Raw genomic sequence first — 57671 nt, 5'->3', positions numbered from 1 at the left:
GCAGCCTAATCCCCAAATGGTATCGGTTGGATACAGGATAACCCCGCCTGATTTCAAAACTTCTAAAGCCTTATTAATTTCGTCTCTAAGCATGCCGCAAAGGTATTTATAAATAGGAAGTTAAATTATGTTAATGTTTATTTTTTTTAATTCCGTAATATTTAGTTTTACAAAAAATGCAGAATAAGATGAAAAAGTTATACGCGTTAATTCTTTTTTGTGCATGTGCTAACCTGCTCTTTGCACAACAGAAAGTTATTTTTCACTACAAATTTATCCATAATGTTAAAGGCAGAGCCGGGGGAGGTTTACTGGATCAGTTTTATCAGAACGGCCAATCTTTAGAACTCCCGAAAGCCGACCAGGTTTTTAAAGGTGATACGATTAACGAAGGACCAAATAAGACTATAAAAGTATATTTAAAGGGAGATAACAAACGCCCGCCATTTATTTTAAAAACACCAGCAAGTAAAAGCCTTGTTTACGCCGAGGGAATTTGGATAAACCCTACTGTACTGGTTGTTGACACCTTGAATAATTTCAAATGGAGAATTGCTAAGGAGACTAAAAATATAGGCGATGTAACTTGCACAAAGGCTGAGACTTATTTTAGAGGGCGTAATTATGTGGCCTGGTTTAAAAAAGACGATGATTTTCGTACAGGTCCGTGGAAATTTGGTGGTTTGCCGGGCATTATATATGAGGTAAGCGATGCTGAAGGAATATTTAATTATGTTTTAGAAAGTTTTGAGCTCGTGGATCAATTTCCGGTAGAATTGAAGTTGCCCGAAGCTTATAAAGATGATATCATGATTACGCATAGTGATTTTATTAATAAATGGAAAACCATAAAGCAGGAAGCAGAAAAGGACAACGATAAAGTAGAGCATACCTTTACAGGCTCGACAAGGCAAATTAACTTTGTTGCTCCATTGCAAGAGTTATATTGATTTTGTAGATATTCTCCTACGTATTTTCGCGATATCCTATAGAAATCAAATGGATTTGTAAAATTTATATCAACCGTAACCTTTTCATTTTAAAATTGTTATATTTATTACAGGTTATTTACATAAAAAACGCACGATGAAAACAATTCACAAATTATTAATGCTACTTACAGTTGTATTGGCATTAGCCGGATGTAGCACACTCCGCACCGCATCCGATTACGATAAAAACGTAGATTTAAACAGTTACAAAACTTATAACTTTTACGATAAAGGTATTGCAAGGGTTAAATTGAATAACCTAGACAAACGCCGTTTAATGGCTGCTGTTGAAGCTGAAATGAATACCAAAGGATTTACTAAAGCGGATAAACCCGATTTGTTGGTAAACCTGGTAGTGGTTGCCAGAGAAAAAACTGATGTTTACGGTCCTGCCTACTATGGTGGATGGGGTTGGGGCGGCGGCTGGGGCTGGCGCGGAGGTTGGGGTGGCTGGGGCGGCCCAAGCTACGTAAACCAATACATTGAAGGAACCATTATTATCGATTTCTTGGATCCTTCTAAAAAGATTTTATTCTGGCACGGACAGGGTAGCGGTTTTAACTTAGATAACTTTAGCAAACGCGAACAACGCCTTTATACTGGTGTTAAAGAAATATTGGCACAATATCCACCAAATGTGGTAGCTTCAAGATAAGCTTTAATTATTGGCTAAGCATATTTAGATAGCAATCCATTAATTGCTGAGTAACTACAGGGCTGTTGAATTTTTGAACAAATTCCAGCCCTTTTTCTTTCATTTCTTTTTGCAGCTTCGGCGATTCGATGATGCTGTTGATGGCTTTTGCCAAAGCACCTGCATCGTTAGGCGAAACATACAGGCTGTTAGGACCGCCAGCTTCCTCTAAACATGAACCTGTTGCTGCTACAACGGGTACTGCCGAATACAAAGCTTCAATAATGGGGATACCAAAACCTTCGTAAAACGAGGGGTAAGCAAAAACGTCAGCCATTTGGTATATGCCAGGTAAATCGGCAAAGGGAATGTTTTGTAAAAATACAATCCTGTTTTTTAAACCAAGCTGCTCAATCTCTTGCTCAACCGTTTTGAAATAGGGGGTGCGCTTGCCAATTACGACCAGTTTATAAGCTTCGTCTACCTCTTTTAAAGCCTGTACCATTAGCTTTAGGTTTTTGCGTGCTTCGATGGTGCCTACACTGAGGATAAACTTTTCAGGTAGTTTGTACGTGGCTCTAATGCGGCTTAGGTTTTCTTTTGCAAAAGGGTTTTTGAAACTTTCATCACAGCTTTGATAAATCACTGAAATTTTAGCGGGATCAATACCGTACAAATCAACAATATCTGCTTTTGTTTTTTCGCTGATGGCGATAATCCGGTCGGTACGTTCGCAGGCCGATCTGCTTTTCCATTCGTAAAGCTTCCGGTCTATAAATTTATAATACTGCGGAAAGCGCAAAAATATTAAATCGTGTATGGTAACAACCGATTTAATGTGGGTATGCTGTATGGCTAAAGGAATTTCGTGGCTTAAACCATGAAAAATCTGAATGCCATCCTGGTTAAGGTCTTTAAGAATATTTAAGCTCCGCCATAAAAACGGCCCTGTTTTAGGGAGTTTTAATTCGATGTTAGGTTGCTCAAAAAAAGCATCAACCTGTTTAGCAGCTTTAACTTTAGGTGTATAAACCAAATACTGGTTTGCCGGAAACTGATGTGCCAGCTGCTCGATTAGCGAACGGCTATAATTGCCAAGTCCGGTTAAATTATTGGCCGCGCGTTTACCGTCAAATCCGATTTTCATTATTGTAAAGTTGTAAGTTGGAATGTTGCAACGTTTTGAACATTCCAACTTTTCAACAATTTTTTTATACGGCTACATTATTTTCTCTCAACGCATCGTTAAGCGAAGTTTTCTTATCTGTACTTTCTTTACGTTTACCGATAATTAAAGCACAAGGCACCTGGAATTCGCCAGCAGGGAATTTTTTGGTATAGCTACCTGGAATTACTACCGAACGGGCTGGTACAATACCTTTGTATTCAACAGGAGTTGGGCCAGTAACATCAATAATTTTAGTCGATGCAGTTAAAACCACATTAGCACCTAATACAGCTTCTCTTTCTACTTTAACACCTTCTACAACAATTGCTCTTGAACCTAAGAAAGCATCATCTTCGATAATTACCGGAGCAGCCTGAACTGGCTCTAATACACCACCAATGCCCACACCACCACTTAAGTGAACGCGTTTACCAATTTGTGCACATGAACCTACAGTAGCCCAGGTATCAACCATAGTACCTTCATCTACATAAGCGCCAATGTTAACGTAAGATGGCATCATGATTACACCTTTTGCTAAAAACGAACCGTAACGTGCGCTGGCCATAGGTACAACACGTACACCAGTTGTTTTATAATCGGTTTTTAAATCCATTTTATCGTGGTAAACAAATGGGCCGTTTTTAATTTCTTTCATCTCGCGAATCGGGAAATATAAAATTACCGCTTTCTTTACCCACTCATTAATGCCCCAGGAGTTTAAAACCGGTTCAGCAACGCGGATTTCGCCCTTATCTAAGCCCATAATTACGGCTTCGATGGCTTCGCAATAGTTGCTGTATTTTAAAAGGGTTCTGTCCTCCCAAGCGGCTTCAATTAATTTCTTTAAATCTGAATACATGATGTTTTTAAATTTTACGCAAAATAAATCAATTTTTACTTATTAAAGGGCTAATTGTTTAAATTGTTTTGTTCTTGGGTTAATTGGGTGCAGGTGGTTACTGTTGAGTGACGCTCGATACAATTAACCGATTAACCAGTTTCTACAATTAACCAACATAGCAATTAACCTAATTACGTACTTTTGTACCTTTATGTCAGAAACAGAAAAACTAAGAATCGATAAATATTTGTGGGCCATCAGGTTGTTTAAAACCCGGAGTTTGGCTACTGATGCCTGTAAGGCGGGCAGGGTAAAGCTTAACGGCCAGAATATTAAAGCATCGGCCATTGTAAAAATCGGCGATGTTTATCAGGTATCGAAGGGAATTGAAAAGAAAGTTATCGAAGTAGTAGAATTTTCTTACAACAGAACAGATTCGCCAACGGCATTAACCAAGTATAAAGATTTAACGCCCGTTGAAGAAACCCATGCTTTTAAATCAGCTTTCCATGCGCCAACGCTAAAACGCGACAGGGGAACCGGCCGCCCAACCAAAAAAGACAGACGGGAAACCGACGATTTATTAGGTGGGATATTTGAAGAAGAGTAGTTAGTTTCCGGTTTTAAGTTTCGGGTTTTCTTCTTGCGTACTGGTAACTGCATACTGAAAACTGAAATGCCTCATCCGGTAACTCATCATAGCCGTTTTGCCCAGTTTTTCAATCAGTTTATAATTGGCTACAGCGCCAACTGCAGCACCTACAAAGGGAAGCATTTGGGCCAGTTTAGCCAGATCAATATAATCACGGTATTGTTGTTGAAAGGTTAGCCAGTCAAATTCATCAATATTAGTAGGCAGTTTGTGCGCCTTATTATCCCAATCCTGCATTTTAATAAAAACCTGCTGACTTTCTCCTTTACTCGAAAAAGCAAGTTGAAAAATGTGCAAGATGTACAAGCGCTCGCGATAATCTTTTACGTCGTAGCCATAAATTGCGGCGATATCGAAAAGCATTTTCATTTTGATTCCGAGTAACAAGGGGAAATCGGCTAAACTCATTAAAAAACCACCTGCGCCGGTAATGCCGCCTTCTGCTGCCCCTGTATTTTTGTAATTTTCGATCTTTTGTTTAATCAGGGCCTCGCGGTGCATCAGTGTTAAATCGGTAACAGGCTTCGAAGTTGTAAAAGTAGAACCAAAAAGAACCGTTTTAACCATTTGTTTAATGGCTGCAGTAATGGCCTGATGCACTTTATCCGGAATAACGCTGTTAATTTTCTTTTGAACCTTATCGGTTACCTTACTCAAAAGTGATGGCTTCTGCAAGATTTTAAACTTCCAGAACTCCAGTTCGCTCGTTATTTTTTGCTCGTAGGTCATGTAAAATATACTGCAATAATTATTCCTTAAAATTTAACAAAATTTAATGATAATAAAACAATAGAAAACGATATATTTAGTTATCTGAAACAATATCTAAACCTTTCATTATGAAAACATTGAAAATCTTGTCTTTGCTCGTGCTTGCAGCAGGGGCAGCGCAGGCACAAGGTGTAAAATTTGCGGTTAATCAACCCGCTGCAGGTAGCAAAGTTAAGTTTACCTATACGCCAAAAGGAACCAATCTCGAAAACCTGGCCGATGTAAAATGTACCAGCTATACTTTCTTCTCGGGTACAAACCCAAAGAATGCCAAAGTTGAGCTGGTAAAAGATGGCGAAATTTATAAAGGAGAAATTTCTACACCTGATAGTGCAACCGTTGTAGGACTTGCCTTTTCAGTTGGCGATCAAAAAGATGAAGCGCCTGCTGGTTATGTTTTGGAACTCACAAAAGGAGGAAAAGTAGCGCCTGAGGCCTACCTTAACGAAGCTTTTCTCTATGGTTTAGCCGGTAATTATTACCTGGGGCTTACGCTCGATCCTGAAAAAGCTGAGGGACTTTATAAACAAGCTTTTACATTAAAGCCTGAACTTAAAAAGAAAAATTTATATGCTTATCTGTCTCTCGCATATAAAGCTGATAAAGAAAAAGGCGGCAAAATGATTAACGAAAACATTCAGCAGCTGGCTAAAATAAAAGACCCCCAGGAGGAAGACCTGACAACCACCTTAAACCTGTATAATTTGTTAAAGCAAAAGCCGCAGGTTGATTCGGTTAAAGCCATTTTGCTTAAAAAATATCCGAAAGGTAATTATGCTTACGGGCAAGATATGAATGCAATTTATGGAACCAAAGATTTTGCTGAGCAAGAGAAAAAGGCTTTGGATATGATTGCGAAATATCAATACGATCCAGCTAAAAAAGCTGATGAATCGAAATTAAACTCTGTTTACAATATTTTGGCTGGTTCGAGTATCAGAGCTAAAGCTTTAGATAAGTTTGAGTTGTACAGTAGCAAGGTAACCAATAAGCAGAGCAAAGCTGGTTTGTACAATAATTTTGCCTGGCCGTCGGCCGAGAAAAAAGAGAACTTGGAACTGGCGACAAAACTTTCTAAGCAATCGCTCGATTTGATAGAAGCGGCCAAAAAAGATGAAGTTCCGGCTTATTTCTCTTCAAAAGATGAATATATAAAATCGCTGGATCGGGCTTATGCCATGTATGCCGATACCTATGCGCTATTGCTGCATCATCAGGGTAATAATAAAGAAGCTTTGGCTTATCAGGAAAAAGCCAAAGCCTTTAATGATGCCAGTGGAAACGAACGGTACATCATGTATTTAAATTTAACAGGTAATAAAGATAAAGCCTATACTGAAGCCGAAAAGATCATAAAAGAAGGGAAAGCTACCGACTCTTTGAAAGCAACCTTCAAAACACTTTACACCACTTTAAAAAAGGAAGGTTCTTATGAAACCTATATTGCCAACTTGGAAAAAGCAGCTATTGAGAAAGAAAGGGCAGAATGGACGAAGAAAATGATCAATATCCCTGCCCCGGCTTTTTCATTAACCAATTTAAAAGGCGAAACGGTTAGTTTAGCCAATTTAAAAGGCAAAATTGTAATATTAGATTATTGGGCTACCTGGTGTGGTCCGTGTGTAGCCTCTTTTCCGGGGATGCAAAAAGCAATGGCTAAATATTCGGCCAACCCTAATGTGGTTTTCTTGTTCGTAAATACCTGGCAAACAGAAGATAATCGCGAAAAACTAGTGACAGATTTCATTGCTGAAAAGAAATACAATTTTAATGTGCTTTACGATACCAAGAATGCGAAAGATCCTTCGAAATTTGATGTAGTAAGTGCTTATAAAGTGGATGGAATTCCGACAAAATTTATAATAGATGCAGATGGAAATATCAGGTTTAAAGCGGTAGGCTTTTCTGGTTCGGATGATGGTGTAGTTAAAGAAATAGATGCGATGGTTGGATTATTGGCTTCGAAAGAATCGAGCAAATAATAAGGAATTAAAAATTAAACGGGGCTGGTTATTCTTGCAATACAGCCCCGTTTTTTAATAAGTTATCCGCAAAGGCGAGGTTTCCCAAAGCTTAAAAGCTTCCAGGGCCTCATCGCGCATCAGTTGTACCACGGGTAAAGTTCTTTTATCCATGGGTTTTTCCAGTTCATCGTAAATAAACTTATCACTGAAACCAATGTTTTCTGCATCGGTTTTGGTATTGGCGTAATAAATGGTTTCGATTCGAGCCCAGTAAATGGCGCCTAAACACATGGGGCAGGGCTCGCAGCTGGTATATACCACACAACCACTCAAATCAAAAGTGCCCAGTACTTCGCAAGCTAGTCGAATGGCCGATACTTCAGCGTGGGCAGTAGGATCGTTAGTTGAGGTTACTTTATTGGCCGATCCGGCAATAAATTTGCCATCCTTTACAATCACCGCACCGAAAGGGCCACCTATATGCTGGCTTACATTTTTTACCGATAGCGCTATGGCCATCTGCATAAATTCTTCGTGTTGTTTGTTGTTTTCCATCGTTAAATTATTGCACAAAAAAAATGCCCCGATTTTATCCAGGGCATTCTAATTAAATATTTTTACAACTTATTTTTTGCTGTATTCAGCATTTAAGCCTTTAATTACTTCCGATGTTACATCTAAGCTTTCGTCTGCAAATAAAATAGCGCTGTTACCTTTTGAGTAAGTTAAAACCATTTTAAAGCCTTTTTCTTTGGCATAAACTTTTAGATAAGCTGCAACTTTATCATAAAGCTTCTCGTTTTCAACAGCTTGCTCGTTTTGTAAAGCGCCACCTGCATTTTGCTGGTAGGTTTGAAGCTCCTGTTGTTTACGAGCCAAACGTTCTTCAGTCGATTTACGTTGATCGGCTGATAGAGTTTGTGCTGATTGCTGATACTGGGCCACTTCACGTTGAAAAGCCTGTCCTTTAGCCTGCATATCAGACTGTGCATTTTTGGTTTTACCCTCAAATTTCACCTTAAGATCTTTGAAATATTCGTATTTTGTTAACAAAGAATCAGAGTTAACATATACAATTTTCTCACTTGCAGAAACTGCTGCAGTAGGGCTATCTGTTTTTTTTGTTTCAGTAGTTTTAGCTTCTTTGTTCTGGCAGGCTGTGAAAGTTGTAATCAAAGCAGCTGTCGCAAATAAACCAAAGGTTTTGAAGGTTCTTCTTTCCATTATTGTTTAATAAATTTTAGCAAACTTATATAAATTAGTTTTGATATGCAATTTAAGAATTACACTGTACTGACTTAAAACGCCAGGCTTTACAAATTATTTGAAAAGCAATAACAGTTTTTCATTTTAAAGCTTCTTCCTGCTATCGCTTTACTGTACAAACAGCTGGAAAAAAGCTGTTTGCTTCGTGTTCGCTTATATCGGGTTTAGGTAGCTAAGGCAGCTTTAAAATTAGCGGTAGCGTGTGCATAACTAACAAAAGAACCACAATGTGAATATTAAACCCGATCCGATAGCTATCGGATAAAATGGAAAGCACCCGATTCTTCATCGGGACTTGTAATGTAGCGCGGGACTAACGCTGAAATGGAATGCAGGTTTGGCTTTTCAATAGCATATTTAAACTATGCCTAACAGCTTTTTGCTTTGGTCTTTAAGCGGTCACATCTCTCCTCAAAACTTATCCACATATTAGCTTAATTGCCAAAATTTCCGTATTTTTGATACTTATAGTTTTTAATTAATATATGAGCGAAGAACAGGATTTAAAGTCAAATTATTCGGCAGATAATATACAGGTTTTAGAAGGTTTAGAAGCGGTGCGTAAGCGCCCTTCGATGTATATAGGTGATACGGGTGTTAAAGGATTACACCATTTGGTTTACGAGGTTGTAGATAACTCTATTGATGAGGCTTTGGCTGGTCATGCAGATACAATCGACGTTAGGATTTTACAAGGAAACTCGATCAGGGTTGAAGATAACGGCCGTGGTATCCCGACCGGAATTAATACTAAAGAAAATAAATCGGCGCTTGAGATCGTAATGACGGTTTTACACGCCGGTGGTAAATTTGATAAAGATACTTACAAAGTTTCTGGTGGTTTACACGGTGTGGGGGTAAGTTGCGTTAACGCCTTATCTACCGATTTAAAAGCAGAGGTGCACCGTGAAGGTAAAATCTGGATGCAGGAGTATAAAATTGGGGTTCCGCAATATGATGTGAAAGAAGTTGGAACTACGGATAAGCGTGGTACGATTGTAACTTTTACTCCGGATGCAACTATCTTTACCCAAACTACCGAATACAAATACGATACTTTAGCTGGTCGTTTGCGCGAGCTGGCTTTCTTAAATAAAGGCATTAAGCTTACTTTAACAGATGAGCGTGAAACTTTAGCCGATGGCAGTTTCTTCGCCGAAACTTTCCACTCGGAAGGTGGTTTGAAAGAGTTTGTTGCCTTTTTAGATGGTACACGTACTTCGATCTTGGCTGAACCAATTTATATTGAAGGTATTAAAAATGGTATTCCGGTTGAGCTGGCTTTCCAGTATAACGACAGTTATTCTGAAAATGTACACTCTTACGTAAACAACATTAATACCCACGAAGGTGGTACCCATATTGCGGGTTTCCGCAGGGGTTTAACCCGTACTTTAAAAAACTATGCCGATAAGGAAGGTTTGTTAAAGAACGTAAAAATGGAAATTACCGGCGATGACTTTAGAGAAGGTTTAACTGCGGTAGTTTCTGTAAAAGTACAAGAGCCTCAGTTTGAAGGACAAACTAAAACCAAACTGGGTAACAGTGAGGTAATGGGATCGGTAGATGTGGCTGTAGGTGAGGCACTGGGTAATTACCTGGAAGAAAATCCGAAAGAAGCCAAAATGATTATCAATAAGGTAATCTTAGCTGCTACTGCGCGTGCAGCGGCACGTAAAGCCCGCGAAATGGTTCAACGGAAGAGCGTAATGGGCGGTTCGGGTTTACCTGGTAAACTGGCCGATTGCTCTGACAGTGATCCGGAAAGATGCGAAATCTACTTGGTAGAGGGTGACTCGGCGGGTGGTACCGCTAAGCAAGGTCGCGATAGAAACATTCAGGCTATTTTACCTTTAAAGGGTAAGATTCTGAACGTAGAGAAAGCGATGGAGCACAAAATTTACGAGAACGACGAGATTAAAAATATGTTTACCGCAATTGGGGTGAGCATTGGTACACCTGAAGATGATAAGGCCTTGAACTTAACTAAACTGCGTTACCACAAAATCGTAATCATGACGGATGCTGATATTGACGGTTCGCACATTACGACCCTGATTTTAACATTCTTCTACCGTTACATGCGCGCATTAATTGAAGCTGGTTATGTTTACATTGCATCGCCACCACTTTATCAGGTTAAAAAAGGTAAAGATTTCGAATATTGCTGGAATGACGTACAACGCGATGCGGCTGTACAACGTTTAAAAGGTGCAGGTAAGGAAGAAAGCGTACACATTCAACGTTACAAAGGTTTGGGTGAGATGAACGCCGAGCAGTTGTGGGATACTACTTTAAATCCGGCAACGCGTACTTTATTGCAGGCTACCATTGAAAGTGCTGCAGAATGCGATCACACTTTCTCTATGTTAATGGGCGATGAAGTTGCACCACGTAGAGAGTTTATTGAGCGTAACGCGAAATATGCGAAGATTGATGCTTAATTGAGCTTAAAGCTCAAAGACTAAAGCAGAAAGCTAAATAATTAACCCTTTTCAAGTTAAATCTTGGAAAGGGTTTTTGTTTTTTAATGATATTAATTCTAAAATTTATATACATAGTTTTCTTATGTATTTGTATTTTTATACATTTGACCTATGGCAGTTAATAACGAATTATTTAAAGGCACCTTACAAACCATTATCCTCAATCTTTTATCAGAAAATGAGCGGATGTACGGTTATGAAATTACGCAAAAGGTAAAATCGGTTACAAAAGGAGAATTACTGTTGAAAGAAGGTGCGCTGTATCCAGCATTGCACAAACTCGAAGCCGAAGGTTTGCTCGAAACCACTACAGAAGTGGTTGGAAACAGGCTTAGGAAATATTACTCTTTATCTAAAGATGGTGAGAAAGAAGTGATAAATAAGCTTCAGGAAGCAAAGGATTTTATTGGTCATTTACAAGTGTTGTTAAACTTGAAGCCAGTAATTTAAAGGAAATTAACAACAGAAAAATTTTGATCATTTAAGAATGAACTTAACTAAAGAACAATTAGAGGAGCTTAGACGTTTTATCCGGCAAAAGGGTATTTCTTATATTGATGTGCAGATGGAAATTTTAGACCATGTGGCTTCATCTGTAGAAGAAAAGATGACCAATAAGCCCGATCTGGATTTTGAAAACGCACTTAAACGAACCTACAAAGGTTTCGGGGTTTTAGGTTTTAATGTTATTGTAAATGGAATTGTTAATGCCATTCAGAAAAGATATAACCGCTTTTTCTGGAAAAGTTTTACTTCTTTTTTTGGTTTCAGGTATATTTCAATTGTATGTTTTTCAGTGTTGGCGCTCTATAAAATGCTTGCATTTATAGGGAAGGATGAGTTTTACAAATTCACTATCATCGGATTACTTGTTATTACCGCTGGTGTATTGTTAACCAATTTTCTGATCAAAGACTATAAAAAATACCTTTCCTTTAAATCTGGAACTTCCTTTCCTTTTTAGGTACGGGGTTGTTTTTTGCCAATTTGATAATAAATAAAATGTCTGCAAGTACTACTGTTTTATCAATGATCGCATGGCAGTTAGCAGCTGCATTATCAGTTGTGTTATTTATAGTTTATTTCATAGCAGCTTTAAAAACCGCAAAGGCGGGCATGAATGAAAGTAAATCATTAATAGAGAAATATAACATATTGTATAACTAGTTTTGTTGGGTTATAAGATAGTACACAAAAAAGCCATTCAAAAATTTCGAATGGCTTTTATTATTTGTACACTTAACTACAGCCGCTCCTCATCCAAGGAACAAACCGTAGTACTTAACTAACCGCTATCAAACGATTTTCTTTATCGACTGGCCCTACAAAATGTAGTACGATCCTACAGGAGCCAGTTCTGTTTGAGGTTTATCCTCGTATATTTTATTGTCATCCAGCATCTGGCATAAATCGCGTTCAATGTTTCTGCAAATGGTGGTGGTTGGTGTATCAGTCGGTTTATTTTCGAATGGATCCTGTAGATGTACCGCCATTTTTTCTACTAAAAGAAAAAACGCTGCAATAGCTACAACCAGAGGTACCTCCATATATCCGAAGTATTCTATCAAACCAAATGGAAGCAATACAATAAATAAATGAATAGACATATTGATGTATTTGCTATAGGTAACCGGAAAAACCGTGTTTTTGATCCTTTCCGAACCGCCCATGTGGTTACACAAGGCTGTAATGGTTTTATCGATCTCTATTTGCTGGTATTTATTTATCCAGCCTTCCTGTAAAGCTTTTTTAAGGTCCATAGCATGTAACTCCAGTATAGAAGTGGTTACATTTTTACGTTTCTTAATAAAAGCCATTTCCTCGGCACTCAGGTATTCTTCCAATCCTTTTCGGGCGTTAAATCCTCTTAACGATTGGCTTAAAGCATAACACCAGGCAATCTGTCTTTTGATAAACTTTTCTTTAAAGGCTTCAATCTCATCGGAGCCATAAGGATTCTCTACGAACGACAATATCTGGCGGGAGATTGATCTCGAATCGTTAACTATGGCCCCCCATAGGATTCTGGCCTCCCACCATCTATCGTAAGCCTGATTCGAACGAAATGCCAATAACAGGGAAATGATGGTTCCCAATAATGCCGGTACTGCAACTGGAATGGATATACGCGTAACATGGAAGTTTTCGTATAGCACTACGATACCTATTGAGTAGCCTATAACAAACAGAAGTTCTTTCTTGATCTTCCCGAATATATAAGTGAGCGGAATATTATTTCGTAACAGCATATGATAATTTTTTTAAATGATTTTTGATTAAGCACTTGCTTCCTGCAACTGCGTTTCCTGAATCTTGGTATCGATTAAATTTTCTGTGGCCAAAACACTTGTTGGTGTTAACTGAATTACTGGGCATCCGGCACGTCCGGTTAAAAACTTCGGGTCGATGCTATATTTGTTGATGGGTGTAAAGTTGTAGCCATCTAAATAAGCAATACAGTCTACATCAAAAGCTTCGATAAAGTTTTTAAAGGCAGCAACCGTACTTCCGTAAAAATACTCAAGGCCTACTGCGCCAATCTGACCGGCATATTTTGCTTTAACCTCGTTTAATTGCTGATAAAATTCGTCGCTTATGTTTTCATAGTCGCGGCTGCGGCGGCTTAACATCAGCATATCGGTTATCGAATCTGATAATTTAAAAGCGTGTACAAAAATGATATTCAGGGTTTCGTTACGCTGGTTTTGAACAAGCGCATCGATAATGTTAATGCTTCCTAATTTAAAATCGGTAGGTACTAAAACTGTTTTCATGGCTTTATCTTGTTTAAATGAATTAAATATTTATACAAGTTTAGCCCGAAGTTATTACAGCGAAATAAGAATGGTATTAGAATGAGATTAGAATGTACACCTTTTTGGAATTAACTGTTTATTGGTTCATTTGTGCTGGTAGAAAAACAATAACTGGTTTGCATTATTATTTCCCGCAGATTAAACAATGGATGCTTATCAGCGTATTCTGCGAAATCAGCGGGCGAGGAAATAGATTTACAATTAATTATTTTCCTGCAGATTTAAGGAGATTAACACGGAGCAACTAAACCAAGAAATAATAACCAAAGGAGAGACTATCAATTAATAATGCATGAACAAGAAATAATAACCAAAAAACAATAATCAAGGGAGAGACTATAAATAAATGATATATAAACAACGCATTCCCTATTGAACGATTAGTCTATTAACTAATGACCAATGATTAATGGAACCATTGAATTAAACTTTAATAGGTAACAAAACCTTAATCTCAGTACCTACGCCCTCCTGCGATTTGATGGCAATACTACCACGGTGCAGGCGGATAATGTTTAAAGAAAGGGGAAGCCCCACGCCATAACCTTTAAAATCGTTGGTGTTTGATGCGCGGTAAAAGGGCTCGAATATATGCTGGATATCGGTTTGGGGAATTCCGATACCTCTATCTGTAACGGCAATAGAAAGGGTGTTGGCATTGCTTTCTATACTAACACTTACCAGCTTTTCATTCGAATATTTGCAGGCATTACTCACAATATTGTTTAAGGCAAGTTTCATGAGGTTCTTGTTTGCCCTTAAAGTAAGCAGGTTTTCATCGTCTGGGAGTTTGCTAAAGTCGATTTCGATTTTGCTGTTGGGATGTACCTGGTTAACCGAATCTTTAATTTCCCAGAGCAGTTCGTCCATTCTTACTTCTTCCCAGGGTTGGTTTTTTCCGTTAAAGCCCGATTGGGCTAAACCCAATAAACTTGTTAGGATATGTTCCAACCGCTCGGCTTCGTCTTTAATTTTAGATAAGGCCTTCTCCTGTTTCTGTTGGTCATCGATGGTTTTCATGGCCAGTTCTACTTCGCCACTGATGATGGTTAAAGGTGTTCTTAATTCGTGCGAGGCATTGCTGATGAAATTGTTTTGCGTTTCAAAAGCAGTTTCCAAACGGTTAAGCATGTTGTTAAAAGTTTGGGCCAGTTGCGACATTTCATCATTTCCATCTTTAACATCAAGCCTTAAGTGCAAATTTTCGGCCTTGATTTTTTTTACGCTTTTAATAATGTTGCGCAATGGCATCAGCATGTAGTTGGAGAATTTCCAGCCTACAATGAACGATAAAATAACCGAGAGGAAAAAACCGATGATCAGGATTCTTTGCAGGTCTTTCAACTCCCGAAAGCCAAAGGGATCGTTTGCAGAAACAATAACGATGTAACCGCTATTTTTATTTTCAAAGAATTTGCCGGCATAAAAGTGGTTTTCAACCCGGTATCGGGCCATGGCGCCTGTTTTTATCCGGTTGTAAAAGCTTGCTGGCAACTTGCGATCGAGCGCTTTAACTTCTCCGGCCCGCATAATATATTCTTTTTCGGAAGGTAGGCGCTCCAGGTACTGGTTACGCATTTTGGCATAAGCAGTGTTGTTAACATCTTCATAGAGTTTAATCTGGGCGGCAATTTTAACCCTGGCCTCTAAACGTTTGTAAAAGTCTTCGAAAGCAAATTCGTTAGAGAAATACCAAACAAAACCACTTAACAGGGAAATAATAACGGCCGAGAGAATGGCAAAGAGTAAAGTGATTTTTTTGGCGATCTTCATTTATTTTTCTTTTAACACATAACCGAGGCCTACGGCAGTGTGGATGAGTTTCTGACCGGCGTTTTTATCTATTTTTTTGCGGAGGTAGTTTACGTAAACATCAACTACGTTGGTACCAAGGTTAAAGTCTATATCCCAAACATTCTCTAAGATATCAATCCGCGATAAAATTTTCGATTTATTTTTAGCCAGGTATTCGAGGAGGCGGTATTCTGTTGCTGTGAGTACGATTTCCTGCTGGTTGCGTTTTACCGTTTTGGCACTAAGGTTAATTTGCAGGTCGGCAATGTTAATAATCTGATCCTGGGTAGTAATGCCGTTGTATCTTCTAAGCAACATTCTTATCCTTGCAAAAAGTTCGGCAAACTTAAAGGGTTTAATCAGGTAATCGTCGGCACCGTTATCGAGCCCGTTTACTACATTTTCGGTAGTACCCAATGCGGTAAGCATAATAATGGGGGTTTGGGGTTTCTGTGTTTTGATAATTTTACAGAGCTCCAGACCGTTTATGCCGGGTAGCATAATATCGAGAATGATGAGGTCGAAATCATGTTCTGTGGCCATCTGTTTCCCGATTAACCCATCGGGGGCAATACTAACCGTGAAGCCTTCTTCCGTAAGTCCTCTCGATACCACAGAAACCACACTCGGTTCATCTTCTACAAGTAATAAATTCATTTAAGTAGCAAATAATCTAAAAAATAGCGAAATACAAAATATTTAGCGCCAGAAGTTATTTTTTAATGCTTTTTTAACGCGAAACCGACACAATTGTTTGAATTTTAGACAGCAAAAAGAAAGCTCCTCAATTGCGATTGAGAAGCCTTAATTATTTTTGTTAGCTAAAATTAGCTTCCTTTTTCTGATTTTTCTTTCAGCGATTTTAAGCCATCCTCAAAATCTTTGCCTATCATTTTATCCATGCTTACGAAAACACACATCCATTTAGAAATCATATTGTTTTCGCCGCTCATGGTCCAGGTTACTTTCTGGCCGGTACCATCAGGCTGAATGTCGAATTTAGTATCGGCCAAACTTTCGAAAGGTTTAATGAATTTAAGCTCAATATCTACGTTTGTACTTGGTTTTGCTGTTAATATAGTCATCGATCCCTGTCCGGTTTCTTTACCTTCCCATGTGTAAATGTGGCCAGGTTGAGCAGGCGTGCCAGCGTAAGTTGTTTTGGCACTTGGTTCCATTTTAGCCCATGGATTCCATTTGTAGAACTCTTTAAAATCGGCAATGTTTCTGTAAATAACACTATCGGGTGCATTAATTACAGTGCTGCGACTAACTGAATAGGTTTTTGGTAATACCAGTCCGCCTATAACAAAGATAATTGCCAGTACGACAATAATACCTACTAAGATTTTCAGAAATTTCATATTTGATTGTTTTGGTTAACTTAAATTTATAAAGAAACCAGTATAAATCAAAACAAAATTTGTTTAAACGATTTTGATTTTTGTGGGCAGGGCATTCAATTTAAAATGCATTAAATCGGCAATAGACTGCGCCTTTTGCTTAATAGTTTCGGCATTTGGCCCTGCAAATAAATCATCAACGGTCTCATAAAACAGGTTTTTCCAAATGCCGAACTCTGCTGTTTGCAAGGGTGCTTTATCGTTAATGGCAAAATGGGTAAGCATAGGGTTGCCTTTGTAAATCGCTTTGCCAAAAAGGATACTTTCCCAAAAATCGTACATCTTGGGTAGGTGGTGCTGCCAGTCTACTTTCGCTATCTGGGTAAATATCGGTCCGATTTTATCATTTAGCTGCACCCCCTTGTAAAAGCTATCAACCAAAAGAATAATGTCTTCCCTGTTATTAATATCGTTTTTCATAGCGCAATGAGTTTAGGTTTAAGCACCCAAGTACAATTAGTAGTAAAAGTTTGATGCTTTCGATGATGATATACAAAATATGATGATGGCTTGTGGCTGGTGGCATGCCTGCCAAAACCAGTTTTGCCCTTTCATCTAATAATGGCAACAGCCAAAAAGTATCGGCCAGTAAGATAAGGGTAAGTATAACAAGTAGCTTACTTTTAATGTTTTTGAAAGGTGCCGGAAAGGAACAAATTAAAACAACGGCTAACAGGGTAATTTCGATTTTGTTGAGCGCCTGAAAAACCAACTGCCCAATGCCCAAACCCAATGAAATGGTAATGCCGGGAGCCTGAAACTTAAGCGGTGCTTCTAAAAAACTGATCCCGGCAATTAATCCTGCCCAGAAAATGAGGCAAAAACATGCGATTAACTTCTTCATTTGATACAAATATCACCTTTAATGAATTGTAAAAAATGATTAGGGTCATAAAAAGAAATAATCTTTATTTATACAGCCTTAAAATCATTTTGTTGTAATCGATAACGGCTTTATACTGCATTAAAATATCGCCCCCAATAATGCCCGAAATAGGAGGGTGGCCAAATTGCTGGTAGGTATCGCTCACCGATTGAAGATCGAAAGCAACGGTTTCGTAATTTTTGATTTTTAACAAACCTATTTTCAGCTCTGGGATGGTAGCCTGAATGGTGGTTGTGGTAGTAAAAAGTGTAGCCGCATTAATTTCTTCGGATACCTGAAGGGTTGCGGCAAGGTGTTGCTCAATGAGGGCCTTATCGAACACGCTGCGCGAAGCTCCTGTATCCAGTACAACTAAATGGGTATCTTTAAAAATAACAACTTCTACCAAAAGGTGAAAGCCATCGTCTTGCAGGTTAATAAGTTTAAGCGGTATTGAAATTGATCTCATTGTTTATTATTTGTTATTGCCCTTTAAATACGCTCAGGGCAACAATCTGGTTAAGCATAAAAAAATGCCACGGAGGTACGAAATACACAGATAATAAATCTATTCTGTGCTTCGGTGTTTCCGTGGCAAAAAAGAAGTGAAGGGCGTACTAAACCAATTTCATTTCTGCCAGTACGCTGTTCATATTTCTAACGGCATCGGCACTTTTGTTAAATGCTGCCTGCTCATCATCAGTTAATTTAAAATCGATTATTTTTTCCCAGCCGCTACGGCCAACAATCACCGGTACACCTAAACAGATGTCATCCTGACCGTATTCGCCTTCTAAAGAAACACAGCAGGTAAATAATTTTTTCTCGTCGCGTAAAATGGCTTCAACCAAAGCTGCGCCAGCTGCACCGGGGGCATACCAGGCAGAAGTTCCAATCAAACCTGTTAAGGTTGCACCGCCAACCATAGTGTCGGCAGCAACTTTATCCAAAGTAGCTTTATCAAGTAAATTGCTTACCGGTAAACTTTGGTAAGTAGCCAAACGGGTTAATGGAATCATGGTGGTATCGCCATGACCGCCAATTACAAAACCTTGCAAATCGTTAGGATTGCAGTTTAAAGCCTGTGATAAATAAAACTTAAAGCGCGAGCTATCTAAGGTGCCACCCATACCAATAATCCGGTTTTTAGGTAGGCCTAACGATTTCAGGGCTAAATAAGTCATGGTATCCATCGGGTTACTTATCACGATAATGATCGCCTCCGGAGAGAATTTTAATATATTTTCGGCTACACCTTTTACAATGCCGGCATTAATGCCAATCAGTTCTTCGCGTGTCATACCCGGTTTGCGTGGCAAACCTGATGTGATAACCACCACATCCGAACCTGCAGTTTTACTGTAATCGCCTGTTACGCCGGTAATTTTGGTGTCGTAACCCAAAAGGGTTGCGGTTTGCATCATATCGATGGCTTTACCTTCGGCGAAACCTTCTTTAATATCTAATAATACAAGCTCGTTCGCCAGTTCTTTTCGTGCAATATTATCTGCACAAGTTGCGCCAACTGCGCCTGCTCCTACAACCGTTACTTTCATATATCTAAAATTTTATGGTTTGCTGTATAAATATCAATCGAAGGTATAAATAAATATAAGGTTTAAAAATGCTTTTGAAAACTTTATAGGCTGATAAGTGTGCAATCGATACTAAAAGGCTCGCAATTGATACTTGCAGGAGTCGCACCCATAAAGGATGGGAAACATTGCGTGGTGATCGTTAAAACTTTATTTCTAATCTGATGGTTATTGATTAAAGCCTATTATCATGGAAAATAAACCTATTTCGGATATCGATTATAAAGCCTTTGAAGGCAAATGGTATTCTTTGTATTCGATCCCGACTTTAATGGATAAACATTGGAAACAGACTACTGAAACCTACACTTTGGCTGATAATGATCATTTTGATGTGTATACCGCTTACCATAAAGCTGGCAAGGTCGAAGAGAAATCAATTACTTCTAAACTGTTTTTTGATGCGGCGGTACACAATGGCGGTATGAAAGCCCAGTTTTTATGGCCTTTTAAAATCGGCTACCGGATTATAGAACTGGCCGACGATTACAGTTACGTGGTAGTAGGGCACCCTGAAGAAAAGTACCTTTTTATTATGGCCCGCGAACCCAAAATGGAAGCTGATTTATTGGTGCATATTATTGAAAGGTGCAGGCAGAAAGGTTATGAGGTGAGTAAACTGGTGAGTTAGGAGCATTTTGGCTAAACCTATCAGGTTTTGAAAACCTGATAGGTTTGCTTGAAAGGTTTATTCGTCATTTTTTGTTGATAATTTGCTGACAACTTCCGCTATCAAATTCCTTATTTTTGAAGAACCGTTATTATTCTGAAACGGCTAATTCTTTACCGCACAATATGTACTTAATTTTTGATACCGAAACCACTGGTTTGCCACGTAATTACAATGCACCCATTACCGATACGGATAACTGGCCACGTTGTATTCAGATTGCCTGGCAGCTTCACGATGAGATGGGGAGATTGGTTGAACATCAGGATTATCTGGTTAAACCAGAGGGATTTAATATTCCGTACGATGCAGAAAGAATCCACGGTATTTCTACTGAGTTAGCAGCAGAGCAAGGCATTGGTTTTGATGAAATGCTGGCAAAATTTAACGAGGTATTAAACAAAGCCAAATTTATAGTAGGCCAAAATGTTGGCTTCGATGTGAATATCATGGGTTGCGAGTTTCACCGTTTTGGTGTAGCCAACCGCATGGCCGAAATGCCGGTATTAGATACCTGTACCGAAGTTACCGCACAGCTTTTACAATTGCCAGGCGGTAGAGGGGGCAGGTTTAAGCTACCAACCCTAACCGAGCTGCACTCTTATTTATTTGGTGTTCCGTTTAGCGAAGCGCACAATGCTACTGCCGACGTTGAAGCAACTACCCGTTGTTTCCTGGAGCTGGTAAAAAGAGAGGTTTTTAAAAAAGAAGAATTACAGGTTGATGTAGAATACTTTCCACGTTTCAGGGAAGTAAATCCGGGTTTAATTGAAGGTGTAGGTTTAACGCACATCAATTTAAAAGCAGCATCTGATGAAATCCGTAAACGCATTCAAAAAGCTGAAGGTGGCGGTATTTCTAAACAGGAGCTTGCCGGCAACAGGCAGGAACTCGCCGCAGCAACTTTTGTACATTTACACAACCATACGCAGTTTTCAGTATTACAAAGTACCATTAGTATTTCCGATCTGGTAAAAGCCGCTGCAGCACAAAAAATGCCAGCTGTAGCCATGACCGATCATGCCAATATGATGGGGGCTTTTCACTTTGTAAACCACGTACTGAACCACAATAAAGCCGCCGAAGCCAAAAATGCTGCAGCAATAGAAGCCGGCGAACGCCCAACAGAGGTGGTAATGACACCCATTGTTGGGGTTGAATTTTTTGTTTGTAACAACCATTTAGACCGTACGGCAAAAGATAACGGCTACCAGATGGTATTGCTGGCGAAGAATAAAAAAGGTTATCATAACCTGGCCAAAATGTCGTCGATAGCCTATACCAAGGGTTTTTATTATGTGCCCCGTATCGACAGGCAGGTTATTGAACAATACAAAGAAGATATTATTGTTTTATCGGGTAACCTGGGCGGAGAGATTTCGAACAAAATCCTGAACATGGGCGAAAGCCAGGCAGAAGAAGCACTGATTTGGTGGAAGGGAATGTTTGGCGACGATTTCTACCTGGAGGTTATGCGCCACAACCAGGAAGATGAAGACCGAGTAAACGAAACGCTGATAGCTTTGGCCCGTAAACATGCGGTTAAGCTGGTAGCAACCAACAATACTTATTACGTAAATAAAAAAGATGCCAATGCGCACGATATTTTACTCTGTGTAAAAGATGGCGAAAAGCAGGCAACGCCGATAGGCCGTGGCCGCGGTTACCGTTATGGTTTACCCAACCAGGAATATTACTTCAAGTCGGCCGATGAAATGAAAGCGCTTTTCACCGATTTGCCGGAAGCAATTTTAAACATTAAAGAGATTATCGATAAAATCGAAATCTACAAGCTTGCCCGCGAAGTACTCTTACCTAAATTCGATATCTCTGAAGAGTTTTTAGTCGCAGAAGATGAAGCCGACGGTGGAAAAAGAGGTGAAAACAAATATCTGAGACATTTAACCTACGAAGGTGCCAAACGCCGCTACGGAACCTTAACAGATGATGTTACCGAACGTTTGGATTTCGAGCTGGCCACCATCGAAAAAACAGGTTATCCCGGTTACTTCCTGATTGTGCAGGATTTTATTGCCGAAGCACGTAACCTCGATGTATCGGTTGGTCCGGGCAGGGGATCGGCAGCAGGTTCTGCAGTAGCATACTGTTTGGGTATTACCAATATCGATCCGATTAAATACGATCTCCTTTTTGAGCGTTTCTTGAATCCCGATCGTGTATCCATGCCCGATATTGATATCGATTTTGATGATGAGGGACGTGGTCGTGTAATGGATTATGTAATTAATAAATACGGTGCCAACCAGGTAGCGCAGATTATTACTTACGGTACCATGGCCGCCAAATCATCTATCCGCGATACAGCGCGTGTATTGGATTTACCTTTGTTTGAGGCCGATAAAATTGCAAAGCTGATTCCGAATATGAAGCTGGCCAAAATCTTTACCCTCGACGAAAAGAGTTTAAAAGATGCTTTACGCCCTGATGAATATGAAAAGGTAGTAGAACTTAAAAACCTGGGTAGTTTAAAAGATTTAAGTGCCGAAACCATTCAGCAGGCACAGGTTTTAGAAGGATCATTACGTAACACTGGTATTCATGCCTGCGGGGTAATTATTACGCCGAGTGATATCACCAACTTCGTTCCCGTTTCGGTTGCTAAAGATTCTGATTTATATGTTACCCAGTTTGATAACTCGGTTGTAGAGAGCGCTGGCTTATTAAAAATGGACTTCCTGGGGTTAAAAACTTTAACCCTGATAAAAGATACCGTAAAACTGGTTAAGAAAAGGCATCAAATTGATCTCAATCCCGATAATTTCCCGATTGATGATGTATTGACCTACGAGCTTTTCCAGCGTGGTGAAACCATTGGTATTTTCCAGTATGAGAGTCCGGGGATGCAGAAGTACATGAAGGAGCTTAAGCCAACGGTGTTCGACGATTTAATTGCCATGAATGCCTTATACCGTCCGGGACCGATGGAATACATTCCGAGTTTCGTTCGCCGTAAAAATGGCGAGGAAGAAATTAAGTACGATTTAGATGCCTGCGAGGAATATTTAAAAGAAACTTACGGAATTACCGTTTACCAGGAGCAGGTAATGCTTTTATCGCAAAAGCTGGCTGGCTTTACCAAAGGTGAGGCCGACGTTTTGCGTAAGGCGATGGGTAAGAAACAGAAAGACGTACTCGATAAAATGAAACCTAAGTTTGTGAAACAGGCTTCGGAAAAAGGCCATGATGCCACCGTTTTAGAGAAAATATGGAAAGATTGGGAAGCCTTTGCATCTTACGCCTTCAATAAATCGCATTCTACCTGTTATGCCTGGATTGCTTATCAAACGGCTTATTTAAAGGCACACTATCCGGCTGAGTACATGGCTGCGGTACTATCCAATAACATGAGCGATATTAAGCAGGTGGCTTTCTTTATGGAAGAATGTCGCCAGATGAGTGTTACCGTATTGGGACCTGATGTGAACGAATCTGACCTTAAATTCTCGGTAAATGCCAAAGGCGAAGTTCGTTTCGGTATGTCGGCGGTAAAAGGAGTTGGAGAAAAGGCGGTAGAAAGTATCATTGAAGAGCGGTCGGCAAACGGACCTTATGCCAGTGTGTATGATTTTGCCAAACGCTCCAACACGCGTATTGTAAATAAAAAAGCTTACGAGAGTTTTGTGTATAGCGGTGCTTTCGATGCTTTTGGCGGGCATAGGGCACAGTTTTTTTATATTGGTCCGCACGATAAAATGAACGGGATCGAGAAGATTATCAAATTTGCCAACGATTTTCAGAACAACGAGAGTACTTCACAGGCTTCTTTGTTTGGTGGTTCCAAAGCAGATTTGATTTTAGAACCTTCATTACCGGTTTCGCCTGAATGGGCGTTAATGGACAGACTGAAATATGAGAAAGATGCCATCGGGATTTTCCTTTCGGGGCACCCGCTGGATAATTATAAATTAGAACTCGATAAATTCTGTACCCATAACGTTAAGCAGTTAAGTATTATTAACAAGGTGCGTATGGGCGATAGTAATGAAGAGGTGCTGGCCGAATTTGATAAACTGAAAAATCGGGAGCTTTGTGTGGGTGGTTTGGTGGTAACGGCATCGCAACGCATTACCAAAACCGGGAAACCCTTTGGTACCTTTGTTTTCGAAGATTACGACGATGCTTCAGAAATGGCGCTGTTTGGCGAAGATTTCCTAAAGTTTAAATCGTTTTTAACCGAAGGATACTTCTTGCAAATCAGGGGTAGGGTAGGCGAACGTTTCGGTAAGGCTGGCGATTGGGAATTTAAGATCACAGCAATTAACTTAATGTCGGAACTGAGGGATAAACTGGCCAAAAGTTTAACCATACAAGTACCTATTGAACGGGTAAACGATCAGCTGATGCGTGAAATAGAGGCGATATTAGCAGACAATAAGGCAAACTCTGAGCAGCAAAACTGCCAACTTAACTTTGCCGTTTTTGATAGTGAAAAACAGATTATGTTAGATCTTAGCTCTAAAAGTCTTAAAATAAACCCAAACAACAAGTTCCTGGAACAATTACTGGGCTTAAATGTTGTTAATTACAAGTTAAACTAGCGTTTGGCGTTTGGCGCTCAGCGTTTAGGCTTATCAAACGCTATGCGCTCTGCGAAGCCCGCTTTGCGCTTTTACCAAAATAATGTCAAATTGGCATTACAGAATTGGTGGCATTACAATTGAATACATATATTTGAACATAAAAAAAATTAATTATGGCATTAGAAATCACAGATGCAAACTTCGAGGAGCTTGTATTAAAATCAGATAAACCCGTATTAGTAGATTTTTGGGCAGAATGGTGTGGCCCTTGTCGCATGGTTGGTCCAGTAGTAGAAGAGATCGCTAAAGAATATGATGGTAAAGCGGTAGTTGGAAAAGTAAACGTTGATAACAACCCTCAAATTTCAATGCAGTTTGGTATCCGCAATATTCCTGCTTTATTATACTTTAAAGGTGGTGAAGTAGTAGACAAACAAGTTGGTGCTGTTCCAAAATCAGTATTAGCAGAAAAATTAAACAAGCAACTAGCTTAGTTTAAGCCGAGATAGAAATAACTAAGCCTTCGGGGCTTGTAACATATTTAAAACCCAAATCTATTTAATGGATTTGGGTTTTTTTATGCAGACTTATTTTTGTTTCTTTAATAAAAAACTAACAATCATGTCTATTAATTTAATAAATAACAAAACTTTAGGCGTTTTATTAGCCGGGTTAGCACTAAACTGTGTAAATATGGCCTGTGTTTCGGCACAAAATCCGGTCGAAACCAATGCACCTTCGGCTGATTATAAACCAGCTTTTGCAGGGCAGACCAGAATTGCTGGCGTAAAAACTAAAACAGCCCTGGATGTTTCGGTTATTAACGAAAAGTTAGAAAATCCCTGGGCCATATCGGTACTTCCGGATGGCAGGTTTTTGATTACGCAAAAACAGGGTACCATGATTATTTTAAATGCCGATGGAAAATTAAGTAAGAAGATTACGGGCTTGCCAAAAGTAGATCCATCAGGTCAGGGAGGTTTATTGGATGTAACTTTAGACCCGAACTTCGCCAAAAACAGGATGGTTTACTGGGCTTATTCAGAGCCGCAGGATAAGGGCGTTTTACTGGCTATTGCTAAGGGGAAATTGGCTGCGAGTGAAACTGAGATAGAAAACCAAACCATTATTTACCGGGCTACACCAGCTTATACAGGTAAACTGCAATACGGATCGCGTATTGTTTTTGATAAAAACGGTAATTTATTTGTAAGTACAGGTGAGCGGTCGGGAAACGATATCCGTATGCAGGCACAGTATTTGAATTCTTCGTTGGGTAAAATTTTACACCTTACTACTGATGGTAAAGCAGTAGCCAATGGTCCCTTTGCCGGAAAGGCTGATGCCCGCCCCGAAATTTATGCACTTGGTTTGCGCAATCCTGATGGCTTGGCGATTAATCCGCAAACCGGCGATTTATGGGAAGCAGAATTTGGTCCCAAAGGTGGCGATGAAGTCAATATCATTAAACCAGGTAAAAACTATGGCTGGCCAGTTCTTACCTACGGAACAGAATACAGCGGTAAGCAGGTTGGCGATGGTATTCAGCAGAAAGAAGGCATGGAACAACCGGTGTACTACTGGAATCCGAGTATTTCGCCGGGTTGTATTGCTTTTTACAACAGCAGCAGCATAGCCGAATGGAAAGGCAACTTATTTGTGGGGGGGCTGGGTGGCTCGCATATCATCCGTCTGGTAATTAAAAACGATAAAATTGTTGGCGAAGAGCGATTACTGGAAGGTAAAGGCGAACGTTTTAGGGATATGGTAGAAAAAGATGGTGCACTTTATTCGGTAACCGATAACGGGCATTTATACCGCATCGCTAAGAAATAAACTGAAATTGTTTTTCAATACAACCCCGCAGGTTCAAAACTTGCGGGGTGTTTTTTTCTCAGGTAAACCTCACAGGTTTTAAAAAACTGTGAGGTTTGGTAGGGGTAGTAAATAAGTTTGGAGCCTGACTTCAAAAGGTATAGTCCCATACATCATAAGAAATATCGATGGGTACTTTGGGAGATATCTTGAGGTCTTTCGACAGGCTCAGGATGACAATCCTATATTGATGATGCAGCCATTTTTTATAAATCTTTTATTAGCTTTACGCTATGCAGGCAGTAAACTATGAAAACGAAACAAGCTATGGTAATTTAGAATTACTTGCCCGGCAAGTAGTAGAAGGCTTTATTACTGGTCTGCATAAAAGTCCCTTTCATGGTTTTTCGGTCGAGTTTGCCGAGCACCGCCAGTATAATAACGGCGATAATGTGAAAAATATCGATTGGAAGCTCTATGCTAAAACGGATAAACTTTACAGCAAACGTTTCGAAGAAGAAACCAATCTGCGTTGCCAGTTCGTAATCGATGCTTCTTCGTCGATGTACTTTCCTGAGCCTAAAAACAACAAACTGGTTTTTGCTATACAGGCTACAGCCTCGTTAATGTACCTGCTAAAAAAGCAGCGCGATGCTTTTGGTTTGAGTCTTTTTACCGACGAGATATTGCTAAATTCGCCCGCAAAATCGACTACAGTACATCAGAAATTTTTATTTGCCCAGCTAGAAGAGCTGTTGCAGCAACCTAAAGTAAATGCCAGAACCAATTTGAGCGAGTCCTTACATCAGGTTGCTGATTTGATTCACAAACGTTCGCTGGTAGTTATTTTCAGCGATTTGTTTAATACCGAAACCAGTGCCGAAAAAACCGATGAGTTTTTCGATGCATTGCAACACCTTAAGTTTAACAAGCACGAAGTGGTGGTTTTCAATGTGGTCGATAAAACCAAAGAAGTAAATTTTGAGTTCGAAAACCGTCCTTACCAGTTTATTGATATGGAAACCGGCGAAACCATTAAGGTACATACCAATCAGGTTAAAGAAAATTACACCGCTGCGGTGGCCGGTTATCGTCAGCAAATTGCTTTAAAATGTGCCCAGTATAAAATTGATTTGATTGATGCAGATATGAACGAAGGGTTTTATCCGGTATTACAGGCTTACCTCATTAAACGACAAAAGTTGGGGTAGTATCCAACCAATTTGAGGCAAACAACAGGAAGGTAGCTGTGTTAATATCATACTTGATTTAAATTTAAACTCCATAATATGTTAGAAAAAGGCATCATAGCCCCTGATTTTGAATTGCATGCTACGCCCGATCAAAAAATAAAACTCAAAGATTTTAAAGGCAAAAATGTAATCCTGGCCTTTTATCCGGCCGATTGGAGCCCGGTTTGCAGCGATCAAATGGCGCTTTACAACGAAATGCTCAAATACTTTATTAAACACGATGCGCAGATTTTCGGTATATCGGTTGATAGCACGTGGTGCCACCTGGCCTTTGAAGAAAACCGGAAGTTGCATTTTTCTTTACTGGCCGATTTTGAACCCAAAGGTGCTGTTTCTAAAGCTTATGGGGTTTACGACGAAAAAACCGGAACAAGTGAAAGGGCGCTTTTTGTAATTGATAAGGAAGGTAAAATTGTCTGGAGCTATTTATCGCCCATTGCGGTTAACCCTGGCGCTGATGGGATATTGGAGGCATTGGAAAAACTTGATCAGCAATAATTATGAGCACATTAAAACCCGAAGTTAACAGCAACGATCATATTCAGGGCGATGATACCGCAGCAGTTACCATTGTAGAGTTTGGCGATTATCAATGCCCTTATTGTGGAAATGCATATCCCATTCTTAAAGAAATTGAAGAGGCTTTTGGTCACCAGATCAGATTTATCTTCCGTCATTTTCCGCTGGCTAACGCACATCAGTATGCCCTCCCTGCAGCCTTAGCAGCCGAATCGGCTGGTTTACAGGGCAAGTTCTGGGAAATGCACGATGCCCTTTTCGAAAACCAGTACCGGTTAAATAGCGATTTATTTGATGAACTGGCCGAAACAATCGGTTTAGATCTCGAACAGTTTCAGCAAGACAGTGTTTCTGATGCGTTGAGAGAGAAAGTAGAAAATGATTTCGACAGTGGTGTACGCAGCGGTGTAAACGGAACCCCGTCATTTTATGTAAACGGAGCCAAGTTTGATGGGGGTGCAACCGACCTGTACCAGATGCTTAAGGAAAGTACCGAATAGCTTTAGTCAAGAGTGAAGTCAATAATCATTGTATATTTGATACGTAGATTTTTGACCTCGTGCACTTCACAGTCATCCTTAGCTAAACGTTGGGAAATAGTAATGGATTGATAGGGTTTAAGCTTAATCTTCCGCTTTATTTCGTAAGCTTTATTGCATCCTTTAGCTACATTACCATCCAGCAAAAAGGAAATGTACGTTATGATTTCTTTAGTTCTATTTTTGAACGTGATTTGGGCAAATGTTGCTGAATTGCTATCATTTGTATATTTAAGCGCTTCCAGGTAAACGGGGTTTTGCTTGTTGGTAACATCGTTTGACATTGGTTTTGAGGATTTAGGTTTTTGAGCAGCTATTTTATCTTTCGTTACTGGATCATGTTGACTCTTTATTTCCTGAAATGGTATTTTTAGCGCTCCATAACAGAGGATCATGAATATTCCTAATTCTTTAGCGAGCATAATTTGAGATTATTTGTTTTAAAACAGAATAAGTAACCGTAAGTTATCGCTTTTTTTAAAATAAATCTATTGCAGATTTTGTAGCCATAAAATCAGGGTCTTAAAATAAAAAAAAACCTCATGTATTTTGCAATACATGAGGTATCAGATAAGGGTAACCGGAAAACTAAAAAACTAATTATGAGTTTTTAGAATTTAACAAAATAGAAATCGCTTCGTGTTTTGTTATTTCAAAGGTGCACTTCAATTATGAAGTTTTAGTGAAGAAACCCCGCCTCGTGTTGATTGCATTATTGATGTTACAAGCTATTGATTGGACTTGTATAAGGGGTTAATTAGTAGATCGTCATTCCCACGAAAGTGGGAATCTCAACTCCTTAGTTGGTGCATCAAGAATTTATTTAAAAAATTAAACAGGTACTAAATCAAATGATATATTTACGCCTTAAATATATAAACATGAATTACCGCAAACTCATTGCATTAAGTACGTTATTCTTATTGCTGTTTACAATCTTGCCAACTTTTGCCCAAAATGCGACAGATTCTACAACTAAAGTGCCAGCCCTTCAGTTAAAGGGGTTTTATAAATATATGGCCGCCAATGTAAAGTATCCAGGTAAAGCAATCTTACAGAATGTACAGGGCACCAGTATTTTTCTACTCAAGGTAGAGCATGGCCAGATACAACACGTAGAAACCGCTTTGAATTTAGAAGGGCTGAGTGAAAATGTTAAAACTCTGATTTCAACATATACCGAGCTGCCTAAAACCATGAATGGAAAATATAGCCTTGGTGTTAAATTTATAATAGGAAATGGTTCAAATACAGAAGTTGATGAGAATGCAATTATACCTGCTGATTATGTTAAACTACCTAATGTGACAATAATGACATCAAGTCCTCCCCGGACTTTAACTGCACCCGATATTAATACTTATGGGATTGAAGAAGTAGATACGCCACCTAATTTTCCTGGCGGATATCAGGCGCTTCAGGAGTATTTCTATAAAACCATTAAGTACCCAGCCGAAGCCCTGAAAAATAAAGTAGAAGGAAGAATTTATTTTAGCTTTAAAATAGATTATGATGGCAATGTAAAGAACGTAAAGGTATTAAGAGGGTTAGGAGCTGGATTGGATGAAGTTGCAAAGGATGCGATGAAAGATTGTCCGAAGTGGAATGCCGCCATCAAAAATGGCCAGACGGTAAGTACCAAATTTAGCTACTTTGCAGAATGCAGATTGCCTAATCCTTAATTTTTTGATTTAAAGATGTCGTCATTTCGAGCAGTCATTGAAAGATATATAAAACAATCGTCATTGCGAGGAACGAAGCCTGTCTGCAGCAGGCAGGCAGGCAGGCAGGCAGGCAATCTTAATGCGCTCGCTAAGTAGCGATCGTTGTAAGATTGCTTCGTCGGCTGAAAAAGCCTTCTCGCAATGACGACTCCGAAGGGGCTGTCACTAATATTGATTTTATCCAATAAATTACCCTCAGGATTGAAAATCGATGTTTAAGAAACAGTCTCTTTATGTAAATTACTAACGTGATTACAAATTACCCCTCAATTCTTGTTCGCGCTCTAACGATTCGAAAAGGGCTTTAAAGTTACCCGCACCGAAGCTTTGTGCACCTTTACGTTGTATAATTTCGAAGAAAAGCGTTGGCCTGTCTTCTACTGGTTTGGTAAAAATCTGTAATAAATAACCTTCCTCATCGCAATCAACCAAAATACCCAGGCTTTCCAAAAGGGCTATTTCTTCATCAATTTTCCCTACGCGCTGCGGCATCATGTCGTAATAAGCTTCTGGTGGTGCACTCAAAAACTCCACACCACGTGCTTTAAGTTCTTTAACCGTTTTAACGATATCTTTTGTGGCAACCGCAATATGCTGAACGCCTTCACCTTCGTAATATTCCAGGTATTCTTCAATCTGCGATTTCTTTTTGCCTTCGGCTGGTTCATTGATCGGGAATTTAGAAAAACCATTGCCGTTGCTCATTACCTTGCTCATCAGGGCCGAGTATTCGGTATTGATTTGCTTATCATCAAATGATAAAATATTTACAAAGCCCATTACATCTTCATACCATTGTACGGCTTCGTTCATGCGGTTCCAACCCACGTTGCCCACGCAATGGTCGATGTATAAAAGACCAGCATCGGCAGGTTGGTAGTCGCTTTCCCACACACGGTAGCCAGGCATAAATGTGCCGGTATAATTTTTACGCTCAATAAACATGTGTACCGTTTCGCCGTAAGTATAAATGCCACTCATTTTAACTTCGCCATATTCATCGGTTAAGGTTTTAGGCTCCATATACGATTTAGCTCCGCGCTTGGTAGTTTCTTCGTAAGCACTGTAGGCATCATCAACCCAAAGGGCCAGTACTTTTACGCCATCGCCATGCTTTTTTACATGCTCAGATATCGGGTGATCGGATTTTAAAGCAGTGGTTAAGATCAACCTTATTTTTCCTTGCTGCAGTACATATGATGCCCTGTCGCGCACACCAGTTTCGGGGCCGGCATAAGCCAGGCTCTGAAAACCAAATGCTGTTTTATAATAATGAGCAGCTTGTTTGGCATTGCCCACATAAAATTCGATGTAATCAGTTCCATTTATTGGTAGGAAATCTTGTGCCTTGGCTATCTTTTCTGCAAATGTTTGTGTTTCCATTATATTTTTTGTTGTTGTAATCGTTTTAAAGTTCTAATGTTCTAATATCATTCAACTATTTTATATTCATCTATTTTAGCTTTCTCCCATTTTAGACTCTGGATTTAAGACTTAGGACTCATGACTCCCAACTCAGCTACCCTTCCTGCCAGCTTTTGTGGTAATTTTCGTCTTCAATGGCCAGCGCATCTTCGGTAATCATTAAAGGAAGAAAAGGATCAATCATTACGGCCAGTTCATCAGTTTTTTCCTGCCCAATCGATTTTTCTACTGTGCCGGGGTGCGGCCCGTGTGGGATTCCGCCCGGGTGCAAGGTAATTTGTCCTTTTACCACACTTTTACGGCTCATAAAATCGCCATCTACATAATACAATACCTCATCGCTATCTACATTGCTGTGGTTATAAGGTGCTGGTATAGCATCGGGATGGTAATCATATTTACGTGGTACAAAAGAGCAGACCACAAAATTGTGTCCTTCAAAAGTTTGGTGAACGGGAGGAGGTTGGTGTAAACGACCGGTAATTGGTTCAAAATTGTGTATCGAGAAAGCGTAGGGGTAATGGTAGCCATCCCAGCCTACGTAATCGAAAGGATGAGTGCCATAAGTGTAAGGATAAATTAATCCCTGTTTTTTAATCAGGACCTGAAAGTCGCCATATTCATCGTACGTTTGCAGGTTTTCGGGGAGGCGTAAATCGCGCTCGCAATAGGGGGCATGTTCCATTAACTGGCCATATTGGTTTAAATACCTTTTTGGCGACCTTAACGGGCTAAAACTTTCTACAATGAAGTGGCGATTTTGCTCGGTATCAAATTCGAGCTGATAAATGGTTCCACGGGGAATAATCAGATAATCGCCGTACCCAAATTTGATTTCGCCAAAACCGGTTTTCAGCTTTCCGGTTCCCTCATGGATAAAGATCATTTCGTCGGCCTGGCTATTTTTATAGAAATAGTCAGTCATCGATTTTTTAGGTGCAGCCAGAACGATATGTAGATCGTTATTAACTAGTACCGACTTTCTGCTTTTTAGAAAATCGTCTTCAGGTTTAATGTTAAAACCGATTAGGCTGGTGTGTTTCAGGTGCTTTGCACGGGCTATTTTTGGCTCAACACTGTAAGGTTCGCCCAGGTGTTTTACAATGGTTGGCGGGTAGCAGTGATAAACCAGCGAGTATACGCTCGAAAAACCTTCGGTTGATACCAATTCTTCGGCATAGAGATTCCCGTCGGGTTTACGAAAAACCGTGTGTCGTTTAGCTGGAATCTGCCCCAATTTATGATAAACAGGCATAATATATGATGTTATGGTTAGAAAAAAATCCTAAGAAATAAACAATTCAAACGCCAATGCGTTTCAATTAAAAAAGAGAAAGTGAAAAGAAATTATAGAGAATATTGAGCCATGATCAGCTTGGATAGCATCTTATAGCGACGGGCCGCAATTGCGTCGTTTACTAAGGTAATATGTAATGCTTTTAAGATCATGGTTTTAATGCAGCCAAGGTAAGTATTTTATTTAAAATTTGAAATTTTAATTATCTTTAATTGCTCAACAAATTATCCCGCACATGAAACTTATTTTTACGATCCTATGCTGTTTGGCCTTCGGCTACGGCGGTTTTGCACAACAAGTACAACAACCAACGCCAAAAGCGAAGTATAAAATTAAAATAGTAGATCGTAAAGGGAAGGTAACCCGTGGATTGTTTTATGCTGCCTACGATGATGGACTAACTGTAATTAAAAACCGGAGAGATACTGTAAAGTTAAGTGCCGATAGTATTAGTGCGCTTTACATTCACCGCAGAGGGATTGTTGGTCCGCTTGCACTGGCTGGTGGCTTAACCTTTTTTGTGATCGCAGTTCAGAGCGAAAAACTGCTAGAATCTGTTGTACTAATTGCAGCAGGAGTACCTGCCGGTGTAGCCGGAGGCCTGTTAATTGGTGAACTTTTATCCAATAAAAAATTCTATAAACAACTGCAAGCAAAAGATTTTCCGCTAATCAAACCAAACCTTCAAAAATATACTGTGTTAAAATAATAGCGTTTAAATTTTATTTTGAGTAGCCTAATTGCTTAGCTTTGCCAGGTATTTAACCAAATGATATATGAAATTAGTATCCTATAAAACCGAAGACAGAGAGCATCTTGGCGTGTTTGTAAACGGACATATTTATAATCTGAACAGCTGTGATAAGCTGCTGCCGGATAATATGAACGAATTTTTGCAAGGTGGTGAAGTGTTAATGGAAAGGGCCAAAAGGGTAGATGACCAGATAAAAGAAGGTAGTTTACAGGCCAAGGAAGAAATTTTTTATGAGCTTTTAGCACCAGTTCCGCATCCTGCAAGTTGCCGTGATGGATACGCTTTCAGACAGCACGTTGCTGCCGCACGCCGGAACAGAAAGGTTGATATGATTCCGCAGTTTGATGAATATCCGATCTTCTATTTTACCAACCATAATGCCATCCAAGGTACAGGCGAAATTGAGTGTATGCCCGATCATTTTGAAAAACTCGATTTTGAACTTGAAATTGCCGTTGTAATTGGTAAAAAAGGAAGGAATATAACTGCAGCAGAGGCAGATAGTTACATTGCCGGTTATATGGTAATGAACGATATGAGTGCCCGTACTTTACAGATGGAAGAAATGCTCTTAAACTTAGGCCCGGCCAAAGGGAAAGATTTTTCGACGGTTATTGGCCCCTGGCTGGTAACACCAGATGAGTTATTACAATATAAAGTACCTGCAAAAGAAGGTCATGTAGGTAATACTTACGATTTAAAAATGACTTGTAGGGTAAATGGTATTGAAGTTTCGAGAGGGAATGCTGCAGATATGGACTGGACTTTTGCCGAAATTATAGAACGTTGTGCCTATGGCGTAGACATTCTTCCTGGTGATGTAATTGGCTCGGGTACAGTAGGTACAGGCTGTTTCTTAGAATTAAACGGTACTGGTTTACTTAACGATCCGAACTATAAAGTACAGTGGTTACAGCCCGGCGATGTGGTAGAAATGGAAATTACTGGATTAGGCGCTTTAACGAATAACATTACGAAAGCTGATACGGATTTTTCGATTTTGGCGCTTAAGAAGTAAGACAACTTTTTAGTGTTATATCCCCTTAATAACTGAGGTTGTATCGAGGGGAACCTAGAATTCAGTTCAGAATCTAATTATAAGGAATCGTCATCTCGACTGAAGCGCAGCGTAATGGAGAGATCTATTATAGATTTAGCTTCGCTGAGCACTTTGTGGTTCTCGGTTGCGTTGCAATCCACTCGAAATGACGATTCTTGCGAGTTGTAATCTCCGTTTAAATTTTTTCTTCTCTATATAAATTACCTCCAGTGCTATCACTTAACACACAAGATTTAACCCCCATACAACTGCAAAATTACCTGCAGTATGCCATTGCACCGCGGCCAATTTGTTTTGCCTCTACTATCGATGCCGAAGGGAACATTAATTTAAGTCCTTTCAGTTTCTTCAATATGTTTAGCACCAACCCACCGATTTGTGTTTTCTCACCTTCCAGGCGTGTGCGTGATAATACAACCAAGCATACTTTAGAAAATGTACTGGAAGTGAAGGAGTGCGTAATCAATATCGTTAACTATGATATGGTGCAGCAGATGAGTTTAGCCAGTACCGAATATGCAAAAGGAGTAAACGAATTTGAAAAGGCCGGCTTTACCATGCTAAAATCTGATTTGGTACAACCACCTCGCGTGGCCGAAGCACCAGTTCAGTTCGAATGCGTGGTAAATGAAGTTATTCCACTGGGGGATAGTCATGGTGCAGGGAACCTCATTCTGGCTGAAATAAAACGCATTCACATTAACGAAGCCATTTTAGACGTAGAAGGCAAAATAGATCAGCACAAAATTGATCTGGTAGCCCGCCTGGGTGGCGATTGGTATTGCAGGGTAACTAACGATAACCTGTTTAAAGTAGCTAAGCCCCTGGCTAAATTGGGTATTGGTGTAGATAATTTGCCGCAGGCCGTACGTTACTCGAAAGTACTAACCGGTAACGATTTGGGCATGTTGGGCAATGTAGAGGTTTTACCGGACGATGTAGAGATTGATCTGATTAGCACCAATCCGGAAGTAAAAGAAGTGCTCGATGCCACTATTGGCGATGCTACAAACCGGGAAAGGGAATTACACGAGCTGGCCAAAAAGTTTTTAAATAATGGAGAAGTAGAACTTGCTTTAAAGATTGTTTTGCTTTAAATTTAGTTAAGACTTAAAGTTATGCATACAATTGTTCAGGTAGACCAGTACATTATTAAATCGGCCGAATTTGCGATTCCGATTTTGGATCATTTACGCAATCTGGTGCACAAGGCCGATGCCCGCATTGAAGAAAAAATAAAATGGGGCATGCCCAGTTTCGATTATAAAGGTATTGTATGCCAGATGGCGGCGTTTAAGCATCATTGCGTTTTCGGTTTTTGGAAAGCGTCTATAATGGAAGATGAGTATGGTATTTTTAAAGATAGAGGGGAAGCCATGGGTGGTTTGGGCAGAATAACTTCTTTTGATGATTTGCCGCCAGATGAGATCCTGATTGCCTATATTCAACAAGCCATTCAGTTAAATGAAGATAATGTTAAATTGCCTTCAAAGCCAAAATCGGCTGAAAAAAAGGAATTAATTGTACCTGAATATTTTATCGATGCTTTAAAAGAAGACCCTAAAGCATTGGCAGTTTTTCAGAATTTTAGTCCATCAAACAAAAAAGATTATGTTGTGTGGCTCGAAGAGGCCAAAACAGAAGCGACCCGCCTAAAAAGACTAGAAACAGCAGTTGAATGGATAGGAGAGGGTAAAAGCCGGATGTGGAAATACCAAAAGTAATTCTTTGAAGAGAGATTAAATGTTGGAAGGATTGAAGGTTGGAATGTTTTAATGTTGGAAGGACTGAATAACCGAACGATGTTTTAAAGCCCTGTTTCATTCACTCATTCCAAAATTCACTCATTAAATTATTTAAAGTATACTCACCACTTTCATGAAACGGTTTTTGTAGTGTCCATTAAAATCGGTAATGGTTACGCCGTGGGCCTTGCCAGAGGATGCATGGATAAACTTAATACCGTTTTCATCAATCGAATAAATAATGCCTACATGGCCAATTCTCCTAATCCGCGAGTTACTGCCTGTAAATATCATCACATCGCCAACTTTGGCATTTTCGAGCGTAGTTTCTGTTCCGGTATAGCTAAATTCCCTTGATGAACGGGGTACTTTAAAACCAAAATTACTGAACACATAACTCACAAATCCCGAACAATCGAAACCAACTTTTGGGTTACTTGTGGCATATCGGTAAGGAATACCGAGCATACTCTTGGCAAAATCGATTAAACTTTCGGTTTGTTTCTCTGGGGCTTTATTTGTTGTTTTACCCTCATTAGGAAGGCTGGCAACCAGCTTTTTAACCAACTCCTGATATTGAGCAGGTATAATTGTTTGGGCTTTTCCTGCGGTAGCAGACAAAATGAAAAACAAAATCGGGACTATTATTTTCTTCATATGTTGGAGCCAAAGATATAAAAAATATCTAAAGCCAATTAAGATGTTGAAAATGAGTATAAACAAAAAAAGTCTGGATAATTTACCCAGACTCCAATTCATATATTTGGTTCGATTAAATACTAGGGAACATGGTTTGAGCTCTATCGCCAATTAATGGGATGGCTTTTTTCTCGCCTTGTGCAGCTCCGATTAAACCAATAAGCCACAATACAAAAAGTCCGATTTGTATTATGCGGAGAACATAGTAACCAACTTCGAAACCTGTGGTAAACAGCATGGGGATCAGAAATAAACTTAAACCCCAGCTCAATACGGTAGATACCAAATGAAACAGCAACGTTTGCTTTAAATGATATCTGCTTAATTCGGTCTGGTTATCTTTATACATGGCAAAATAGGCGATGAGCCAGCCAACAAACCAAAAATAACTTACAATTGCCGCACTTTTTCCACTATCGGCTGTTTTAAAAGGAGAATTTGTTTCCATAGTTTTTTAGTTTTTAATGTAAATTACTAAAAAAATAACAACTTATGGAGTGGTTACTGCAACCGGTAAAATTTTTCCGTTAAAGAATTTATGTCCTGTTTTAGCAAAATCGCATACATATTTGCCCATTTCGAAAGCCATAATCGGACTTTGGTAACCCGGAAATGCCGCTTCGAGCATTTCGGTTTGCGCTGAGCCCAAAGCCAGGCAATTAATTTTTATACCTGTTTCAGCCAGTTCGAAGGCTAAGCATTCGGTTAAGGTATGCAATGCTGCTTTACTGGCTGAGTAGGCCGAAAGTCCAGGAAATTTAACGCTGCCCTGGAAACCGCCCATACTGCCAATGTTTACAATATGGCTTCCGCTTTGCATTAATGGGAGCACATTTTGGATCATTCTGAAATGAGAAATTACATTACTTTGCAGCATTTCGCCCAAATCAATCTCAGTAGTTTCTAAAAATGGTTTATTAACCAAAGCGCCCGCGTTGTTAACAAGGATGTCTATATGGCCTAAACGTTCTTTTAAAAAAGGAACCAATGCTGTATAATCATCATTTACAATATCAAACTCAACAGGCAAAAGGGTACAGTCGGGGTTAATACCTCTTGCAATTTCTAAAAGTTTACGCAACTTATCTGCCGAACGGGCAATGGCAACAATTTTATTTTCTTTCTGTAAGCTAAATTCTAAAGCAGCTTCGAAACCGATACCACTACTTGCACCTGTAATTATAATGTTCATGAGGAAATATTAATTGTTGTAATGAAAATCCAAAGGTATTAAAAAACCTGATTTAGCATTCTTGTTGATCTAAGTGATTGGTGTTTTAGGTTTGATGGTGAAACACTTTAGAAAATCGTCATTCCCAACTTGATTGGGAATCTTAACCTATCACATAGTAGGCATTAAGATTCCCGCTTTCGCGGGAATGACGTAGCGGCGAAAATTCAGGATTAAAATTCAAAATCTGTCTAGTCTTCAATAATCAGCTGGCTAACCGGATTTTTAATGACGTGCAAACCATCGTTAATTAATTTAGTATGATCAGGCTCCTTACTGGCTTTAATTTCCAAATAAACCTGTATTTCTTTCTCTAGCTGATGATAGATCTTTTTGTGGTAAACAATTTCGAGCACCTCTAAAGCGCATAGCCAATCTTGCCTGTGGTTTAGCTTTAAATCGTCAAAAACCTGGGCAAGCCGATCTGAATTTTCACCACTCTCCCGTATCCCGCGAACGGTTTTATAAAGTTCGTGCAGTTTCAGTGTTTTAGCATCATAGGTAATTTGATGTGTTTTTTCATCACTGATCAGGGTAATGGCTTCGTAGGCATCTTTATCGGCTGCACCATTAAATACAGAGATGATTTCGGCACCAACTGCCATATCGTAAGTGCCCCATTCAGGCCTGAATAAAACATTACCATTACTTTCGGTAACTGTACAATCGCTAAAGGCAATTAAAATAACTTTATTGTTTTCTTTTAAAATTTCTTTAACGCGGCCAACAACTTTAATTCCACTATCAAAAAGTAGTTCGGTTTGGTTGTCAATGCTTATTCCGGCACTTTCCAGGTCTGCAGCACTAAAATCTTCTAATAGCTGGCTGGTATTTTTAAGCTTGCCCACTGGCGATGAAAAACCATCAACATGGTAATCTTTGCCATGACCTTTAAGCTGTTCACCATTAAAAGCCAGGGCCGATGGGCCGGTTGTTTTAATGAAGGTAACTTCATCATCAGGGTTTATACCCATATCGGTAAAAATGCCGCTCACCTGTAAGCCTGAACTATAAACGGCAGTAGCCACATTTTTGCAGGCAATGGCTTTCATGATACTTTCAGATCCACCACGCCTAAAAGCCATGGTATTGGCAAATTGTTCTAAAACATCGATCAGGTTTTGAAAAGTTTCGGTAACAAAAAGTTGAGGCTGGGGTTTGGTAATATCGTACTGATAATTAACCGTATCGATATTGTACCACAGTTTTTCTACATCGTTATGCATGCAGGTAGCACTTTCGCCAATTGATGAAAGTAAGCCGGCACCATAAATTTTAGGGTTTTCTAAAGTGCCAATCAGGCCGTATTCAACCGTCCACCAGTGCAGGCGGCCCAGAAGTGCCATTTCTGAAGGCTCACCCATATTCTCGCTGATGTAACGCAGGTTTTTTTCGGCCTGGGCAATTTCAGTTGCATCTACATCTACCGCTTCTTTTAAAATAGAAAGCTTCCTAATGGCCTCGTAAAGTTCAAAATCTTTGGCCGAAAACATGGCTTTTGCACCGATTGAACCAAAATAGCTAAGGTAATTGTTATAATCTGTATCGGCTATAATTGGTGCATGTCCGGCACTTTCGTGTATAATATCGGGTGCGGGGGTATATTCAATGTGGTTAATCTGGCGGATATCGGCAGCGATAACCAGCACCCGGTAAGCCTGATATTCCATAAAAGCGGCTGGAGGAATAAAGCCATCTACTGTAACTGCTCCCCAGCCAATTTTGCCCAGGTTATCGTTCATGGTTTGCAAATCGGGGATATGCTCAATGCTTAAACCAGCCCGTTGAAGGCCCTTTATATAGGGGTAGTAAGCCACGTTTTTAAGGTAACTGTAATTCTGGCGCATTACGTAACGCCAAACAGCCTGATCGATAGGGGTGTATTTTTCGTAGTTCTGCGCTACAATAAATTGCTTTAAATGGTTGGGCAATTTTGCAACCTGCGCATTATTAAAATCGTTAAAATGGCTCATTGGGTTAAGAAAAATAAGTTGGTCGATAGCAAAGTTAGGATGTAGTTTCTACCTAAGCAAGAAAGCAGGCGCATAAATTAACAGGTTAGGGTAATAAAGCTTTGGTTGAGTAAGCTTATGTTTTTAACAGTTAGCCCTAAAACAAAAATAGCAGCAGATTGGCAGCCAATTAAACCCGACTTAGTGAAATCCCCGTAAGCCGAAGTATGAGGCGCTGCCTTGTAACGGGGACGGGACTGTGCTATCCGAAAAGCTACGTATTTGCTTTTCGGATAAAATCAGTGTTTCTTTTCTTTTTTGCTCCCTATTTTCTTTACGCTAAAGGTAAAATAATGCTGGTACAGGTAGCTGAAAAGGGCCATTAAAACCGATACCAATATACGTGAAAGCACTGCCAGCGTTGGATAATCTCTTAACAACTCGAGTAAAAACTTTAAAAGCACGTAGTTGGCCAGTATGTTAATAAACTGCAAATTTAAAAACCGGAACAACTGAACCCTGCCTTTTAACTGGCTGTGCGTAAAGATGATATACTTGTTGAGCAAGAAGCTGGTTGGGATAGCGATAGAATAATCGACAAAAAGAGAAGCTGTTTCTCTTTGTACTACCAACAAGCCAAAATTTACTTCCTCAGTTTTGAAAATGAAAAAATAGGCAAAATAATAGCTTAATATGCCCAGTAACAAAGTTCCGCCCCCTGTAGCCAAATACCTGAAATTATGCAGCGAAATATATTTTTTAAAAGGGGGATGGAAAAAATCGATGAGGGCTAATATGGCTACGCGCATTGTTGTTTTTATTGTTACGGCTGCAAAGGTAAATTAATTTTTAAACTGTAGGATTTTGCCTAAAGTAAATTCCCTGGCTTTTTTAAGACCTGGACCTTATAAAAATATTAAATTTTATTGGTTGTTGCTGTAAAAAGTAGGTTGGGCGACAAAATCAATAACCGTACAATAATTAAAGGATGGATGGGGCTGTATGCTAACGCCAACTGTGTTGAGTTTATATTTCTGATCTAATATATTGAAGCGATGGCCTAACGAAGGTACGCCACAATCTAAAAGTAGGTGGCAAACAATATCGAGGCTTTTGCTGTAACCAAAATCGATATTCTCGCTCATAGCCTTGTTGGGGAAATATCTGGACAGGCGTTTAGAAAATTTATCGCCGTTGCTGCTTTCGTGGGTATCGAGGTTGTTGCGGTTTAAATCAGCAGCGTGGCCGCGACTTAGTGCCGTTAGTTTTTCATCGGGGTAAAACATGGGCAGGTTTTTTATGCCCTGCAAATGTTTGTATAAGGAAGTATAGTAAGAGTTTGTACGCGTTATTTTTAGCTGATTGTAATTGCGGTATTGCCGTACATTGGCATTGTATTTATCGATGTAATCTTCTAAAAATGTGTTGTAAAACCGTGGGCCATCCAGGCGGATGAGGTTCATTAACAGAATTACGTTTTTTTCTTCGTTAGTGAGGTAGCTGGCGTTTACAGCAGTATTGGCCTTTCTGATTTCGGCATCTGACCATTCTTGGGCCGAAACTTTGTTGTAGCATAAAATAGATAATAACAGGGCTAAAAAAAGGCGGTGCATCCAGGTATGTTTGTCTTTGTATGTGGATAACGCCAATTGAAACCTTTTATTTTCCGGGAGGAGAAATTTAAAACAAATTTAACCGCAAAGGGAATCACATGGTAAAAGCTGTTTGCTTAGGCTCCATATACTTTGCGGTTAAAAATATCGGGGCTTATAAAAACATACCGCCCGATGCTTCAATGCGTTGGGCATTAATCCACCGCGCATCTTCGGTGCATAAGAAGGCTATAATGCCACCAATATCATCGGGCAAACCTACACGGCCTAATGCTGTATTGGCTGCAATGCCGGCGTTCAACTGCTCGTTATCGCGTACTACGCCACCACCAAAATCGGTTTCGATTGCGCCTGGCGCAACAATGTTCGATCTGATCCCTTTGGCCCCTAATTCTTTAGCCTGGTATTTGGTTAAAGTTTCCATTGCACCTTTCATTGAGGCGTAGGCGGCATAACCGGGAGTTGAGAACCGGGCAAGTCCGCTTGATATGTTAATGATGGCACCGCCATTATTTAAAACCGGAAGTGTTTTTTGGGTTAAAAAGAATGGTCCTTTAAACTGGATATCTACCAGTGTATCGAACTGCTCCTCGGTGGTTTCGGCAAAGGAGGCATGGATGCCAATACCTGCATTATTGATTAAAAAATCAAATTTTTCAGTATTAAAGGTGTTTTTTAACGTTGCTTTAACCTCTGCAACAAAAGCATCAAAGCCTTTGGCATCAGCTACATTTAGCTGTAATGCTGCGGCTTGTACACCAAGCTGCTTAATTTCTGCCACGGTATTTTCGGCTTCTTCTTTTTTAGATTGATAGGTAAGGATCACACCTATCCCTTTTTCTGCAATTTTTAAGGCCGCATTTTTTCCCAGTCCGCGGCTGCCACCGGTTACCAAGGCAATTTTATTTTGTTTTTCCATTTTCTTTTAATTTGTTAAACAAAATTAGATCGAAAAGTGCTGAAAAAATGGTGACTGCTTAAGTTAAAATGGTGAGAGTTTAAGTTTTATATGGTGACAATTTCCTTATTTGCCAGCGAACTGAAGTAAGCTTCGCGGTATTGTTTAGGCGTTTGACCAGAAAAATGCTTGAAAAACTTAGTGAAATTAGAAGGATCGTAGGTTAATATCCGCGCAATTTCGGCAATGGGCATGCTGATGTTTTGTAGCATCGATTTTGAAATATCCATTAAACGCTCTTCGAAAAAGTAACAGGGCGAATGGCCAGTGGCCGATTTAATGGTATTACTCAAATGGGTGGGGTGGACATGAATCAGCTCGGCAAAATCCCTCACCTCGAACATTTCTGTAATGCGGCCTGATACCACATCATCAAGATGCTTATCTAATTCTTTTAAGAAATCGGCAGCAATTTCGTGTTGGCGGGCAAAAAACTTCTGTGGAATTTTCATCTCCTTGCAATTGGTATAAACAAATATAATATTGCGGCCAGCAAATCGGAAATTTGCTTTATTCTTAAAACTTTTATGACCTCCTGATTATTTTATTTTTTTACCGGTACCCAGCCAAATCAGGCTGTTTAAAATCATTTGGTTCTGGTTATCGTTTGCAAAAGTAAGCGAAAGGGCTTTGCTAGTGTTATCGTATTTATGTTCATAATCCATATCGTTGTGCCCCATGTTTACATAAACCATTTTGTAGTTTTTGTTACTCCACACTACCGGATAATAACCGTTGTGCCAAATTTCGTGTGCTTTAGGGCCTGTGCCCAGCGGGAAACTGGTAGAATCGATAGCTAGCAGGATTTGTATGTCGGGATTTTTACGCAGGTCGTTCTGCCACCTGTACCATTCGTTGGGCTGCGATTTAAAAGTTTGTGGCAGATTTTTGGTAACCGGGTGTTTCCTGTTTTCTACATGGAGTACAGCCGAAGTTGGTCGCCAGGTATTGCTGCCATAACCTCCCGAGCCTAAAAAGGTGTTGTGGTACCAACTCCAGTTTTGATCGAAAGCAGATTTGGCCAATGCAAAGGCCGAAAAATGAAAGCCCATCCAGCCGCCACCTTTTTCCATATATTTTTGGAAAGCTTCGCGTTGTTCTGGTTTTTCGGGGCGGGTATCCAGAAACAAAACTACCTGGTATTTAGCCAGAAAAGCTGCATTTAAATTATCCCAGTTGGCTGTAGAATCGTAACTGAAATGGTATTTGTCGGCCATTTTCGGAAACCACTTATTGGCTTCATGTACAAAGCTGATGTGTGCCAGATCGCTTTTTGCAGTATAAAACGCAATTACCCTGAATTTAGGTTTGAGCTGAGCATGTAGCATTACTGTGCCCAGCGCGATTAATAAAAAAGTAAGTATTGGTTTCTTGAAGCGATGCATTCGGCTAGATTATCTGTCTAAATTAAACAATGCATCCTTAAATTGAATGAATTGAAGCTGCTTATAAGACCAAATGTGGCCTCGTTAAGCGTTCAAACGATTGATAATTTTTGATTAGCTCATCTTGCATGTTTTTAAAATACGAAAGCCGCTGATCTTTAATCAACGGCTAAGAGTTTTGCAATTACAATTTAGTAAATGGTAAATCGAAAGTGCCCTCAGTAACATCTACTGATGTGTTGATCGTACCATCCTCGTTAGGTGCTTTAAATGCAAATGTTCCTTTTAATTTGTTACCCGCTTCACTTGTAATAACTAAAGTGCCACTTACAGCAGCAAATGAGCCGGTAGGACCTTGATCTTTCATGTAAACGCCGGTTCCATCGTTTGCCAAATCGTAAGTGCCCAGGCCTTTATACCCAATAACAGAAAGTATCAAGCGTTTATCGCCATTGATGGTTGTAATCGTGAGTAATTTACCAAGAGGAGAAGTTATAGATGATGCCTCGCCGGTAAAGCCAATTTTGGTTCCATCTATTTTAGCACTTAAATTATTGGTACTGTTATTGGTTTCGGGTAGTTTAACTGGCACCAGACTAATGCTAAACTGACCTTCGGTAATGGTTTTGCTTGCTAAAGCGGCTATGTTTTCTCCTTTAAATTCAAAAGTGCCCTTAATGTATTTATCAGCTAAGTAGCTGGTTACTTTAATGATTCCGGCCGAAGTACCATAATAAGCATCTTGCAAACCTGCAGGACCTTCCATGTAAGTTGCAATATTATTATCAACTACTTTATAGGTGCCTATACCTTTAAAATCATCGATGGTTAAGCCAAAGCCTTTTAAATCTTTGTTACCTATAATTTGAATGGTAGTTTTTTTATCCAAGGTGTAAAATTGTGCAGAGGCAAATGTGCATTGCAATAAATTGCCATCGATTTTGCCGCTCATGGTTGATAAATCCCATTCAGGGTGATAATCGATTTCTTTTTTACAGGATGAAGTAACGAAAAGGCAAAATACTGCCAGTAATGCGAATTTGAAAGCTAATTTCACGAAGGTTAATTTGAAAGGTTAATTAATTAAGTAGCAAAGATATAGAATTTAGCAACGTTATATGGGAAACACATGCAGTTTTTTAACAAACCTTTCGCGCTGGTACCAGTCGTTGTATACCAGTTCGATTTGCTTTACTTCGAAGGTTCCAAAATCAAAATCACGGTATTTTTCCAGGAGGTTTACCAGTGCAACCGGATTTTGCAATGGTTTTCGAAAGCGGACAATGGTGGCATGTGCCGTTTGGATAGCGTATCGCTTATCGATGCTTTGCTGTAAATCAGAATTTTTGAATGCAACTCTTAAATCGTCACGAATCTGGTTCAGCGTTTCTGTTAAAAAGCCCTGTATTAAAATGCACGATGGCGAAGCAGTAAGCCCTTTGAACTGAATTTTGAAACCTTTATGCCGGGCTAGAACCTCATGGACCAGGCTAACATAATCCTGTACATCAATATCATTTAAGTCGAAACCAACATAGCATGAAATGATGGACATTAAGGTAATGTGGATATCACTGTTGTGGTAAAAATACTGATCGGGCTCAATGGCTTTTACCTCAGCCAAAAACTCCTGAATTTGGGTATTTGTTGCCAAATCAGGTCTGATCACCAGGGTAATGCCCAGGCGCTTGTCAGTTTCATCATCAATTAACGGATCTATTTCGTATTTACCTACAGCAATTTTTGTAACAGCATCTCTGTAAAGTTTATTGTAGTGTTCGCTTAAATTCATTTTCTCTTGCATAAAAAAGTCGCAGGCTTTAGCCTGCGACTTAATATTATTTATGGTGTGCTTAGCTGTCTAAGATGGAAAAAACTAAGCTAACAAAGTTTTCCAGCTGGTGGCTTTACCAATAATATCACCTAAATCGGCAATGGCAATACGTTCTTGTTCCATACTGTCGCGGTGACGGATGGTTACGGTATTGTCTTCTAAACTCTGGTGATCTACCGTGATACAGAAAGGTGTACCTACTGCATCCTGACGGCGGTAGCGTTTACCGATTGCATCTTTTTCTTCATAAATACAGTTGAAATCGAATTTCAGTGCATCCATAATTTCGCGTGCTTTTTCTGGCAGACCATCTTTTTTCGTTAGCGGAAAAATAGCCACTTTATATGGAGCCAAAGCAGGGTGTAGGCGCAATAAAGTACGGCTATCCTGTTTATCTTCAGTGCTTAAATCCTGCTCTTCAAAAGCATTGATCATGGTTAGCAGGAACATGCGATCTAAACCAATTGAAGTTTCGATTACATAAGGAACGTAATTTCCATAAGGTTTACCTTCTTCATTTAAATCGTTATCGAAATATTGCATTTTCTTACCCGAATATTCTTGGTGTTGCGTTAAATCGAAATCGGTGCGGCTATGGATACCTTCAACCTCTTTAAATCCAAACGGGAATTCGAACTCGATATCGGTTGCGGCGTTAGCGTAGTGGGCCAGTTTAACGTGGTCGTGGTAGCGGTATTTCTCTGGCGCAGTACCCAAAGCCCTGTGCCATTTTAAACGTGCTTCTTTCCAGTATTCGAACCATTTTTTGTCTTCACCCGGACGAACGAAAAACTGCATTTCCATTTGCTCGAACTCACGCATACGCATAATAAACTGACGGGCGATTACCTCGTTTCTGAAAGCCTTACCAATTTGCGCAATACCGAAAGGAATTTTCATCCTGCCCGATTTTTGTACATTCAAGAAGTTTACAAAAATACCTTGTGCCGTTTCCGGACGAAGATACACTTCATCACTTCCTTCAGCCATGGCACCAAACTGGGTGCTAAACATCAGGTTAAACTGACGTACATCTGTCCAGTTAGAGGTTTTAGAAATTGGGCAGATTACTTTATAATTTACGATTAAATCTTTTAGCTGAGCCAGGTTTTCTGATTTAAGCGCCAGGTTCATTTCTACTTCCAGTGCTAAACCTTTTTTAACAAATCTCCAGCTTGCTTCTTCAACAAAAGGATATTTGGTATGATCTAAAATCGTTTCTTCATCTGTAAAACCCGGAACCCAGGCAGCCTGGCCTTCATCGCTTAAACCCAGTATTTCTTGTTGAAACGCTTTAAATTTAGCCCGGTTATCTTCGCTGAAGTTGGCTAATTCAGCATATAATTCATCAATTTTATTTTCTAATAACTGATCAGCACGGTAGCGTTTTTTCGAATCCTTGTTGTCAATCATCGGGTCGTTAAAACCATCTACGTGTCCGCTGGCTTTCCATACTTTAGGGTGCATAAAAATTGCAGAATCTATACCTACAATGTTTTCGTGCATTTGCACCATGGCTTTCCACCAGTAAGTTTTAATGTTGTTTTTCAACTCGGCACCCAATTGGCCATAGTCGTAAACGGCACTTAAACCGTCGTATATTTCGCTGCTCTGAAATACGAAACCGTATTCTTTAGCGTGTGAGATTACATTTTTAAATTGTTCGTCGTTATTCTTTTGAGCCATAATGGTGGCAAATATAATAAAAAGGTGGAGGGTTTAAAGGTATAAGGCTTAAGGTTTTTGATCAATGGTGAAGGAAGGGCAGATTTTACAATTTCTCCTCTTAATTTAGGTGTTTTAAGGTTTCAAATGCAAACGAAAGTATCTTGATCAGTCAGCTTACATACGTTATATCCCTTGTATGGTTCAAAATAATCAGCAAAGCAATAGTCGTGCTAGTCGGTTTCTGGGCTCCTGCTTTACTTCGTTACACTCGTGCCCGCTGCAATCAGGTTTAGGTGGCCAACATGGTAAAGCTATTTATGTTTTTTACTTTATCGCATAAAAAAACCGGTGCCGCTAAATAATTTTAACGGTACCGGTCTAATTGAGAGACTGTATTTTTTGCTTAGATGCTGATATCCCTTTCCTCTTCAACACCAAGCACACCATCAATTTTCTTAATATCTGCAATTTTATGATTACCCGGAACAATAAGGACTACACCAATTGAATTTAGGATTTCTACCTCTTGTATGCCTGTTTTCTTCAATGCGCTAACAACAGCATCCATGGCACCATCCTGTACAGATATTAACCATTTTGTTTTCATCGTATTATTTTTTCTATTGGGCCAATTGGATCGATAGGGAATCTTGGGTTAACCAAAATCGGAAGCTTATCAATCGGGAATTTAATTAATCTGGTTTTGGTTGGTGCCTGTACCAATCCGGCACCTACATCCCTGCCAGGTAAAGGTAAAGCTTTTGCAGTTGATGTTAATTTTCTCCATAAATTAATTCCCCTAAGGCCCGATGCCTGTGCCCATAGCGCAGCAATACCTGCAACATGTGGGGTAGCCATACTGGTACCGTTCCAACTGGCGTATTTGGTAGGTAATTTGGTTGATGAATATACGTTAACCCCTGGAGCAGCAATATCTACCGCACCATATGTTGGGTAAAGGCCGCCGTTAGAGAAAGCCGCAACGTTCATGTTTACATCTACCGCGCCTACAGCCATAATTGAAGGGCAGTTTGCAGGGTGCATTACCTGTTTTACAACACCTGGTCTGGCCGAATCATTTCCTGCTGCGGCAATAATTAAAGTGCCTTGCGCCAGTGCACGGGCAGCGGCAGTTTCGAACACGGCAGAATAACCTGCACCGGTTACAAAACCCCTTAACGACATGCTCACCACATCGCAACGGTTTGCAATAGCCCAATTTATACCGGCAAGAATGCCCCCGTCGCCACCAGAACCGCCATTGCTTAACACTTTTCCAATATAAATACTGGCTGCATAAGCAATACCATATCTTTCAGATGCTGCAGGAGAACTTAGCGGACCACAGGCTGTACCAGTACAGTGGGTACCATGGCCATGACCATCCTGGGTGCTTTCTCCACTGATAAAACTTTGGTGAACGATGGGACGACCAGCAAAATCAGGGTGGGTAAAATCGAAACCGGTATCTAATATGGCTACTTTAATACCAGCGCCATTGTAAGGATTGTATCTTAAAAAGCTGGTAGGTACAACATTGGTAGCTTTTAAGCCCCAGGTAGCACCAACCGATTCTACTTCAGCTTGTTGTTCCTGGTACTGGTAATCTTCAGTTTCGGCTCCAACCAATACGTTAGTTAATTGGTTTACGGCATCTCTATAGCCTTCTACATAATTTTGGGTGCTTTCTTCCAGCATACCGATGGCATAAACAACCCTTTCTTTTTCAACAATCATTTCGTTGTCGCCGAAACTGCTGATTGAATTTTCTGCTTTTGGTTTTTCGTTTACAATAGCAATGCCGAGCTTATCTAAAACAATACCGTCTGTTTTAGCCAGATCCTTATCGGTAAAAAACTCGTTTTCAAACTCTAATGAGCTTTTTAAATTCAGACCACTGATACTGTTGATCTGGTTAATCGAATCTGAAGTGTTCGATCCTTCTGGTAGCAGTACAAGGTATCTTCCGGTGTACTCTACTTTTTCTTCTTTTTTCAAGGTTTTTGACATGGTTTAAGGTTTTTAAATTTTGCCTACTCTGTTCAGGATTTTCGGCTTCTTCCTGTTTGTGTTTTTTGTTTAAAACACTAAGCCAAAGTTGGAACAGTTGCGACAGAAAAACCTTAGCTAAACCACTACAAATCAATCGTAAAAGCAACAAAATAAAACGCCGTAAAAACAACAGCAAAATATGGGGAAAACCCCATCTGCTTTAAACGAAAGTTTTATCACATTTGGGAATAAAGCTTAACTTTAATTAAAACTTAAAAATTATGGAAATGCAACATTTACCTATCTATGCTATAGTGTTTTTATGTGGGGCGCTGGCATACTATCTTTTACAAAAGTTAATTGATCTCTTAAACAGAGGTGAAAGGCGCGGAAAGCCCAATACCATGGATCCGGCAATCATTCAGCAAATGGTAGATAATTACCGGAATAACCACCTGGAAGCCATTAACAGGATAATGGAAATAAAAGATGCCCATTCGGTTTCGTTTGGCTTAAAAACCTTAAAGAAATTTATTGGCGATATTGAATTTTACGCTAAAAAAGTAGATCCGCGCATTGCAGATGGTGCACTTGGTATCCGTTTTTATTATGCTGCCTATCCAAAAGCGAACGAATGGAGTGGTTTTGAAAACGAAAAGGAAATTGGAAAAGATTATGCCCAAAGGCATACCCTGATTATGATCCCCACGTTAAAAAAGAAAGCCAGCAATGGTTCTTATCTCGATTATGATTTTAATCCTTTAGATAGAAGTACTTTCCCAATTAAAGAACGGAGCAAAGAGCAGCCCGTTACTTTAATGGCCATGAGTTCTGATAGCAGTGATGGTCAATCGCGCGAAGTAATGGCCCAAAATCATGGTCAACTTATTCCGCCAGCCGAAGCGGCTATTGAGATATATTAATGTTTTAAAAAGATGAACAGCTTCCAGAAGTTTTTAAGCGATAGCTTTCTTTGGCTCGAAGGAGGAACTGCAATTATTGCCTTATTATATTTGAGGGGGTTAAAAAAACAATATTGGCGGTTTTTTATCTATTACCTTGTTATTGTCTTTATCTGTGAAGCCATTGGGAAATGGGGGGGGGCGTATATTGGTTTCTCAAAAACTAAATATTATAACTACCTCGTTATTCCGCTTCAGTTTATATTTTTTTACTTGCTTTATGCAATAAAATCATTTAACAACAAAAAACTATTTGGGATACTTTCCTTACTGTATTTAATTTCATTTATTCCCAGCGAATTTTACTTTAAGGGAAGTAAAATAATCTTTTCGTTTAATTATACTTTCGGATCCCTTATTTTGATGGTCTTGGTGGTTATGGAATATTATAAGCAGATCACTTCGTCTGATATCGTTAATTTTATACGGAACAGGATGTTCTATGTTAATTTAGGGGTAACATTGTTTTACATAGGGACTTTGCCGTTTTGGACATTCTACTATTTATTGGTAAAATATCATCAAATCTGGGACATTTACTTTGGTTATTTCCTGATCTCGGGCATTGTAATGTATATCTTATTCTCAATTTCATTTATATGGGGAAAACAGAGCTCTTAATTACGATTATCCTTTTTAACCTGTTTTTTGTATTGTTTGTGGTAGCCATCATGGTTTATATCAAAAAATACAAAGAGCGGAAGAGAGAATATTTGAACGAAATAAAAATTGCCAACGAAATACACCAGAAAGAGCTTTTAAGTACCCAGTTAGAAATTCAACAGGCCACCATGCAGCAGATTGGTCGCGAGCTGCACGATAATATCGGACAAAAATTAACCCTGGTAAGTTTGTACACCCAGCAGCTTGTACACGAAAATAAAGTGCCGCAAGCCAGTAACCGGATAGAACAGATTTATCAGATTATTAACTCATCGCTGCAAGATTTGAGAAGTTTATCGAAAAACCTGACAAATGATAACATAAGTGAAAATGAAATTGTAACTTTAATACAGGAAGAAGTAGACCATATAAATGCTTTAAAAAAATGTAAGGTATCTTTTGAGCATGATTTTGAGCGCATAGATCTGGAGTTTGTGAAAAAGAACGTATTGTTAAGGATAACACAAGAGTTTCTTCAAAACAGTTTAAAACATGCACAATGCAGCAACATTAGCATTCAGTTAAAATCAGCTGCAGACACTTTTTTAATGCTAAAAATACAGGATGACGGAATGGGATTTGATTTGGATAACCTTACTTCTGACGGTATCGGATTAAAAAACATGAAAAAAAGAGCCGAAATTATCGGTGGAGAATTCAATTTAACAAGTAAACCAAACTTAGGCACCGCACTTAATATTATTTTAAATGGCCCGGCATGAAAAAGACAATAGTTATTGTTGATGATCATATCCTGATTGCCAAAGCACTTCAGGGCATTATCGATAATTTCAAAGATTTTGAGGTTATTTATGTTTGCGAAAACGGAATGGAGCTGATTAAAAACTTCGAAAACAGCAACAAAATCCCCGATATTTTACTACTGGATATCAGTATGCCCGTTATGGATGGCTTTGAAACCGTAACCTGGGTAACGGCAAACCATCCTGAAGTAAAAGTAATGGCCCTGAGCATGCAGGGAGAAGAAAAAAGTGTAATAAAAATGGTAAGCAATGGTGCAAAAGGTTATTTGCTCAAAAATGCGCACCCGGTTGAACTCGAAAATGCGCTGACCAAATTAAATATCAATGGATTTTTTTATCCGGATTGGGCATCAAAAATTATCTTCTCCAGTCTCAATAAAACGAAAGAGGTGGAAATCAAAATTTCAGAGCGGGAAAAAGAATTTTTAAAATACACCGTTACTGAGCTTAATTACAAAGAAATAGCCGATAAAATGTTTTGCAGTCCCCGCACTGTTGAAAGTTACCGCGATCAGCTATGTGAAAAACTGGAACTCAAAACCCGTGTTGGCCTGGCCGTTTTTGCCATTAAGAATGGATTTGCATGAACTGGTTAACTGTTTAAACTGTAAAATTGGTAAATGAGAAATAGCATACAGTTAACCGATTAACCAGCTAAGCACTTAACAACAATTCCATTTTACCTCTTCCATCTTCCATTTTTTCCTACTTTTGAACCATGAAATTTCATCATTTGCTATTTGTGGTTATTGTTGCGCTTTTTGCTTCATGCAAACCTGAAGAAAAAAAGCATCAGTACATTAAGTTTAATACAACAAACGATTTATATCAATTCTTAAACTGGTCGCCCGAACGCCGTTTTCCATTAATCAGTGCTCATCGTGGTGGTCCAATGCCAGGCTACCCTGAAAATTGCATCGAAACTTTTGCCAATGCCACTACTTATAACCCCATGGTTATTGAGTTTGATATTGCTTACAGTAAAGATTCTGTGATGGTAATTATGCACGATGATAACCTCGACAGGACTTCTACAGGTAAGGGGCCGATTGGCAATTACACTTACGAGGAACTGAAGGCATTTAACCTAAAAGATGATTCGGGGAAAGAAACAAAATTTAAAATCCCAACATTAGATAGTGTATTAACCTGGAGCAAGGGGAAAGTATTGTTAACGATCGATTTAAAAAAAGGGGTATCTTACGCCAAAGTAATCGAAAAAGTAAGGCAATATAAAGTAGAAAGCAATTCGATTATCATTACCTACACCGCCAACCAGGCTCAGGAAGTGCATCGTTTGGCTCCCGAACTAATGATTTCTGCTTCCGTACAGAAGAAAGCAGAATTGAAGCGGTTAAATAGTATGGGGATTCCCAACAACCGGATTGTGGCTTTTGTTGGAGTTGCAGCGCCCGATAAAGCGTTGTACCAATACCTGCACAACAAAGGTATCACAACGATTTTAGGCACTATGGGCAATATCGATAAAAGTTCGCTTGCAAACCCGGCTAAAATGGTTTATTATCACCTCAATAACAATGGTGCTGATATTTTATCATCAGATAACATCGGACAAGCCGCAGAACAATTGGATAAATTGAGGTACAATAAAAAGTTAAGTTCATTACATACATACTAATAACAGATAAAAAGAGCATTGATTGACTAATAAGTAAGATGAAAAATCTGTGTTTATCTGTGGCAAAAAATAAAAAATGAGTATTTCAGTTAAAAACCTTTCCAGGCATTACGATAAACAAAAAGCAGTCGATTCGATTAGTTTTGAAGCTAGCCCGGGCCGTATCCTTGGTTTTCTGGGACCAAATGGTGCGGGTAAATCTACTACCATGCGCATGCTTACAGGTTATCTGGAGCCAACCTCAGGAACAGCAGAAATATCAGGCAAGAACATTTTAACAGAGGCTATCGCTGCAAAAAAACATGTAGGTTACCTTCCTGAAAACACGCCACTCTATGCCGATATGTATGTTAAGGAGTTTTTGAATTTTGTTGGGCAAACCTATGGCTTAACAAACCTGGTCACAAGAGTAGATGAGGTGGTTAAAATGGTAGGACTAACACCCGAACAGCATAAAAAAATCGGTATGCTATCAAAAGGGTACCGCCAACGTGTGGGCCTAGCACAGGCCATTATTCACAATCCGGAAGTTTTAATTCTTGATGAACCTACTTCTGGCCTAGATCCAAATCAATTGGTAGATATCAGATTGCTCATTAAATCGCTTGGGGCTGCTAAAACCGTGGTTATTTCTACACACATTATGCAGGAGGTAGAAGCCATTTGCGATGATATCATCATTATAAATAAAGGAAAAATTGTTGCCAACGATTCGCTGGAAGGAATAAAGAAAACATACGGAGGCCTTTCGTTAGAAGATATTTTTAGAAAACTTACCGCTTAATTTCATGCTTGTAACCAAAATCAAACTAACTTTAATTATAGCTCTGGGCTTAATCCCTGCATTGTTAAAGGCTCAAAATATCGCTAATATTGGCATTGGCGGCGAAATCGGATTACCTTCCGGCAACTTCGCAGGCGTATCAGCAGTTGGGCTGGGGGCATCTGTAAAGGCTGATTTGCCTGCTGCAACTAATTTGGCCTTGAGTTTAAATGCAGGTTATATCAACTTTTTCGGTCGTAGTAACCAGGTTCTTCAGGTTCAGGATTTAAGCTACGCACCTGTAAAAGCAGGTTTAAAGTATTGGTTAAGTGAAGGCTTCTATGCTGAAGGTCAGCTGGGCGCTGCTTTGCCGCTAAGTAACGGACTAAAAACATTATTGGCCTGGTCGCCGGGTATAGGCACCCAATTTAAATTATCAGGAGAAAATAAACTCGATTTGGGCATCAGGTACGAAGGCTGGACAGGTAAGCGCGATAGCAATCTGATTGGGACGAATACGGTTAATACCAAAGGCTTTGCAGGGCTCAGATTCGCTTATGTTTTTGGTCTTTAAGCTGGTATAACCAGGCCCATTTTCCCTAAAAATATACAGTATTTTTTAATTAGTTAACCTAATTACAACTTTTTAGAGTAAAAATTGATTTATCTCAATGTTTTGTTAATCAGTTGTTTGTGTTCTGTTTTTCGCTTTTTTGAAATTGTTTGTAACGTTTTTGGCGTAATTATTGTCCATAAATGCAAAATAATTAACGAACACATAATCTAAAAAACACATGAAAAAGTTATTACTTTCTTTAGTAATGGTTGCAGGCTTAGGCTTTGCAGCTTCAGCTCAAACAGAAGGAGCAGTAAACAAAATTAGCGTAGGACCAGATTTCTTATTGCCTGTGGGCGATAATACTAACGGCATCAGCTTAGGTTACGGTGGTTCTGTAATGGGTGAGTTTAATGTAGCTAAGTCATTAAATTTAACTGTTTCAGGCGGGTACATTTCAATGGCTCCGGAAAAATTCCTTAAAGATCTAGGCGCAACAAATTCAGGCGTTGTTCCTTTAAAAGCAGGCGCTAAATATTATTTTGGCGGTAACTTTTACGGAGCGGGCGAGCTAGGTGCTGCTATTTTTACAGAAAAAAACTCAGGTACTGCATTCTCTTACGCACCAACTATTGGTGCTTCGTTTTCTGTTGCAGATAAATCAAGTATTGATTTAGGTGTACGTTACGAAGGATGGTCAAAAAACAGCACTACACTGTCATTTGTAGGTATCCGCGCTGCTTTTGCATTCGGTTTATAGTAAGAACCTTTAACGCATTTAAAAGCCCCCAAGCAATTGGAGGCTTTTTTGTTTACAGAAATTTATTGTTTCAAATATTTTAACTATCAAATTAGTTTATTTATCATTGTAGCGTTTTATTTGTCAATCAGGCAGGTACACGGAAAATAAAAACAATTCTAATAAACTTTCTCAAAAAACTGATGAAAAAACTCGTATTATCTTTATTAACAGTTGCAGCATTAAGTACTGCAGCTTTAGCTCAAAGTACTCCGGTTAAATTTGGTTTAAAAGCAGGCTTGGCTTTTCCAAATATGACTTTCTCGGCAGGTAGTGCATCATTTAGTTATGGCACAAAAACCTCTTATTACGTAGGAGGAACCGTAGAGTTCCAATTATCTGATCTGGTTTCTATTCAACCCGGATTAACTTTTATCGATAAAGGAACAAAAATTAACAGCAGCAGTTTTGGTTTTGATAACGACGACTTTCTTACCGATGTGAATGCCACTATAAACTTCAAATATCTTGAGGTACCCGTTAATGCCCTTGTAAATTTCAAAGTTGCCAATTCGGGTAAGTTATTTGTTGGCGCAGGCCCTTATTTTGCTTATGCTTTAAGCGCTAATGCTAAAATGGGATCAGAAAAAGAGAAAATCGAATTCGAAGATTCGGGCTTTAAACGTACCGATTTCGGATTAAATTTCCTTGCAGGTTTTCAGTTAAATAATGGTTTAAATGTTCATGCCGGCTATGGCCTGGGCTTAAGCAATATGGCTAACGACGAAGAAGCCCAAGATTTTGATGCGTCAATCAAAAATAAAGTATTTACAGTTGGTCTGGGGTTTTCTTTCTAGTTTAATTAAGAATGAAATAAAAGGCTTGATGTAAATCGGGCAAGTATATAGCGCTCAAAAAAATCAGATGAAAAAAATAATATTATCATTATTAACGGTTGCTGCATTAAGTACAGTAGCTTTAGCTCAAACAAACAATTCAACTAAAATAGGCGTTAAGGCAGGAGTTACGTTTCCAACTTTTGGTACTTCAGGTACCGAAAATGAAGATGATAACTGGAAAATAAATACCTCTTTTTATGTAGGCGGTACAGTCGACTTTCAAATCTCAGAAAGGTTTTCGATCCAACCAGGCTTATCTTTGATTGGTAAAGGAGGTAAAGGCGATTATTATGAGCACAATGGTGAGCCTAATAATTTAATTGCCTTCAGAGGAACTGCAAAACTAAGTATGCTATATTTGGAATTGCCTGTAAATGCTATTGTTAATTTCGAAACGGGCAATGGTAAAATTTTTATTGGCGCTGGTCCATATTATGCAACAGCCATAAGCGGTAAAACAAAAACAACAGGTATTTTAACGGCAGGAACCTCATCTCTTACCACTTCGACAAATGAAGATATTAAATTTGGTAAAGATGGAACCATGAAGCGTGGAGAGTTTGGCGTTAATTTCTTAGCAGGTTATCAATTAAGTAATGGTTTTAATATCCATGCTGGTTACGGTTTAGGTTTGAGTAACCTCGATTATTCTGATACTCGGGTATCGAAGGTTACAAACCGTGTATTATCGGTTGGTCTGGGTTTTTCTTTTTAAACTTACAACATTAAAAAGCCTCCCTAATTTGCACTGCCCCCAAAAAG

General features: G+C 39.3%; 60 protein-coding genes (1 of these 60 running past the window's edge). 28 read left to right on the top strand and 32 right to left on the bottom strand.

The features are described 5' to 3' along the window. Window positions 1-93 carry the 5' portion of an L-threonylcarbamoyladenylate synthase gene (locus DBR40_RS15770; RefSeq protein ID WP_124560722.1) on the bottom strand. 474 nt of this gene lie to the left of the window's left edge, so only the first 93 of its 567 coding nucleotides appear in the window; its start codon is at window positions 91-93; the stop codon falls past the left edge of the window. Window positions 94-188: 95 nt separating this feature from the next. Between DBR40_RS15770 and DBR40_RS15765 the strand changes: the two genes are divergently transcribed. Both DBR40_RS15765 and DBR40_RS15760 read left to right on the top strand, forming a co-directional pair. Further along, a complete protein-coding gene (locus DBR40_RS15765; RefSeq protein ID WP_158674060.1) occupies window positions 189-950 on the top strand; it encodes a GLPGLI family protein in 762 nt (253 codons plus the stop codon). A gap of 136 nt (window positions 951-1086) precedes the next feature. Further along, the gene (locus DBR40_RS15760) at window positions 1087-1647 is read left to right on the top strand and encodes a DUF4136 domain-containing protein (protein WP_124560720.1); all 561 of its coding nucleotides are present in this window, start codon (window positions 1087-1089) and stop codon (window positions 1645-1647) included. A 7-nt stretch (window positions 1648-1654) separates the two neighbouring features. On the opposite strand, the gene DBR40_RS15755 is transcribed toward DBR40_RS15760, so the two are convergent. Further along, window positions 1655-2773 (bottom strand): glycosyltransferase family 4 protein, encoded by a 1119-nt coding sequence (locus DBR40_RS15755; RefSeq protein ID WP_124560719.1) that lies wholly within the window; start codon window positions 2771-2773, stop codon window positions 1655-1657. A 64-nt stretch (window positions 2774-2837) separates the two neighbouring features. Continuing rightward, window positions 2838-3656, bottom strand: coding sequence for a 2,3,4,5-tetrahydropyridine-2,6-dicarboxylate N-succinyltransferase (locus DBR40_RS15750; protein WP_175635629.1), 819 nt, complete (start codon window positions 3654-3656; stop codon window positions 2838-2840). A 193-nt stretch (window positions 3657-3849) separates the two neighbouring features. On the opposite strand from DBR40_RS15750, the gene DBR40_RS15745 reads away from it, so the two are divergent. Further along, window positions 3850-4248 (top strand): RNA-binding S4 domain-containing protein, encoded by a 399-nt coding sequence (locus tag DBR40_RS15745; RefSeq protein ID WP_124560717.1) that lies wholly within the window; start codon window positions 3850-3852, stop codon window positions 4246-4248. Here DBR40_RS15745 and DBR40_RS15740 read toward each other — a convergent pair whose 3' ends face one another. Further along, window positions 4249-5019: an EcsC family protein gene (locus DBR40_RS15740; RefSeq protein WP_124560716.1), complete on the bottom strand. Its 771-nt coding sequence runs from the start codon at window positions 5017-5019 to the stop codon at window positions 4249-4251. A gap of 110 nt (window positions 5020-5129) precedes the next feature. Here DBR40_RS15740 and DBR40_RS15735 point away from each other — a divergent pair, with 110 nt between their 5' ends. Then, window positions 5130-7043, top strand: coding sequence for a redoxin domain-containing protein (locus DBR40_RS15735; protein WP_124560715.1), 1914 nt, complete (start codon window positions 5130-5132; stop codon window positions 7041-7043). Window positions 7044-7097: 54 nt separating this feature from the next. Here the strand turns inward: DBR40_RS15735 and DBR40_RS15730 are convergent, their stop codons facing one another. Next, the gene (locus tag DBR40_RS15730; protein WP_124560714.1) at window positions 7098-7580 is read right to left on the bottom strand and encodes a nucleoside deaminase; all 483 of its coding nucleotides are present in this window, start codon (window positions 7578-7580) and stop codon (window positions 7098-7100) included. A gap of 69 nt (window positions 7581-7649) precedes the next feature. Beyond that, window positions 7650-8249 (bottom strand): OmpH family outer membrane protein, encoded by a 600-nt coding sequence (locus tag DBR40_RS15725; RefSeq protein ID WP_124560713.1) that lies wholly within the window; start codon window positions 8247-8249, stop codon window positions 7650-7652. A 527-nt stretch (window positions 8250-8776) separates the two neighbouring features. Here DBR40_RS15725 and gyrB point away from each other — a divergent pair. The 3 genes from gyrB (at window position 8777) to DBR40_RS15710 (ending at window position 11741) form a co-directional block, all read left to right on the top strand. Further along, on the top strand, window positions 8777-10735 hold the full coding sequence (gene gyrB, locus DBR40_RS15720; RefSeq protein ID WP_124560712.1) for a DNA topoisomerase (ATP-hydrolyzing) subunit B: 1959 nt from the start codon (window positions 8777-8779) through the stop codon (window positions 10733-10735). Between the two features lie 153 nt (window positions 10736-10888). Beyond that, complete coding sequence (locus DBR40_RS15715; protein WP_124560711.1) at window positions 10889-11227, top strand: PadR family transcriptional regulator; 339 nt, start codon at window positions 10889-10891, stop codon at window positions 11225-11227. 37 nt (window positions 11228-11264) lie between these two features. Continuing rightward, window positions 11265-11741 (top strand): hypothetical protein, encoded by a 477-nt coding sequence (locus DBR40_RS15710; protein WP_124560710.1) that lies wholly within the window; start codon window positions 11265-11267, stop codon window positions 11739-11741. Between the two features lie 358 nt (window positions 11742-12099). On the opposite strand, the gene DBR40_RS15705 is transcribed toward DBR40_RS15710, so the two are convergent. From DBR40_RS15705 to mdh, 9 genes are all read right to left on the bottom strand, one after another. Next, complete coding sequence (locus DBR40_RS15705; RefSeq protein ID WP_124560709.1) at window positions 12100-13026, bottom strand: bestrophin family protein; 927 nt, start codon at window positions 13024-13026, stop codon at window positions 12100-12102. A 27-nt stretch (window positions 13027-13053) separates the two neighbouring features. Continuing rightward, window positions 13054-13551, bottom strand: a complete 498-nt coding sequence (locus DBR40_RS15700; RefSeq protein ID WP_124560708.1) for a hypothetical protein — start codon at window positions 13549-13551, stop codon at window positions 13054-13056. Between the two features lie 465 nt (window positions 13552-14016). Further along, window positions 14017-15366: a sensor histidine kinase gene (locus tag DBR40_RS15695; protein WP_124560707.1), complete on the bottom strand. Its 1350-nt coding sequence runs from the start codon at window positions 15364-15366 to the stop codon at window positions 14017-14019. Then, window positions 15367-16044, bottom strand: a complete 678-nt coding sequence (locus DBR40_RS15690) for a response regulator transcription factor (RefSeq protein ID WP_124560706.1) — start codon at window positions 16042-16044, stop codon at window positions 15367-15369. A gap of 170 nt (window positions 16045-16214) precedes the next feature. Next, the gene (locus DBR40_RS15685; protein WP_124560705.1) at window positions 16215-16751 is read right to left on the bottom strand and encodes an SRPBCC family protein; all 537 of its coding nucleotides are present in this window, start codon (window positions 16749-16751) and stop codon (window positions 16215-16217) included. A 63-nt stretch (window positions 16752-16814) separates the two neighbouring features. Next, complete coding sequence (locus DBR40_RS15680) at window positions 16815-17210, bottom strand: group III truncated hemoglobin (protein ID WP_124560704.1); 396 nt, start codon at window positions 17208-17210, stop codon at window positions 16815-16817. Then, complete coding sequence (locus DBR40_RS15675; protein ID WP_124560703.1) at window positions 17194-17634, bottom strand: hypothetical protein; 441 nt, start codon at window positions 17632-17634, stop codon at window positions 17194-17196. Before DBR40_RS15675 ends, DBR40_RS15680 begins: the two co-directional genes overlap by 17 nt. Before the next feature lie 64 nt (window positions 17635-17698). Next, a complete protein-coding gene (locus DBR40_RS15670; protein ID WP_124560702.1) occupies window positions 17699-18124 on the bottom strand; it encodes an aspartyl protease family protein in 426 nt (141 codons plus the stop codon). Window positions 18125-18272: 148 nt separating this feature from the next. Continuing rightward, window positions 18273-19211 (bottom strand): malate dehydrogenase, encoded by a 939-nt coding sequence (gene mdh, locus DBR40_RS15665; protein WP_124560701.1) that lies wholly within the window; start codon window positions 19209-19211, stop codon window positions 18273-18275. A 229-nt stretch (window positions 19212-19440) separates the two neighbouring features. Between mdh and DBR40_RS15660 the strand changes: the two genes are divergently transcribed. The 7 genes from DBR40_RS15660 (at window position 19441) to DBR40_RS15630 (ending at window position 28548) form a co-directional block, all read left to right on the top strand. Then, window positions 19441-19881, top strand: coding sequence for a lipocalin family protein (locus DBR40_RS15660; RefSeq protein ID WP_124560700.1), 441 nt, complete (start codon window positions 19441-19443; stop codon window positions 19879-19881). A gap of 164 nt (window positions 19882-20045) precedes the next feature. Further along, complete coding sequence (gene dnaE, locus DBR40_RS15655; RefSeq protein WP_124560699.1) at window positions 20046-24479, top strand: DNA polymerase III subunit alpha; 4434 nt, start codon at window positions 20046-20048, stop codon at window positions 24477-24479. 155 nt (window positions 24480-24634) lie between these two features. After that, window positions 24635-24955, top strand: a complete 321-nt coding sequence (trxA, locus tag DBR40_RS15650) for a thioredoxin (RefSeq protein ID WP_039482143.1) — start codon at window positions 24635-24637, stop codon at window positions 24953-24955. A gap of 127 nt (window positions 24956-25082) precedes the next feature. After that, on the top strand, window positions 25083-26297 hold the full coding sequence (locus DBR40_RS15645; protein WP_124560698.1) for a PQQ-dependent sugar dehydrogenase: 1215 nt from the start codon (window positions 25083-25085) through the stop codon (window positions 26295-26297). A gap of 272 nt (window positions 26298-26569) precedes the next feature. After that, complete coding sequence (locus DBR40_RS15640) at window positions 26570-27487, top strand: DUF58 domain-containing protein (protein WP_124560697.1); 918 nt, start codon at window positions 26570-26572, stop codon at window positions 27485-27487. A gap of 78 nt (window positions 27488-27565) precedes the next feature. Next, complete coding sequence (locus DBR40_RS15635) at window positions 27566-28027, top strand: redoxin domain-containing protein (RefSeq protein ID WP_124560696.1); 462 nt, start codon at window positions 27566-27568, stop codon at window positions 28025-28027. Window positions 28028-28029: 2 nt separating this feature from the next. Continuing rightward, window positions 28030-28548: a DsbA family protein gene (locus tag DBR40_RS15630; RefSeq protein WP_124560695.1), complete on the top strand. Its 519-nt coding sequence runs from the start codon at window positions 28030-28032 to the stop codon at window positions 28546-28548. 2 nt (window positions 28549-28550) lie between these two features. Here the strand turns inward: DBR40_RS15630 and DBR40_RS15625 are convergent, their stop codons facing one another. After that, the gene (locus tag DBR40_RS15625; RefSeq protein WP_124560694.1) at window positions 28551-29009 is read right to left on the bottom strand and encodes a hypothetical protein; all 459 of its coding nucleotides are present in this window, start codon (window positions 29007-29009) and stop codon (window positions 28551-28553) included. Between the two features lie 459 nt (window positions 29010-29468). Between DBR40_RS15625 and DBR40_RS15620 the strand changes: the two genes are divergently transcribed. Further along, entirely contained in the window at window positions 29469-30269 is an 801-nt protein-coding gene (locus DBR40_RS15620) for an energy transducer TonB (protein WP_158674059.1), read from the top strand. A gap of 294 nt (window positions 30270-30563) precedes the next feature. Here DBR40_RS15620 and hppD read toward each other — a convergent pair whose 3' ends face one another. After that, a complete protein-coding gene (gene hppD, locus DBR40_RS15615) occupies window positions 30564-31694 on the bottom strand; it encodes a 4-hydroxyphenylpyruvate dioxygenase (protein ID WP_124560692.1) in 1131 nt (376 codons plus the stop codon). Window positions 31695-31830: 136 nt separating this feature from the next. After that, on the bottom strand, window positions 31831-32991 hold the full coding sequence (locus DBR40_RS15610; protein ID WP_124560691.1) for a homogentisate 1,2-dioxygenase: 1161 nt from the start codon (window positions 32989-32991) through the stop codon (window positions 31831-31833). A gap of 277 nt (window positions 32992-33268) precedes the next feature. Here DBR40_RS15610 and DBR40_RS15605 point away from each other — a divergent pair, with 277 nt between their 5' ends. The 4 genes from DBR40_RS15605 to DBR40_RS15590 all read left to right on the top strand — a co-directional run bounded on the left by DBR40_RS15605 (window position 33269) and on the right by DBR40_RS15590 (window position 36571). Continuing rightward, complete coding sequence (locus tag DBR40_RS15605) at window positions 33269-33742, top strand: hypothetical protein (RefSeq protein WP_124560690.1); 474 nt, start codon at window positions 33269-33271, stop codon at window positions 33740-33742. A 67-nt stretch (window positions 33743-33809) separates the two neighbouring features. Further along, window positions 33810-34805, top strand: coding sequence for a fumarylacetoacetate hydrolase family protein (locus tag DBR40_RS15600; protein WP_124560689.1), 996 nt, complete (start codon window positions 33810-33812; stop codon window positions 34803-34805). Between the two features lie 251 nt (window positions 34806-35056). Beyond that, a complete protein-coding gene (locus tag DBR40_RS15595; RefSeq protein WP_124560688.1) occupies window positions 35057-35944 on the top strand; it encodes a flavin reductase family protein in 888 nt (295 codons plus the stop codon). 21 nt (window positions 35945-35965) lie between these two features. Beyond that, on the top strand, window positions 35966-36571 hold the full coding sequence (locus DBR40_RS15590) for a YdeI/OmpD-associated family protein (RefSeq protein WP_124560687.1): 606 nt from the start codon (window positions 35966-35968) through the stop codon (window positions 36569-36571). Between the two features lie 132 nt (window positions 36572-36703). Here DBR40_RS15590 and DBR40_RS15585 read toward each other — a convergent pair whose 3' ends face one another. From DBR40_RS15585 to DBR40_RS15520, 14 genes are all read right to left on the bottom strand, one after another. Continuing rightward, window positions 36704-37249: a C40 family peptidase gene (locus DBR40_RS15585; RefSeq protein WP_124560686.1), complete on the bottom strand. Its 546-nt coding sequence runs from the start codon at window positions 37247-37249 to the stop codon at window positions 36704-36706. Between the two features lie 115 nt (window positions 37250-37364). After that, window positions 37365-37739 (bottom strand): DUF4870 domain-containing protein, encoded by a 375-nt coding sequence (locus tag DBR40_RS15580; RefSeq protein ID WP_124560685.1) that lies wholly within the window; start codon window positions 37737-37739, stop codon window positions 37365-37367. Window positions 37740-37781: 42 nt separating this feature from the next. Further along, a complete protein-coding gene (locus tag DBR40_RS15575; RefSeq protein ID WP_124560684.1) occupies window positions 37782-38483 on the bottom strand; it encodes an SDR family oxidoreductase in 702 nt (233 codons plus the stop codon). Between the two features lie 230 nt (window positions 38484-38713). Beyond that, a complete protein-coding gene (locus DBR40_RS15570; protein ID WP_124560683.1) occupies window positions 38714-40495 on the bottom strand; it encodes an aromatic amino acid hydroxylase in 1782 nt (593 codons plus the stop codon). A gap of 278 nt (window positions 40496-40773) precedes the next feature. After that, on the bottom strand, window positions 40774-41283 hold the full coding sequence (locus DBR40_RS15565; RefSeq protein WP_124560682.1) for a GtrA family protein: 510 nt from the start codon (window positions 41281-41283) through the stop codon (window positions 40774-40776). 114 nt (window positions 41284-41397) lie between these two features. Continuing rightward, entirely contained in the window at window positions 41398-42123 is a 726-nt protein-coding gene (locus DBR40_RS15560; RefSeq protein ID WP_233603908.1) for a CAP domain-containing protein, read from the bottom strand. Window positions 42124-42241: 118 nt separating this feature from the next. Beyond that, the gene (locus tag DBR40_RS15555) at window positions 42242-43006 is read right to left on the bottom strand and encodes an SDR family NAD(P)-dependent oxidoreductase (protein ID WP_124560681.1); all 765 of its coding nucleotides are present in this window, start codon (window positions 43004-43006) and stop codon (window positions 42242-42244) included. 86 nt (window positions 43007-43092) lie between these two features. Further along, window positions 43093-43497: a helix-turn-helix domain-containing protein gene (locus DBR40_RS15550; RefSeq protein ID WP_124560680.1), complete on the bottom strand. Its 405-nt coding sequence runs from the start codon at window positions 43495-43497 to the stop codon at window positions 43093-43095. A gap of 87 nt (window positions 43498-43584) precedes the next feature. Continuing rightward, entirely contained in the window at window positions 43585-44430 is an 846-nt protein-coding gene (locus DBR40_RS15545; protein ID WP_124560679.1) for a ThuA domain-containing protein, read from the bottom strand. A 184-nt stretch (window positions 44431-44614) separates the two neighbouring features. Beyond that, complete coding sequence (locus tag DBR40_RS15540) at window positions 44615-45487, bottom strand: DUF6252 family protein (protein ID WP_124560678.1); 873 nt, start codon at window positions 45485-45487, stop codon at window positions 44615-44617. 57 nt (window positions 45488-45544) lie between these two features. After that, on the bottom strand, window positions 45545-46222 hold the full coding sequence (locus DBR40_RS15535) for a 2'-5' RNA ligase family protein (protein WP_124560677.1): 678 nt from the start codon (window positions 46220-46222) through the stop codon (window positions 45545-45547). An 84-nt stretch (window positions 46223-46306) separates the two neighbouring features. Beyond that, window positions 46307-47950, bottom strand: a complete 1644-nt coding sequence (locus DBR40_RS15530) for a glycine--tRNA ligase (protein ID WP_124560676.1) — start codon at window positions 47948-47950, stop codon at window positions 46307-46309. A gap of 385 nt (window positions 47951-48335) precedes the next feature. After that, window positions 48336-48539 carry a hypothetical protein gene (locus DBR40_RS15525; protein WP_124560675.1) on the bottom strand — a complete coding sequence of 68 codons (204 nt, stop codon included), beginning with the start codon at window positions 48537-48539 and terminating at the stop codon, window positions 48336-48338. Further along, on the bottom strand, window positions 48536-49942 hold the full coding sequence (locus DBR40_RS15520; protein WP_124560674.1) for a S8 family peptidase: 1407 nt from the start codon (window positions 49940-49942) through the stop codon (window positions 48536-48538). Before DBR40_RS15520 ends, DBR40_RS15525 begins: the two co-directional genes overlap by 4 nt. 269 nt (window positions 49943-50211) lie before the next feature. Between DBR40_RS15520 and DBR40_RS15515 the strand changes: the two genes are divergently transcribed. From DBR40_RS15515 to DBR40_RS15470, 9 genes are all read left to right on the top strand, one after another. Beyond that, window positions 50212-50847 (top strand): hypothetical protein, encoded by a 636-nt coding sequence (locus DBR40_RS15515; protein ID WP_233603907.1) that lies wholly within the window; start codon window positions 50212-50214, stop codon window positions 50845-50847. 638 nt (window positions 50848-51485) lie between these two features. Continuing rightward, complete coding sequence (locus DBR40_RS15505) at window positions 51486-52271, top strand: sensor histidine kinase (RefSeq protein ID WP_124560671.1); 786 nt, start codon at window positions 51486-51488, stop codon at window positions 52269-52271. Beyond that, on the top strand, window positions 52268-52900 hold the full coding sequence (locus DBR40_RS15500; RefSeq protein ID WP_124560670.1) for a response regulator transcription factor: 633 nt from the start codon (window positions 52268-52270) through the stop codon (window positions 52898-52900). The genes DBR40_RS15505 and DBR40_RS15500 overlap by 4 nt, the downstream gene beginning before the upstream one ends. 131 nt (window positions 52901-53031) lie before the next feature. Beyond that, the gene (locus tag DBR40_RS15495) at window positions 53032-53952 is read left to right on the top strand and encodes a glycerophosphodiester phosphodiesterase family protein (RefSeq protein WP_124560669.1); all 921 of its coding nucleotides are present in this window, start codon (window positions 53032-53034) and stop codon (window positions 53950-53952) included. A gap of 76 nt (window positions 53953-54028) precedes the next feature. Continuing rightward, window positions 54029-54736 (top strand): ATP-binding cassette domain-containing protein, encoded by a 708-nt coding sequence (locus DBR40_RS15490; RefSeq protein WP_124560668.1) that lies wholly within the window; start codon window positions 54029-54031, stop codon window positions 54734-54736. A gap of 4 nt (window positions 54737-54740) precedes the next feature. Next, window positions 54741-55289: a hypothetical protein gene (locus DBR40_RS15485; protein ID WP_124560667.1), complete on the top strand. Its 549-nt coding sequence runs from the start codon at window positions 54741-54743 to the stop codon at window positions 55287-55289. 220 nt (window positions 55290-55509) lie between these two features. After that, window positions 55510-56031 (top strand): hypothetical protein, encoded by a 522-nt coding sequence (locus tag DBR40_RS15480; RefSeq protein WP_124560666.1) that lies wholly within the window; start codon window positions 55510-55512, stop codon window positions 56029-56031. A 182-nt stretch (window positions 56032-56213) separates the two neighbouring features. Further along, window positions 56214-56867: a porin family protein gene (locus tag DBR40_RS15475; RefSeq protein ID WP_124560665.1), complete on the top strand. Its 654-nt coding sequence runs from the start codon at window positions 56214-56216 to the stop codon at window positions 56865-56867. A 67-nt stretch (window positions 56868-56934) separates the two neighbouring features. After that, window positions 56935-57624 carry a porin family protein gene (locus tag DBR40_RS15470; protein WP_124560664.1) on the top strand — a complete coding sequence of 230 codons (690 nt, stop codon included), beginning with the start codon at window positions 56935-56937 and terminating at the stop codon, window positions 57622-57624. Window positions 57625-57671: the final 47 nt, after the last annotated feature.

Origin of the sequence: Pedobacter sp. KBW01 (assembly GCF_003852395.1) — a bacterium.
Taxonomy (GTDB): domain Bacteria; phylum Bacteroidota; class Bacteroidia; order Sphingobacteriales; family Sphingobacteriaceae; genus Pedobacter.
The sequence above is the reverse complement of the archived record's forward strand: the minus strand, read 5'-3'. Positions and strand labels throughout refer to the sequence as shown.

What these genes read in the sequence shown, in the direction of transcription:
- DBR40_RS15765 (WP_158674060.1), top strand. Translation starts at nt 189, where the DNA reads ATGAAAAAGTTATACGCGTTAATTCTTTTTTGTGCATGTGCTAACCTG.
- DBR40_RS15760 (WP_124560720.1), top strand. Translation starts at nt 1,087, where the DNA reads ATGAAAACAATTCACAAATTATTAATGCTACTTACAGTTGTATTGGCA.
- DBR40_RS15755 (WP_124560719.1), bottom strand. Translation starts at nt 2,773, where the DNA reads ATGAAAATCGGATTTGACGGTAAACGCGCGGCCAATAATTTAACCGGA.
- DBR40_RS15750 (WP_175635629.1), bottom strand. Translation starts at nt 3,656, where the DNA reads ATGTATTCAGATTTAAAGAAATTAATTGAAGCCGCTTGGGAGGACAGA.
- DBR40_RS15745 (WP_124560717.1), top strand. Translation starts at nt 3,850, where the DNA reads ATGTCAGAAACAGAAAAACTAAGAATCGATAAATATTTGTGGGCCATC.
- DBR40_RS15740 (WP_124560716.1), bottom strand. Translation starts at nt 5,019, where the DNA reads ATGACCTACGAGCAAAAAATAACGAGCGAACTGGAGTTCTGGAAGTTT.
- DBR40_RS15735 (WP_124560715.1), top strand. Translation starts at nt 5,130, where the DNA reads ATGAAAACATTGAAAATCTTGTCTTTGCTCGTGCTTGCAGCAGGGGCA.
- DBR40_RS15730 (WP_124560714.1), bottom strand. Translation starts at nt 7,580, where the DNA reads ATGGAAAACAACAAACAACACGAAGAATTTATGCAGATGGCCATAGCG.
- DBR40_RS15725 (WP_124560713.1), bottom strand. Translation starts at nt 8,249, where the DNA reads ATGGAAAGAAGAACCTTCAAAACCTTTGGTTTATTTGCGACAGCTGCT.
- gyrB (WP_124560712.1), top strand. Translation starts at nt 8,777, where the DNA reads ATGAGCGAAGAACAGGATTTAAAGTCAAATTATTCGGCAGATAATATA.
- DBR40_RS15715 (WP_124560711.1), top strand. Translation starts at nt 10,889, where the DNA reads ATGGCAGTTAATAACGAATTATTTAAAGGCACCTTACAAACCATTATC.
- DBR40_RS15710 (WP_124560710.1), top strand. Translation starts at nt 11,265, where the DNA reads ATGAACTTAACTAAAGAACAATTAGAGGAGCTTAGACGTTTTATCCGG.
- DBR40_RS15705 (WP_124560709.1), bottom strand. Translation starts at nt 13,026, where the DNA reads ATGCTGTTACGAAATAATATTCCGCTCACTTATATATTCGGGAAGATC.
- DBR40_RS15700 (WP_124560708.1), bottom strand. Translation starts at nt 13,551, where the DNA reads ATGAAAACAGTTTTAGTACCTACCGATTTTAAATTAGGAAGCATTAAC.
- DBR40_RS15695 (WP_124560707.1), bottom strand. Translation starts at nt 15,366, where the DNA reads ATGAAGATCGCCAAAAAAATCACTTTACTCTTTGCCATTCTCTCGGCC.
- DBR40_RS15690 (WP_124560706.1), bottom strand. Translation starts at nt 16,044, where the DNA reads ATGAATTTATTACTTGTAGAAGATGAACCGAGTGTGGTTTCTGTGGTA.
- DBR40_RS15685 (WP_124560705.1), bottom strand. Translation starts at nt 16,751, where the DNA reads ATGAAATTTCTGAAAATCTTAGTAGGTATTATTGTCGTACTGGCAATT.
- DBR40_RS15680 (WP_124560704.1), bottom strand. Translation starts at nt 17,210, where the DNA reads ATGAAAAACGATATTAATAACAGGGAAGACATTATTCTTTTGGTTGAT.
- DBR40_RS15675 (WP_124560703.1), bottom strand. Translation starts at nt 17,634, where the DNA reads ATGAAGAAGTTAATCGCATGTTTTTGCCTCATTTTCTGGGCAGGATTA.
- DBR40_RS15670 (WP_124560702.1), bottom strand. Translation starts at nt 18,124, where the DNA reads ATGAGATCAATTTCAATACCGCTTAAACTTATTAACCTGCAAGACGAT.
- mdh (WP_124560701.1), bottom strand. Translation starts at nt 19,211, where the DNA reads ATGAAAGTAACGGTTGTAGGAGCAGGCGCAGTTGGCGCAACTTGTGCA.
- DBR40_RS15660 (WP_124560700.1), top strand. Translation starts at nt 19,441, where the DNA reads ATGGAAAATAAACCTATTTCGGATATCGATTATAAAGCCTTTGAAGGC.
- dnaE (WP_124560699.1), top strand. Translation starts at nt 20,046, where the DNA reads ATGTACTTAATTTTTGATACCGAAACCACTGGTTTGCCACGTAATTAC.
- trxA (WP_039482143.1), top strand. Translation starts at nt 24,635, where the DNA reads ATGGCATTAGAAATCACAGATGCAAACTTCGAGGAGCTTGTATTAAAA.
- DBR40_RS15645 (WP_124560698.1), top strand. Translation starts at nt 25,083, where the DNA reads ATGTCTATTAATTTAATAAATAACAAAACTTTAGGCGTTTTATTAGCC.
- DBR40_RS15640 (WP_124560697.1), top strand. Translation starts at nt 26,570, where the DNA reads ATGCAGGCAGTAAACTATGAAAACGAAACAAGCTATGGTAATTTAGAA.
- DBR40_RS15635 (WP_124560696.1), top strand. Translation starts at nt 27,566, where the DNA reads ATGTTAGAAAAAGGCATCATAGCCCCTGATTTTGAATTGCATGCTACG.
- DBR40_RS15630 (WP_124560695.1), top strand. Translation starts at nt 28,030, where the DNA reads ATGAGCACATTAAAACCCGAAGTTAACAGCAACGATCATATTCAGGGC.
- DBR40_RS15625 (WP_124560694.1), bottom strand. Translation starts at nt 29,009, where the DNA reads ATGCTCGCTAAAGAATTAGGAATATTCATGATCCTCTGTTATGGAGCG.
- DBR40_RS15620 (WP_158674059.1), top strand. Translation starts at nt 29,469, where the DNA reads ATGAATTACCGCAAACTCATTGCATTAAGTACGTTATTCTTATTGCTG.
- hppD (WP_124560692.1), bottom strand. Translation starts at nt 31,694, where the DNA reads ATGGAAACACAAACATTTGCAGAAAAGATAGCCAAGGCACAAGATTTC.
- DBR40_RS15610 (WP_124560691.1), bottom strand. Translation starts at nt 32,991, where the DNA reads ATGCCTGTTTATCATAAATTGGGGCAGATTCCAGCTAAACGACACACG.
- DBR40_RS15605 (WP_124560690.1), top strand. Translation starts at nt 33,269, where the DNA reads ATGAAACTTATTTTTACGATCCTATGCTGTTTGGCCTTCGGCTACGGC.
- DBR40_RS15600 (WP_124560689.1), top strand. Translation starts at nt 33,810, where the DNA reads ATGAAATTAGTATCCTATAAAACCGAAGACAGAGAGCATCTTGGCGTG.
- DBR40_RS15590 (WP_124560687.1), top strand. Translation starts at nt 35,966, where the DNA reads ATGCATACAATTGTTCAGGTAGACCAGTACATTATTAAATCGGCCGAA.
- DBR40_RS15585 (WP_124560686.1), bottom strand. Translation starts at nt 37,249, where the DNA reads ATGAAGAAAATAATAGTCCCGATTTTGTTTTTCATTTTGTCTGCTACC.
- DBR40_RS15580 (WP_124560685.1), bottom strand. Translation starts at nt 37,739, where the DNA reads ATGGAAACAAATTCTCCTTTTAAAACAGCCGATAGTGGAAAAAGTGCG.
- DBR40_RS15575 (WP_124560684.1), bottom strand. Translation starts at nt 38,483, where the DNA reads ATGAACATTATAATTACAGGTGCAAGTAGTGGTATCGGTTTCGAAGCT.
- DBR40_RS15570 (WP_124560683.1), bottom strand. Translation starts at nt 40,495, where the DNA reads ATGAGCCATTTTAACGATTTTAATAATGCGCAGGTTGCAAAATTGCCC.
- DBR40_RS15565 (WP_124560682.1), bottom strand. Translation starts at nt 41,283, where the DNA reads ATGCGCGTAGCCATATTAGCCCTCATCGATTTTTTCCATCCCCCTTTT.
- DBR40_RS15555 (WP_124560681.1), bottom strand. Translation starts at nt 43,006, where the DNA reads ATGGAAAAACAAAATAAAATTGCCTTGGTAACCGGTGGCAGCCGCGGA.
- DBR40_RS15550 (WP_124560680.1), bottom strand. Translation starts at nt 43,497, where the DNA reads ATGAAAATTCCACAGAAGTTTTTTGCCCGCCAACACGAAATTGCTGCC.
- DBR40_RS15545 (WP_124560679.1), bottom strand. Translation starts at nt 44,430, where the DNA reads ATGCATCGCTTCAAGAAACCAATACTTACTTTTTTATTAATCGCGCTG.
- DBR40_RS15535 (WP_124560677.1), bottom strand. Translation starts at nt 46,222, where the DNA reads ATGAATTTAAGCGAACACTACAATAAACTTTACAGAGATGCTGTTACA.
- DBR40_RS15530 (WP_124560676.1), bottom strand. Translation starts at nt 47,950, where the DNA reads ATGGCTCAAAAGAATAACGACGAACAATTTAAAAATGTAATCTCACAC.
- DBR40_RS15525 (WP_124560675.1), bottom strand. Translation starts at nt 48,539, where the DNA reads ATGAAAACAAAATGGTTAATATCTGTACAGGATGGTGCCATGGATGCT.
- DBR40_RS15520 (WP_124560674.1), bottom strand. Translation starts at nt 49,942, where the DNA reads ATGTCAAAAACCTTGAAAAAAGAAGAAAAAGTAGAGTACACCGGAAGA.
- DBR40_RS15515 (WP_233603907.1), top strand. Translation starts at nt 50,212, where the DNA reads ATGCAACATTTACCTATCTATGCTATAGTGTTTTTATGTGGGGCGCTG.
- DBR40_RS15505 (WP_124560671.1), top strand. Translation starts at nt 51,486, where the DNA reads ATGGGGAAAACAGAGCTCTTAATTACGATTATCCTTTTTAACCTGTTT.
- DBR40_RS15500 (WP_124560670.1), top strand. Translation starts at nt 52,268, where the DNA reads ATGAAAAAGACAATAGTTATTGTTGATGATCATATCCTGATTGCCAAA.
- DBR40_RS15495 (WP_124560669.1), top strand. Translation starts at nt 53,032, where the DNA reads ATGAAATTTCATCATTTGCTATTTGTGGTTATTGTTGCGCTTTTTGCT.
- DBR40_RS15490 (WP_124560668.1), top strand. Translation starts at nt 54,029, where the DNA reads ATGAGTATTTCAGTTAAAAACCTTTCCAGGCATTACGATAAACAAAAA.
- DBR40_RS15485 (WP_124560667.1), top strand. Translation starts at nt 54,741, where the DNA reads ATGCTTGTAACCAAAATCAAACTAACTTTAATTATAGCTCTGGGCTTA.
- DBR40_RS15480 (WP_124560666.1), top strand. Translation starts at nt 55,510, where the DNA reads ATGAAAAAGTTATTACTTTCTTTAGTAATGGTTGCAGGCTTAGGCTTT.
- DBR40_RS15475 (WP_124560665.1), top strand. Translation starts at nt 56,214, where the DNA reads ATGAAAAAACTCGTATTATCTTTATTAACAGTTGCAGCATTAAGTACT.
- DBR40_RS15470 (WP_124560664.1), top strand. Translation starts at nt 56,935, where the DNA reads ATGAAAAAAATAATATTATCATTATTAACGGTTGCTGCATTAAGTACA.